Genomic DNA, 48439 nt, shown 5'->3' with positions numbered 1-48439 from the left:
AAAGGTAAATTCGAGCGGACCAAGCCGCACGTGAACGTGGGCACGATCGGTCACGTTGACCACGGCAAGACCACGCTGACGGCAGCGATCACGACGGTGCTCACGCAGAAATTCGGCGGCGAAGCCAAGGCGTACGACCAGATCGACGCGGCGCCGGAAGAAAAGGCGCGCGGCATCACCATCAACACCGCGCACGTCGAGTACGAAACGGCTAACCGCCACTACGCACACGTCGATTGCCCGGGCCACGCCGACTACGTGAAGAACATGATCACGGGCGCCGCGCAGATGGACGGCGCAATCCTGGTGTGCTCGGCCGCTGACGGCCCGATGCCGCAAACGCGTGAGCACATCCTGCTGGCCCGTCAGGTCGGCGTGCCGTACATCATCGTGTTCCTGAACAAGTGCGACATGGTGGACGACGCCGAACTGCTCGAGCTCGTCGAAATGGAAGTGCGCGAACTCCTGTCGAAGTACGACTTCCCGGGCGACGACACGCCGATCATCAAGGGTTCGGCCAAGCTCGCGCTGGAAGGCGACAAGGGCGAACTCGGCGAAGTGGCGATCATGAACCTGGCCGACGCGCTGGATACGTACATCCCGACGCCGGAGCGCGCAGTCGATGGCGCCTTCCTGATGCCGGTGGAAGACGTGTTCTCGATCTCGGGTCGCGGCACGGTGGTGACGGGTCGCGTCGAGCGCGGCGTGATCAAGGTTGGCGAGGAAATCGAAATCGTCGGTATCAAGCCGACGGTGAAGACCACTTGCACGGGCGTGGAAATGTTCCGCAAGCTGCTCGACCAGGGTCAGGCGGGCGACAACGTTGGTATCCTGCTGCGCGGCACGAAGCGCGAAGACGTCGAGCGCGGCCAAGTGCTGGCCAAGCCGGGTTCGATCACGCCGCACACGCACTTCACCGCTGAAGTGTACGTGCTGAGCAAGGACGAAGGCGGCCGTCACACGCCGTTCTTCAACAACTACCGTCCGCAGTTCTACTTCCGTACGACGGACGTGACGGGCTCGATCGAGCTGCCGAAGGACAAGGAAATGGTGATGCCGGGCGACAACGTGTCGATCACGGTCAAGCTGATCGCCCCGATCGCCATGGAAGAAGGTCTGCGCTTCGCGATCCGCGAAGGCGGCCGTACCGTCGGCGCAGGTGTCGTTGCGAAGATTATCGAGTAAGAGCCAGAGATCTCTCGGTAGTCTGTAGTTTTCGGGGTCGGCGAAACCGTCGGCCCCAAATGGTTTAGGGGTATAGCTCAACTGGCAGAGCGTCGGTCTCCAAAACCGAAGGTTGGGGGTTCGATTCCCTCTGCCCCTGCCACATTCTCGCGCCAAGTGGCGCTGCTTAAGGTGTTATGGCGAATCCTTCAGTCGAAACTGTAAATACTTCCAGCGATAAGTTGATGTTGGTGGCTGGGGTATTGTTGGTCTTGGCCGGGTTCGTGGGTTTCTTCTTGCTCAGCGGCCAAGAGTGGTATGTCCGCGGTGCGGCGCTTGCTGTCGGTTTGGTTGCTGGTGTCGCTGTCGGCCTTCTTTCTGCGCCCGGGAAGGGCTTCATCGCCTTCGCGAAAGATTCGTACAAAGAAGTGCGAAAGGTCGTCTGGCCTACGCGAAAAGAGGCGACGCAGACCACGCTGGTGGTCTTCGCATTCGTCCTCATCATGGCCATCTTCCTTTGGCTTAGCGACAAGTCAATCGAATGGGTAATTTTCTCGGCGATTCTGGGTTGGAAATGATATGAGCGATACTCCGACATCTCCGAGTGGAAAGCGTTGGTATGTGGTGCACGCCTACTCCGGCATGGAGAAGAGCGTGCAACGTGCGCTTCAGGAGCGCATCGAGCGAGCGGGAATGCAGGACCAGTTTGGTCAAATTCTCGTTCCGACCGAAGAGGTTGTGGAAGTCAAAGGTGGCCACAAATCGGTCACGGAGCGTCGTTTCTTCCCGGGCTACGTCCTGGTCGAGATGGAAATGACGGATGAAACCTGGCACCTCGTGAAAAACACGGCGAAGGTAACGGGTTTCGTTGGCGGCGCACGCAATCGGCCGAGCCCGATCTCCCCGCGCGAAGTCGAAAAGATCATGTCGCAGATGCAGGAAGGTGTCGAGAAGCCGCGGCCGAAGACACTGTTCGAAGTCGGCGAGATGGTGCGGGTGAAGGAAGGTCCGTTCACCGATTTCAACGGCAACGTCGAGGAAGTGAATTACGAAAAGTCCCGGGTCCGCGTTTCAGTCACGATCTTCGGGCGGTCGACGCCGGTTGAACTTGAGTTCGGCCAGGTCGAAAAGGTTTAAGAACACATCGCGCGGGGTCATCGGTCTCGCGCGATTCGCGCTTACGGCCCGCGTAATGGCCGTTGAGGAGCGTCAGTAGTCGTCAGGCGAACGCGCGCTATCACTCACCGAACGCTTACGCGTTCAGCAGAGGTTTTCAACATGGCAAAGAAAATCATCGGCTTTATCAAACTGCAGATTCCTGCAGGTAAAGCCAATCCGTCGCCGCCGGTCGGTCCGGCGCTCGGCCAGCGCGGCCTGAACATCATGGAGTTCTGCAAGGCGTTTAACGCGCAGACTCAGGGCATGGAGCCGGGTCTGCCGGTGCCGGTCGTCATTACGGCATTCGCGGACAAGAGCTTCACGTTCATCATGAAGACGCCGCCGGCTACCGTTCTGATCAAGAAGGCAGCGGCAGTGCAAAAGGGTTCGAGCAAGCCGCACACCGACAAGGTCGGCAACATCACCCGCGCTCAGGCGGAAGAAATCGCGAAGACCAAAATGCCGGACCTTACGGCAGCTGATCTGGACGCAGCCGTGCGCACCATCGCCGGTAGCGCGCGTTCGATGGGTATCACCGTGGAGGGCGTGTAAATGGCTAAGCTTTCGAAGCGCCTTCAGGCATTTGCAAACAAGGTCGATCGTCAGAAGCTGTATCCGATCGACGACGCGCTGAACCTGATCAAGGAATGCGCGAACGCCAAGTTCGACGAGTCGATCGACGTCGCCGTTCAGCTCGGCATCGATGCGAAGAAGTCGGACCAAGTGGTTCGTGGCTCCGTCGTTCTGCCCGCTGGCACCGGTAAGTCGGTTCGCGTTGCAGTGTTCGCGCAAGGCGACAAGGCCGAGCAAGCACGTGCTGCTGGCGCGGACGTGGTCGGCATGGAAGACCTGGCTGAGCAAGTCAAGGCCGGCAATCTCAACTTCGACGTCGTCATCGCTTCCCCGGACACGATGCGCGTGGTCGGTACGCTGGGCCAGATCCTCGGTCCGCGTGGCCTGATGCCGAACCCGAAGGTCGGCACTGTGACGCCGGACGTGGCTCAAGCAGTCAGGAACGCAAAGGCTGGTCAAGTGCAATTCCGTGTCGACAAAGCCGGTATCATCCACGGCACCATCGGCCGTGCGTCGTTCGAACCCGCTTCGCTGCGTCAGAACCTGTCGGCGCTGATCGACGCGCTGAACAAGGCAAAGCCGGCGACGAGCAAGGGCGTGTACCTGCGCAAGATCGCGCTGTCGAGCACGATGGGTGTGGGCGTTCGCGTGGACCAAGCCACGCTGGCGCAACAGTAAAGATTTCGACGCGGTCGTTAGACCGCGTTCTCAAGGGCTTTGGGCGGTTGCGCAACAGTCGTTTGGTTGGGCAGCCGGTTGTCAAAGACCGTTGGTGGCGGTGCAGTAGTTGGGCGGCGCCTTAATTCAAGCCAACGCAGATGGCGAACCCGAAACAGTTTTGCAGTGGTTGAAGCCGGTTGTCGACCGTCCTCAGATGGTCACCAACCGCTTGAAATACTCCTAACAGTCGGACGCCGTTGTCGAACGTGGTGCATGAGGGTTGGACACCTGAGTGCATCGAATCTGGAGGTTTAACCGTGCCACTGAACAAAGAAGATAAGCAGGCAGTCGTCGCTGAAGTCGCCGCGCAAGTCGCGAAGGCTCAGACGATGGTGCTCGCTGAGTATCGTGGGATCACGGTTGGCGATCTGACCAAGCTGCGTGCGAAAGCGCGTGAGCAACAGGTGTATCTGCGCGTGTTGAAGAACACGCTGGCGCGTCGCGCCGTCGAAGGTACCCCGTTCGCTCCGCTGGCTGAGCAGATGACTGGTCCTCTGATCTACGGCATCTCGGAAGATGCCATTGCCGCAGCCAAGGTCGTCAACGACTTCGGCAAGAGCAATGACAAGTTGATCATCAAGGCTGGTTCCTACGAAGGCAAGGTGATGGACAAGGCGGGCGTGCAAGCGCTGGCCAACATCCCGAGCCGCGAAGAGCTGCTCTCCAAGCTGTTGTTCGTCATGCAAGCACCTGTTTCCGGCTTCGCGCGCGCTCTCGCCGCGCTGGCAGAGAAGCAAGGCGAAGCTGCATAACGTCACGCTTGAGCCACAGTTGCTCAGTTAGGTAAAGATCGCTAGCTCGATCCGAATTCAATTTAGGAGTATTTCAAATGGCAATCGCAAAAGAAGACATCCTGGAAGCCGTTGGCGCGATGTCGGTTCTGGAACTGAACGAGCTGGTCAAGGCGTTCGAAGAGAAGTTTGGCGTGTCGGCAGCTGCTGTTGCGGTCGCTGGCCCGGCTGCTGGCGGTGCTGCCGCTGCTGCTGAAGAGCAAACCGAATTCACGGTGAACCTGCTCGAAGCCGGCGCGAACAAGGTCTCGGTCATTAAGGCTGTTCGTGAACTGACGGGTCTCGGCCTGAAGGAAGCGAAGGACCTGGTCGACGGCGCACCGAAGCCCATCAAGGAAGCGGTGCCCAAGGCTGCTGCTGAAGAAGCGAAGAAGAAGCTGGAAGACGCAGGCGCGAAGGCTGAAATCAAGTAAGTTTCATTGCGCTGTGCGAAGGCTGGCGGTTTTTCACCGCCGGCCTTTTTGTGCTTTGTGGGGTCCGAGTTTTTATGCGCGTTGGCAAGCATAAACGGCCCCGCAGAAGCCAAAGACAACGGTCGGATCGGTAGTTTCTTCCGGCATTTGTCTTTGTCTTCTGAAGCGACTGCAGAAGGCAAGTTTGGTCGGGTAGCGGGAAACACAGGCATCCGCTGCCGTCAGCCAGCGGTTGGTAGCGGCCAACCACCAAGCTTCTAGACTCGCGCGTCCTCCCCGGACAGCGGCGCGGGTCTCAGTCGGTGAACACCGGGCCGTGTCGTCGAGGTATCCCGCCTCGGTAACGCCCGCCGTGATTCGGAGATCGTATGCAATATTCCTTCACCGAGAAGAAGCGTATTCGCAAGAGTTTCGCGAAGCGCCCCATCGTTCACCAAGTTCCCTTTTTGCTGGCGACCCAGCTTGAATCATTCCAGACGTTTCTGCAAGCGGAGACGTCTTCTTCGCAGCGCAAGGCAGAAGGCTTGCAAGCTGCGTTCACCTCTGTTTTCCCGATCGTTTCGCACAACGGCTTTGCGCGTCTGGAATTCGTCAGCTATATGCTGTCGCCGCCCGCATTCAACATCAAGGAATGCCAGCAGCGCGGCCTGACCTATTGCTCCGCCCTGCGCGCAAAGGTGCGTCTCGTTCTGCTCGACAAAGAGTCGCCGAGCAAGCCCGTCGTGAAGGAAGTCAAGGAACAGGAAGTGTACATGGGCGAAATTCCGCTCATGACGCCGACCGGTTCTTTCGTCATCAACGGTACCGAGCGCGTGATCGTGTCGCAGCTCCACCGTTCGCCAGGCGTGTTCTTCGAACACGACAAGGGCAAGACGCATAGCTCCGGCAAGCTGCTGTTCTCGGCGCGTATCATTCCTTACCGCGGTTCGTGGCTCGATTTCGAGTTCGACCCGAAGGACGTGCTGTACTTCCGCGTCGACCGTCGTCGCAAGATGCCGGTCACGATTCTGCTGAAGGCCATCGGCCTGACGCCGGAACAGATCCTCGCGAACTTCTTCGTGTTCGACAACTTCGCGCTGATGAGCGAAGGCGCGCAAATGGAATTCGTGCCCGAGCGTCTGCGCGGTGAAGTTGCGCGCTTCGACATTCAGGATCGCGAAGGCAACGTCATCGTCACGAAGGACAAGCGGATCAACGCAAAGCACATTCGCGACCTCGAAAACGCCAAGACGAAGTTCATCTCGGTGCCCGAGGAGTATCTGCTCGGCCGCGTGCTGGCGAAGAACGTGATCGATCCCGAAACGGGCGAAGTCATCGCGAACGCCAACGAGGAAATCACCGAAACGGTCCTCGAGAAGCTGCGCGAAGCGAAGGTCAAGGAAATCCAGACGCTGTACACGAACGATCTGGACCAGGGTCCGTACATCTCGTCGACGCTGCGTATCGACGAAACCGCGGACAAGATGGCCGCGCGTATCGCGATCTACCGCATGATGCGTCCGGGCGAACCGCCGACCGAAGAAGCCGTCGAGGCGCTGTTCAATCGTCTGTTCTACAGCGAAGACGCTTACGACCTGTCGAAGGTCGGCCGCATGAAGTTCAACCGCCGCGTGGGCCGTGACGAGATCATCGGGCCGATGACGCTGCAGGACGACGACATCCTCGCGACCATCAAGATTCTCGTCGAGTTGCGTAACGGCAAGGGCGAAGTGGACGACATCGACCACTTGGGCAATCGTCGCGTGCGTTGCGTCGGCGAACTCGCGGAAAACCAGTTCCGCGCGGGTCTCGTGCGTGTCGAGCGTGCTGTGAAGGAACGCCTCGGCCAGGCCGAAAGCGAAAACCTGATGCCGCACGACCTGATCAACTCGAAGCCGATTTCGTCGGCGATTCGCGAGTTCTTCGGTTCGTCGCAGCTTTCGCAGTTCATGGACCAGACCAACCCGCTGTCGGAGATCACGCACAAGCGTCGCGTTTCCGCACTCGGCCCGGGCGGTCTGACGCGCGAGCGCGCGGGCTTCGAAGTCCGCGACGTGCATCCGACCCACTACGGCCGCGTGTGCCCGATCGAAACGCCGGAAGGTCCGAACATCGGCCTGATCAACTCGCTCGCGCTGTACGCGCACCTGAACGAATACGGCTTCCTCGAAACGCCGTATCGCAAGGTCGTGGACGGCAAGGTGACGGACCAGATCGACTACCTGTCGGCGATCGAAGAAGGCCGTTACGTGATCGCGCAGGCGAACGCGGCAGTGGCCGAAGACGGCACACTGACCGACGAACTCGTCTCGTCGCGTGAAGCCGGCGAAACGCTGATGGTCACGCCGGACCGCATCCAGTACATGGACGTGGCGCCGTCGCAGATCGTGTCGGTCGCGGCATCGTTGATTCCGTTCCTCGAGCACGACGACGCGAACCGCGCGTTGATGGGCTCGAACATGCAGCGTCAGGCCGTGCCGTGTCTGCGTCCGGAGAAGCCGGTCGTCGGTACGGGCATCGAGCGTACCGTGGCGGTCGACTCGGGCACGACGGTTCAGGCCATGCGTGGCGGTGTCGTGGATTACGTGGACGCGGGCCGTATCGTGATTCGCGTGAACGACGATGAAGCCGTCGCCGGCGATGTCGGCGTGGACATCTACAACCTGATCAAGTACACGCGTTCGAACCAGAACACGAACATCAACCAGCGTCCGATCGTGAAGATGGGCGACAAGGTCTCGCGCGGCGACGTGCTGGCCGACGGCGCCTCCACGGACCTGGGCGAGCTCGCGCTCGGCCAGAACATGCTGGTCGCGTTCATGCCGTGGAACGGCTACAACTTCGAAGACTCGATCCTGATCTCGGAAAAGGTCGTCGCGGACGATCGTTACACGTCGATCCACATCGAAGAACTCAACGTCGTTGCTCGCGACACGAAGCTCGGACCGGAAGAAATCACGCGCGACATTTCGAACCTCGCGGAAGTGCAGCTTGGCCGTCTCGACGAGTCGGGCATCGTGTACATCGGCGCGGAAGTCGAAGCGGGCGACGTGCTGGTCGGCAAGGTCACGCCGAAGGGCGAAACCCAGCTGACGCCGGAAGAAAAGCTGCTGCGCGCGATCTTCGGCGAGAAGGCATCGGACGTGAAGGACACGTCGCTGCGCGTGCCCTCGGGCATGAGCGGCACGGTCATCGACGTGCAGGTGTTCACGCGCGAAGGCATCACGCGCGACAAGCGCGCGCAACAGATCATCGACGATGAACTGAAGCGTTACCGCTTGGACCTGAACGACCAGCTTCGTATCGTGGAAGGCGACGCCTTCTCGCGTCTCGCGCGCATGCTGAACGGCAAGGTGGCGAACGGCGGTCCGAAGAAGCTCGCGAAGGGCACGAAGATCGACCTCGCGTACCTCGAAGACCTCGACCACTACCACTGGTTCGACATCCGCCTCGCGGACGAAGAAGCAGCGGCGCAACTCGAAGCCATCAAGGATTCGATCGAGCAGAAGCGTCACCAGTTCGACCTCGCGTTCGAAGAGAAGCGCAAGAAGCTCACGCAAGGCGACGAACTGCCGCCGGGCGTGCTGAAGATGGTGAAGGTGTATCTCGCCGTGAAGCGTCGCTTGCAGCCTGGCGACAAGATGGCGGGCCGTCACGGTAACAAGGGTGTCGTGTCGAAGATCGTGCCGATCGAAGACATGCCGTACATGGCCGACGGCCGTCCGGCCGACGTCGTGCTGAATCCGCTCGGCGTGCCGTCGCGGATGAACGTGGGTCAGATTCTCGAAGTGCATCTGGGCTGGGCCGCGAAGGGTCTCGGCTGGCGCATCGGCGAGATGATGCAGCGTCAGGCGAAGATCGAAGAACTGCGTCAGTTCCTCACGCAGATCTACAACGAGTCGGGCCGCAAGGAAGAGCTGGAAGGCTTCTCGGACGACGAAATCGTGGAACTGGCGAAGAACCTGCGCGAAGGCGTGCCGTTCGCGACGCCGGTGTTCGACGGCGCGACGGAAGACGAAATGTCGCGCGCGCTGGACCTCGCGTTCCCGGACGACGTGGCGCAGAACCTCGGCATGAACGCGTCGAAGAATCAGGTCACGCTGCACGACGGCCGCACGGGCGAGCCGTTCGAGCGCAAGGTCACGGTCGGCTACATGCACTACCTGAAGCTGCACCACCTGGTCGACGACAAGATGCACGCGCGTTCGACCGGTCCGTACTCGCTCGTCACGCAGCAGCCGCTGGGTGGTAAGGCGCAGTTCGGTGGCCAGCGTTTCGGTGAAATGGAAGTGTGGGCGCTCGAGGCGTATGGCGCATCGTATGTGCTGCAGGAAATGCTGACGGTCAAGTCGGACGACGTGACGGGCCGGACGAAGGTGTATGAGAACCTCGTCAAGGGCGATCACGTGATCGACGCCGGCATGCCGGAATCCTTCAACGTGTTGGTGAAGGAAATCCGCTCGCTCGGTATCGACATCGATCTCGACCGCAACTAATCGGACTACGGAGAGAAAGCAATGAAAGCTCTGCTCGATCTATTCAAGCAAGTCCAACAAGAAGAAGTTTTTGATGCGATCAAGATCGGCCTCGCGTCGCCCGACAAGATCCGTTCGTGGTCGTTCGGCGAAGTGAAGAAGCCGGAGACCATCAACTACCGCACGTTCAAGCCGGAGCGGGATGGTCTGTTTTGCGCGAAGATTTTCGGGCCGATCAAGGACTACGAGTGCTTGTGCGGCAAGTACAAGCGCCTGAAGCACCGTGGCGTGATCTGCGAGAAGTGCGGCGTCGAAGTGACGCTGGCCAAGGTGCGCCGCGAGCGCATGGGCCATATCGAACTGGCTTCGCCGGTCGCGCACATCTGGTTCTTGAAGTCGCTGCCGTCGCGTCTGGGCATGGTGCTCGACATGACGCTGCGCGACATCGAGCGCGTGCTGTACTTCGAAGCGTACGTGGTGATCGATCCGGGCATGACGCCGCTGAAAGCGCGGCAGATCATGACGGAAGAGGATTACTACAACAAGGTCGAAGAGTACGGTGACGAATTCCGTGCCGAGATGGGCGCGGAAGGCGTGCGCGAACTGCTGCGTTCGATCAACATCGACGAGCAGGTCGAACTGCTGCGCACCGAGCTCAAGAACACGGGTTCGGAAGCGAAGATCAAGAAGTATGCGAAGCGCCTGAAGGTTCTCGAGGCTTTCCAGCGTTCGGGCATCAAGCCTGACTGGATGGTGCTCGAAGTGCTGCCGGTGCTGCCCCCGGAACTGCGCCCGCTCGTGCCGCTCGACGGCGGCCGTTTCGCGACGTCGGACCTGAACGACCTGTATCGCCGCGTCATCAACCGTAACAACCGGTTGAAGCGTCTGCTCGAACTGAAGGCGCCTGAAATCATCGTCCGCAACGAAAAGCGGATGCTGCAGGAAGCCGTCGATTCGCTGCTCGACAACGGCCGTCGCGGTAAGGCGATGACCGGCGCGAACAAGCGTCCGCTGAAGTCGCTCGCTGACATGATCAAGGGTAAGGGCGGTCGTTTCCGTCAGAACCTGCTCGGCAAGCGCGTGGACTACTCGGGCCGTTCGGTGATCGTGGTCGGCCCGACGCTCAAGCTGCATCAGTGCGGCCTGCCGAAGCTGATGGCGCTCGAACTGTTCAAGCCGTTCATCTTCAACAAGCTGGAAGTGATGGGCGTCGCGACGACCATCAAGGCTGCGAAGAAGGAAGTCGAGAACCAGACGCCGGTGGTGTGGGACATCCTCGAAGAGGTGATCCGCGAGCATCCGGTCATGCTGAACCGCGCGCCGACGCTGCACCGTCTCGGCATTCAGGCTTTCGAGCCGGTGCTGATCGAAGGTAAGGCAATCCAGCTGCACCCGCTCGTTTGCGCGGCGTTCAACGCCGACTTCGACGGTGACCAGATGGCTGTTCACGTGCCGCTGTCGCTCGAAGCGCAGATGGAAGCGCGCACGCTGATGCTGGCGTCGAACAACGTCCTGTTCCCGGCCAACGGCGATCCGTCGATCGTGCCGTCGCAGGATATCGTGCTCGGCCTGTATTACGCATCGCGTGAAGCCATCAACGGCAAGGGCGAAGGCCTTACGTTCACGGGCGTGTCGGAAGTGATCCGCGCGTACGAGAACAAGGAAGTCGAGCTGGCTTCGCGCGTCAACGTGCGTATCACCGAAATGGTGGCGAACGAAGACACGAGCGAAGGCGCGCCGAAGTTCGTGCCGAAGGTCACGCTGTACGCGACGACCGTCGGCCGCTCGATCCTGTCGGAGATTCTGCCGCCGGGCCTGCCGTTCTCGGTGCTGAACAAGCCGCTGAAGAAGAAGGAAATCTCGCGCCTGATCAACACGGCGTTCCGCAAGTGCGGTCTGCGCGAAACGGTGATCTTCGCCGACCAGCTGATGCAGATGGGCTTCCGCCTCGCGACGCGCGCCGGTATCTCGATTTGCGTGGACGACATGCTCGTGCCGCCGCAGAAAGAGACGATCGTCGGCGACGCAGCGAAGAAGGTGAAGGAGTACGACCGTCAGTACATGTCGGGTCTCGTCACCGCGCAGGAACGCTACAACAACGTGGTTGACATCTGGTCGGCAACGTCGGAAAGCGTCGGCAAGGCGATGATGGAACAGCTCGCAACCGAACCGGTCATCGACCGTGACGGCAACGAGACGAAGCAGGAGTCGTTCAACTCCATCTACATGATGGCCGACTCGGGCGCGCGTGGTTCCGCGGTGCAGATTCGTCAGCTTGCCGGTATGCGCGGCCTGATGGCGAAGCCGGACGGCTCGATTATCGAGACGCCGATTACCGCGAACTTCCGCGAAGGCCTGAACGTGCTGCAGTACTTCATCTCGACGCACGGCGCGCGTAAGGGTCTGGCGGATACGGCACTGAAGACGGCGAACTCGGGTTACCTGACGCGTCGTCTCGTGGACGTGACGCAGGATCTCGTCGTGGTCGAAGACGATTGCGGTACGTCGAACGGCGTGGCGATGAAGGCGTTGGTCGAAGGCGGTGAAGTCGTCGAAGCGCTGCGTGACCGTATTCTCGGTCGCGTCGCGGTGGCGGACGTCGTCAATCCGGAAACGCAGGAAACGCTGTTTGCGTCCGGCGATCTGCTCGACGAAGACGCGGTGGAAGAGATCGAGCGTCTCGGCATCGACGAAGTGCGCGTGCGTACGCCGCTGACCTGCGAAACGCGCTACGGCCTGTGCGCCGCGTGCTACGGCCGCGACCTTGGCCGTGGCTCGCGCGTGAACGTCGGCGAGGCAGTCGGCGTGATCGCGGCGCAGTCGATCGGTGAGCCGGGCACCCAGCTGACCATGCGTACGTTCCACATCGGTGGTGCGGCATCGCGTGCGGCGGTTGCATCGACGGTGGAAGCGAAGAGCAACGGTACGGTGCGTTTCACGGCCACGATGCGCTACGTGACCAACGCGAAGGGCGAGCAGGTCGTCATTTCGCGTTCGGGCGAAGCGATCATCGCGGACGACCTCGGTCGCGAGCGTGAGCGTCACAAGATCCCGTACGGCGCGACGCTGCTGCAACTCGACGGCGCCACGATCAAGGCCGGCTCGCAACTCGCGCAATGGGATCCGCTGACGCGTCCGATTATCACCGAGTGGGGCGGTACGGTGAAGTTCGAAAACGTCGAGGAAGGCGTGACGGTCGCCAAGCAGATCGACGACGTGACTGGTCTTTCCACGCTCGTCGTGATCGACGCGAAGCGCCGCGGCTCGCAGGCTGGCAAGAGCGTGCGTCCGCAGGTCAAGCTGCTCGACGCGAACGGCGAGGAAGTGAAGATCCCGAACACCGAGCATTCGGTGCAGATCGGCTTCCAGGTCGGCGCACTGATCACCGTGAAGGATGGTCAGCAAGTGCAGGTCGGTGAAGTGCTGGCGCGTATCCCGGTTGAAGCGCAGAAGACGCGTGACATTACCGGTGGTCTGCCGCGCGTGGCCGAACTGTTCGAAGCGCGCTCGCCGAAGGACGCCGGCATTCTGGCGGAAGTCACGGGCACGACGTCGTTCGGTAAGGACACGAAGGGCAAGCAGCGTCTCGTCATCACGGACCTCGAAGGCAATCAGCACGAGTTCCTGATCGCGAAGGAAAAGCAGGTGCTGGTGCACGATGGTCAAGTCGTCAACAAGGGCGAAATGATCGTCGACGGTCCTGCGGATCCGCACGACATCCTGCGTTTGCAGGGTATCGAGGCGTTGTCGCGCTACATCGTGGACGAAGTGCAGGACGTGTACCGTCTGCAAGGCGTGAAGATCAACGACAAGCACATCGAAGTGATCGTGCGTCAGATGCTGCGCCGCGTGCAGATCGTCGACAACGGCGATACGCGCTTCATTCCGGGCGAACAAGTCGAGCGGTCGGACATGCTCGACGAGAACGACCGCATGATCGCGGAAGACAAGCGTCCGGCGACGTACGAAAACGTGCTGCTCGGTATCACGAAGGCTTCGCTCTCGACCGATTCGTTCATCTCGGCGGCGTCGTTCCAGGAAACGACTCGCGTGCTGACCGAAGCGGCGATCATGGGCAAGCGCGACGATCTGCGCGGTCTGAAGGAAAACGTGATCGTCGGCCGTCTGATTCCGGCCGGTACGGGTCTCGCGTTCCACAAGGCGCGCAAGAGCAAGGAAATGTCGGATCGCGAACGCTTCGACCAGATCGCTGCCGAAGAGGCATTCGATTTCGGTACGCCGGAAGCCCCGGCAACGGAGCAGCAACCGCATACCAACGAGTAAGCGTCTTTCGCTCGTAGCACCTCGAACCGCCCGGTTTTCGCCGGGCGGTTTTTTTTCGCCCCTTCTTTCCGATCAGCACGTCGGCCGAACGGCTAACGTTGCGTTTTCACGCGTGGGCGCGCGCGCTTGCGTTGATAGAATTCGTTATCCTCCACGCCGCAGTCCGCGCTTCTTTCCTATGTCCCGTCCGCTCGAAATTCTCAACGAAGTATTCGGCTATCCGGCCTTTCGCGGACAGCAGGCGGAAATCGTCGAACATGTCGCGAACGGCGGCGATTCGCTCGTGTTGATGCCCACGGGCGGCGGAAAGTCGCTGTGCTATCAGATTCCGTCGCTGGTGCGCAAAGAGGCGGGCTTCGGCGCGGGAATCGTCGTTTCGCCGCTGATTGCGCTGATGCAGGATCAGGTTGCCGCGCTCACGGAATTGGGCGTGCGCGCCGCGTATCTCAATTCGACGCTTTCGGGCGCCGAAGCCGCCGCGACCGAGCGCGCGCTGCGCAACGGCAGCATCGATCTGCTGTATGTCGCGCCCGAGCGTCTCATGACGCCGCGTTTCCTCGAGCTGCTCGAAAGCTCGCCCGTCGGCCTGTTCGCCATCGACGAGGCGCATTGCGTCTCGCAATGGGGTCACGACTTCCGGCCCGAATACATTCAGCTTTCGGTGCTGCATGAGCGGTTTCCGAACGTGCCGCGCATCGCGCTGACAGCAACGGCGGACGCCATTACGCGCGATGAAATCGTGCACCGCCTTGCGCTCGACGACGCGCGCATCTTCGTGTCGAGTTTCGACCGGCCGAACATCCGCTATCGGATCGTCGAGAAGGACAACGCGCGCTCGCAATTGCTCGATTTCATCCGCGCCGAGCACACGAACAAGGACGGCACGACGGACGCGGGCGTGGTCTATTGCCTCTCGCGTCGCAAGGTTGAGGAAACGGCGGACTGGCTGAAGGGGCAGGGCGTTCGCGCGTTGCCGTATCACGCCGGCATGGAGTTCGAGACGCGCCAGAAGCATCAGGAGATGTTCCAGCGCGAGGAAGGCATCGTGATGTGCGCGACGATTGCGTTCGGCATGGGCATCGACAAGCCGGACGTGCGGTTCGTGGCGCACCTCGATTTGCCGAAGAGCGTCGAAGGCTATTACCAGGAAACCGGGCGCGCGGGCCGCGACGGCCTGCCCGCCAACGCGTGGATGGCGTACGGCCTGGGCGATGTCGTGCAGCAGCGCAAGATGATCGACGAATCCGATGCCGACGACGCGCACAAGCGCGTGCAGACCGGCAAGCTCGACGCGCTCCTCGGCCTATGCGAGGCCGCGACGTGCCGCCGCGTGCGCCTGCTCGCCTACTTCGGCGAGACGAGCACGCCGTGCGGAAATTGCGATACGTGTCTCGAACCGCCGGCGTCGTGGGACGCGACGCGCGAGGCACAGATGGCGCTGTCGTGCGTGTATCGCGCGCAGAAGGCCAGTGGTTTTCACTTCGGCGCGGGGCATCTCATCGACATTCTGCGCGGCACGCGTAGCGAGAAGGTCTTGCAGCGGGGTCACGACAAGCTGTCCACGTTCGGCGTCGGCGCGAGCCTGTCGGAACCGGAATGGCGCGCGGTTTTCAGGCAACTGGTCGCGTTCGGTTTTCTTGCCGTCGATCATGACGGGTTCGGGGCGCTCGTTCTGACCGACGCCAGCAAGCCCGTGCTGAAGGGTGAAGAGCGCGTCACGCTGCGCAAGTACGTGAAGCCGGTGCGCAACCGGCAGTCGTCAGGCCGAACCGGCGAGCGCGCCGACCCGACCGCAGGCATGTCGCCGCGCGAGAAAGCGCGGTGGGATCGCCTGCGGACCTGGCGCGCCGAGACCGCGAAAACCGACGGCGTGCCGGCGTACGTCATCTTCCACGACGCGACGCTTGCTGAAATCGCGCGGAGCGATCCCGATACGATCGACGACTTGCGGCACATTCCGGGCATCGGCGTGCGCAAACTCGAGCGTTTCGGCGACGAACTGCTCGACGTGGTCGGCGCCGACTGACGTTGCGCTGGCGAGCGGCTCACAAATTCATGCAACATATTGACCGGATTGGCATTTTCGGAATATCATGCTAGGTTCTCGTTCTTGGCGAGTTTCGGGATCCTGCTTAACGCAGGGTTCGCGCAGACAAGAGCCATCCACGAGAAAGTCAGACGCGCGATTTCTTCGCTTTGCCCGTTCGGAATCGCGCCGATTTTGTTCATTTTTAGGATTAAACGATGCCAACCATCAATCAACTGGTTCGCAAAGGCCGCGCGTCGGAAACGACGAAGAGCAAGTCGCCGGCCCTGCAGGACTGCCCGCAGCGTCGCGGCGTGTGCACCCGCGTGTACACGACGACGCCGAAGAAGCCGAACTCGGCACTTCGTAAAGTTGCCAAGGTTCGTCTCACGAACGGCTTCGAAGTCATTTCGTACATCGGTGGTGAAGGCCACAACCTGCAGGAACACTCGGTCGTGCTGATTCGCGGCGGTCGTGTGAAGGACTTGCCGGGTGTGCGTTACCACATGGTCCGCGGCTCGCTGGATACGCAGGGCGTCAAGGATCGTAAGCAGGCTCGCTCGAAGTACGGTGCGAAGCGTGCCAAGGCTGGCAAGTAATCGCCGGTTCGAGCAGTCGAAGTAGTTTCAGGTCGCCGCAAGGCGGTTAATGCGGTAGTGCCGGATGTGCCGGTGCTGTCGAGTAAGTGGTCACCCGGCCAAGCTGGTTTAGTCGAGAGATGGATCGGGTTAGTTGGTGGCCGCGGAGCGGAAAAACCGCTCCAACTGAAAAGGTAAAGGAAGAATCATGCCGCGTCGTCGCGAAGTCCCCAAGCGGGAAGTATTGCCGGATCCGAAGTTCGGCAACGTAGATGTAGCCAAGTTCATGAACGTGCTGATGTTGTCCGGCAAGAAGTCGGTTGCCGAACGCATCGTGTACGGCGCTTTTGAACAGATCCAGACCAAGGGTGGCAAGGACCCGCTGGAAGTGTTCACGGTCGCGCTCAACAACGTGAAGCCGGTGGTCGAAGTGAAGAGCCGTCGCGTTGGTGGTGCGAACTATCAAGTTCCGGTCGAAGTGCGTCCCTCGCGTCGTATGGCATTGGCGATGCGTTGGTTGCGCGAAGCCGCGAAGAAGCGCAGCGAAAAGTCGATGGCCCTGCGCCTGGCAGGTGAGCTCTCCGAAGCGGCCGAAGGCCGCGGCGGCGCGATGAAGAAGCGCGACGAAGTTCACCGCATGGCAGAGGCTAACAAGGCATTCTCGCATTTCCGTTTCTAAGCTCCCGCTGATAGAGCAACGGAAAAATCAGGGCGGGTGCGCTAATTTGGCGCCTCGCCCGTTTGTGTTAGGGCGCTGCTGGCTCATTGGTTGAGCCGGCGCGTCGACCGAATAAAGGATCCAAAGTGGCTCGCAAGACACCTATCGAGCGCTACCGCAACATCGGTATTAGCGCTCACATCGACGCCGGCAAAACGACGACGACCGAGCGCATCTTGTTTTACACGGGCGTGAACCACAAGATCGGTGAAGTTCACGACGGCGCAGCAACGATGGACTGGATGGAGCAGGAGCAGGAGCGCGGCATCACCATCACGTCGGCTGCTACCACGGCCTTCTGGAAGGGCATGGGCGGCAACTATCCCGAGCACCGCATCAACATCATCGACACGCCGGGACACGTCGACTTCACCATTGAAGTGGAACGCTCGATGCGCGTTCTGGACGGCGCGTGCATGGTCTACTGCGCAGTGGGCGGCGTGCAGCCGCAGTCGGAAACGGTGTGGCGTCAGGCGAACAAGTACAAGGTTCCCCGTCTCGCGTTCGTCAACAAGATGGACCGTACCGGCGCGAACTTCTTCAAGGTCTACGACCAGCTGAAGACGCGTCTGAAGGCGAATCCGGTGCCCGTCGTCGTGCCGATCGGCTCGGAAGAAAACTTCAAGGGCGTCGTCGATCTGCTGAAGATGAAGGCGATCATTTGGGACGAAGCGTCGCAAGGCACGAAGTTCGACTACGTCGACATTCCGGCTGAACTCGTCGACACGTGCAACGAGTGGCGCGAGAAGATGATCGAGTCGGCTGCCGAAGCCAGCGAAGAGCTGATGGAAAAGTATCTCGGCGGCGAAGAGCTGTCGGAAGCGGAAGTCGTGAAGGCGATCCGCGACCGGACCATCGCGTGCGAAATCCAGCCGATGCTGTGCGGCACCGCGTTCAAGAACAAGGGTGTGCAGCGCATGCTCGACGCCGTGATCGACTTCCTGCCGTCGCCGGTCGACATTCCGCCGGTTACGGGCGAACTCGAAAGCGGCGAGAAGGCCGAGCGCCGTGCTGCCGACGACGAGAAGTTCTCGGCACTCGCGTTCAAGATCATGACGGACCCGTTCGTCGGTCAGCTGATCTTCTTCCGCGTGTACTCGGGCGTCGTGAATTCGGGTGACACCGTGCTGAACGCGACCAAGGACAAGAAGGAACGTCTGGGCCGTATTCTGCAGATGCACGCGAACCAGCGCGAAGAAATCAAGGAAGTGCGCGCGGGCGATATCGCGGCGGCCGTCGGCCTGAAGGAAGCGACCACGGGCGACACGCTGTGCGATCCGCAGAACCCGATCGTGCTCGAACGCATGATTTTCCCGGAGCCGGTGATTTCGCAGGCTGTCGAGCCGAAGACCAAGGCTGACCAGGAAAAGATGGGCCTGGCGCTGAACCGTCTGGCGCAGGAAGATCCGTCGTTCCGCGTGCAAACGGACGAAGAATCGGGCCAGACCATCATTTCGGGCATGGGCGAGCTCCACCTCGAAATTCTGGTCGACCGCATGAAGCGCGAATTCGGCGTGGAAGCGACCGTCGGCAAGCCGCAGGTTGCCTACCGCGAAACCATTCGCACGACGGCGGCTGACGTCGATGGCAAGTTCGTCAAGCAGTCGGGTGGTCGCGGCCAGTACGGTCACGCCGTCATCACGCTGGAGCCGAACGAGCAGGGCAAGGGCTACGAGTTCCTGGACGAGATCAAGGGCGGCGTGATTCCGCGCGAATACATCCCGGCCGTGGACAAGGGTATCCAGGAAACGCTGAAGTCGGGCGTGCTGGCTGGCTTCCCGGTTGTGGACGTGAAGGTGCACCTGACGTTCGGTTCGTACCACGACGTGGACTCGAACGAAAACGCGTTCCGCATGGCCGGCTCGATGGCCTTCAAGGAAGCAATGCGCAAGGCAAGCCCGGTCATCCTCGAACCGATGATGGCCGTGGAAGTCGAAACGCCGGAAGACTACATGGGCAACGTGATGGGCGATCTGTCCGGCCGTCGCGGTATCGTCCAGGGCATGGAAGACATGGTTGGCGGCGGCAAGATCGTTCGCGCCGAAGTGCCGCTGTCGGAAATGTTCGGCTACTCGACGTCCCTGCGCTCGCTGACGCAAGGCCGTGCAACGTACACGATGGAATTCAAGCACTACGCTGAAGCTCCGCGTAACGTCGCCGACGCGATCATCAACGCCAAGGGTAAGTAATACCCGCAAGTCATTCGGCGCAAGCCACAAGCTTTAACCGATAACCAAACTTTGAAAGAAGGTAATCATGGCAAAAGGTAAATTCGAGCGGACCAAGCCGCACGTGAACGTGGGCACGATCGGTCACGTTGACCACGGCAAGACCACGCTGACGGCAGCGATCACGACGGTGCTCACGCAGAAATTCGGCGGCGAAGCCAAGGCGTACGACCAGATCGACGCGGCGCCGGAAGAAAAGGCGCGCGGCATCACCATCAACACCGCGCACGTCGAGTACGAAACGGCTAACCGCCACTACGCACACGTCGATTGCCCGGGCCACGCCGACTACGTGAAGAACATGATCACGGGCGCCGCGCAGATGGACGGCGCAATCCTGGTGTGCTCGGCCGCTGACGGCCCGATGCCGCAAACGCGTGAGCACATCCTGCTGGCCCGTCAGGTCGGCGTGCCGTACATCATCGTGTTCCTGAACAAGTGCGACATGGTGGACGACGCCGAACTGCTCGAGCTCGTCGAAATGGAAGTGCGCGAACTCCTGTCGAAGTACGACTTCCCGGGCGACGACACGCCGATCATCAAGGGTTCGGCCAAGCTCGCGCTGGAAGGCGACAAGGGCGAACTCGGCGAAGTGGCGATCATGAACCTGGCCGACGCGCTGGACACGTACATCCCGACGCCGGAGCGCGCAGTCGATGGCGCCTTCCTGATGCCGGTGGAAGACGTGTTCTCGATCTCGGGTCGCGGCACGGTGGTGACGGGTCGCGTCGAGCGCGGCGTGATCAAGGTTGGCGAGGAAATCGAAATCGTCGGTATCAAGCCGACGGTGAAGACCACTTGCACGGGCGTGGAAATGTTCCGCAAGCTGCTCGACCAGGGTCAAGCGGGCGACAACGTCGGTATCCTGCTGCGCGGCACGAAGCGCGAAGACGTCGAGCGCGGCCAAGTGCTGGCCAAGCCGGGTTCGATCACGCCGCATACGCACTTCACCGCTGAAGTGTACGTGCTGAGCAAGGACGAAGGCGGCCGTCACACGCCGTTCTTCAACAACTACCGTCCGCAGTTCTACTTCCGTACGACGGACGTGACGGGCTCGATCGAGCTGCCGAAGGACAAGGAAATGGTGATGCCGGGCGACAACGTGTCGATCACGGTCAAGCTGATCGCCCCGATCGCCATGGAAGAAGGTCTGCGCTTCGCGATCCGCGAAGGCGGCCGTACCGTCGGCGCAGGTGTCGTTGCGAAGATTATCGAGTAAAATCTCGGTCTTCTTTGAAGTCGCTGTACTGAAGTAACGTGACCGGAACCGGGTGTTCGCCCTCAAGCGAATGCCCGGTTCCTCGCTCTTTTGCCAATCGGCGGCGCAATACCGCCTCGCTCTTTTTAAGGAATCGTCATGCAGAACCAGAAAATCCGCATTCGTCTGAAGGCTTTCGACTATCGCCTGATCGACCAGTCGGCAGCCGAGATCGTCGATACGGCGAAGCGGACTGGCGCGATCGTCCGTGGCCCGGTGCCGCTGCCGACGCGTATTCAGCGTTTTGACATCCTGCGTTCGCCGCACGTCAACAAGACGTCGCGCGACCAGCTCGAAATCCGTACGCACCAGCGCCTGATGGACATCGTGGACCCGACGGACAAGACCGTCGACGCACTGATGAAGCTCGACCTGCCGGCTGGTGTCGACGTCGAAATCAAGCTGCAGTAAGCCTACAAAGCTCCGCCGGCGTCGCGGACGGAGCTAAGTCTTTGATTGCTTGCAGAAAACGAAAAGCCTTGTTATACTCCAAGGCTTTTCGCGCATTTGCGCAAAAAAGTGCGCCTTGTTTCTCATAGCAGGGCGGACATTTTGAAATCAGCCCCGACCAATCGCAGTCGGGAATGGAGAAAACGATGAGCCTTGGACTCGTAGGTCGCAAGGTTGGCATGACCCGTATCTTCACGCCTGAGGGGGACTCGATCCCCGTCACCGTGCTGGACGTGTCGGACAACCGGGTGACGCAGATCAAGACCGTTGAAACGGATGGTTATACCGCCGTTCAGGTTGCATTCGGTACTCGCCGCGCTTCGCGCGTGACGAAGCCGTTGGCGGGTCACCTCGCCAAAGCCGGCGTTCAAGCTGGTGAAATCCTCCGCGAATTCCATATCGATACCGCCAAGGCAGGTGAACTGTCGAACGGCGCCGTCATCGGTACGGACATTTTCGAAGTCGGCCAGAAGGTTGACGTGCAAGGCACGTCGATCGGTAAGGGCTACGCCGGTACCATCAAGCGCTACAACTTCGCTTCGGGCCGCGCATCGCACGGTAACTCGCGTTCGCACAACGTTCCGGGTTCGATCGGTATGGCGCAGGACCCGGGTCGTGTGTTCCCCGGCAAGCGCATGACGGGTCACCTCGGTGACGTGACCGTCACGGTCCAGAATCTCGAAATCGCCCGCATCGACGCTGAGCGCAATCTGCTGCTCGTCCGCGGTGCTGTTCCGGGTGCGAAGGGCGGCAAGGTCTTCGTGACCCCGGCCGTCAAGACCCGTGCTGCGAAAGGAGCGAAATAATGGAACTTAAGCTCCTGAATGCCAATGGTCAGGAAGGCGCTGGCGTGACCGCATCGGACGTCGTGTTCGGTCGCGATTACAACGAAGCCCTGATTCACCAAGTCGTCGTCGCTTATCAGGCGAACGCACGTAGCGGCAACCGCGCTCAGAAGGATCGTGAGCAGGTCAAGCACACCACGAAGAAGCCGTGGCGCCAGAAGGGTACGGGCCGCGCTCGTGCCGGTATGTCGTCGAGCCCGTTGTGGCGTGGCGGTGGTCGCATTTTCCCGAACTCGCCGGAAGAAAACTTCTCGCACAAGGTCAACAAGAAGATGCATCGCGCAGGCCTCTGCTCGATCTTCTCGCAGTTGGCTCGCGAAGGCCGCATCTCGGTGGTCGAGGATCTCGCGCTCGAAGCGCCGAAGACCAAGCTGTTGGCTGATAAATTCAAGGCGATGGGTCTCGATTCCGTGTTGGTCATCACCGATACGGTCGACGAAAACCTGTACCTCGCGTCGCGCAACCTGGCCCACGTGGCGGTTGTCGAGCCGCGTTACGCCGACCCGCTCTCGCTGATCTACTTCAAGAAAGTGCTGATCACGAAGGCTGCGGTCGCTCAGATCGAGGAGTTGCTGTCATGAGCGAAGTTCGCAAAAACGATCATCGTTTGATGCAAGTTCTGCTCGCGCCGGTGATCTCCGAAAAGGCGACGCTGGTTGCCGACAAGAACGAACAAGTCGTGTTCGAAGTCGCGCCGGACGCCACGAAGCAGGAAGTGAAGGCTGCTGTCGAGCTGCTGTTCAAGGTCGAAGTCAATTCCGTCAACGTGCTCGTCACGAAGGGCAAAGCCAAGCGCTTTGGTCGCTTCAACGGCAAGCGCAAGGACGTGAAGAAGGCGTACGTCTGCCTGAAGCCCGGCCAGGAAATCAACTTTGAAGCGGAGGCCAAGTAATCATGGCAATCGTGAAAGTTAAGCCGACCTCGCCGGGTCGCCGCGCGATGGTCAAGATCGTCAACAAGGATCTGCATAAGGGCAAGCCGCACGCAGCGCTGCTCGACTCGCAATCCAAGTCGGCGGGCCGTAACAACAACGGTCGCATCACCACGCGTCACCAAGGTGGCGGTCACAAGCAGCACTACCGTATCGTCGATTTCCGTCGCAACAAGGACGGCATCCCGGCAAAGGTCGAGCGTCTCGAGTACGACCCGAACCGTAGCGCGAACATCGCGCTGGTTCTGTACGCAGACGGCGAGCGTCGCTACATCATCGCGCCGAAGGGCGTGGCGGTCGGCGCGCAGCTGATGTCCGGTTCGGAAGCGCCGATTCGCGCAGGCAACACCCTGCCGATCCGCAATATTCCGGTCGGTACGACGATCCACTGCATCGAAATGCTGCCGGGCAAGGGCGCGCAGATCGCGCGTTCGGCTGGTACGTCGGCCATGCTGCTGGCACGTGAAGGCATCTACGCGCAGGTTCGTCTGCGTTCGGGTGAAATCCGCCGCGTGCACGTCGAGTGCCGTGCAACCATCGGTGAAGTCGGCAACGAAGAGCACAGCCTCCGTCAAATCGGTAAGGCCGGTGCGAACCGCTGGCGCGGTATCCGTCCGACGGTGCGTGGTGTTGCGATGAACCCGATCGATCACCCGCACGGTGGTGGTGAGGGCCGCACGGCTGCAGGTCGCGACCCGGTGAGCCCGTGGGGCACGCCGACGAAGGGCTATCGAACCCGCAGCAATAAGCGCACGACGACGATGATCGTCCAGCGCCGTCACAAGCGTTAAGGAGTAGGCAATGACACGTTCTGCTAAAAAAGGTCCGTTCTGCGACGCTCATTTGCTGAAGAAAGTTGAGGCGGCTGCGTCCACGCGTGACAAGAAGCCGATCAAGACCTGGTCGCGTCGTTCGACGATTCTGCCGGACTTCATCGGTCTGACGATCGCCGTCCACAACGGCCGTCAGCACGTTCCGGTGTACGTCACGGAAAACATGGTCGGCCATAAGCTTGGCGAGTTCGCACTGACCCGTACGTTCAAGGGTCACGCGGCCGACAAGAAGGCCAAGAAATAAGGGGCTATCAAGATGGAAGTGAAAGCAATTCATCGCGGTGCCCGCATCTCGGCGCAGAAAACGCGCCTTGTGGCTGACCAGATTCGTGGTTTGCCGGTCGACAAGGCGCTGAACGTCCTGACGTTCTCGCCGAAGAAGGCGGCGGGTATCGTCAAGAAGGTCGTGCTGTCTGCGATCGCGAATGCGGAACACAACGAAGGCGCCGATATCGACGAGCTCAAGATCACGAGCATCTACGTCGACAAGGCCGCTTCGCTGAAGCGTTTCACCGCACGCGCAAAGGGTCGCGGTAACCGCATCGAGAAGCAATCCTGTCACATCACTGTGACGGTCGGGAATTAAGGAGCCATACGATGGGACAGAAAATTCATCCGACTGGCTTCCGTTTGGCCGTCAGCCGCAATTGGGCTTCGCGCTGGTACGCGAACAACAACAATTTCGCGGCGATGTTGCAGGAAGACATCGGTGTTCGTGAATACCTGAAGAAGAAGCTGAAGAACGCGTCCGTCGGCCGCGTGGTGATCGAGCGTCCTGCAAAGAACGCACGCATCACGATTTTCAGCTCGCGTCCGGGTGTCGTGATCGGCAAGAAGGGCGAAGACATCGAACTGCTGAAGTCCGAGCTGCAAAAGCGCATGGGCGTTCCGGTTCACGTCAACATCGAAGAAATCCGCAAGCCGGAAACCGACGCTCAACTGATCGCCGATTCCATCACGCAGCAGCTCGAGCGCCGGATCATGTTCCGCCGCGCGATGAAGCGCGCGATGCAAAACGCGATGCGTCTTGGCGCCCAGGGCATCAAGATCATGAGCGCGGGCCGTCTGAACGGTATCGAAATCGCTCGTACCGAGTGGTATCGCGAAGGTCGCGTGCCGCTCCATACGCTGCGCGCCGATATCGATTACGCGACGTCCGAAGCGAAGACCACGTACGGCATCATCGGCGTGAAGGTGTGGGTCTACAAGGGCGACACCCTCGGCCGCAACGAAGCGCCGGTAGTGGAAGAAGTCGCGGAAGAGAAGCGTCCGCGTCGCAACGCACGTCCGGGTGGCGATCGCCGTCCGCGTCGTGACGGTGAAGGTGCGCCGGCTGGTGCACGCCGCGGCGGCCCCCGTCGTGGCGGCGCCGGCGGTGACGCGAAGAGTGGAGAATAACGATGCTGCAACCGAAACGCAGAAAGTATCGCAAAGAGCAGAAGGGTCGTAACACCGGCAAGGCGACGCGCGGCAACGCGGTGTCGTTCGGTGAATATGGCCTGAAGGCTATCGGTCGCGGCCGTTTGACCGCGCGTCAAATCGAAGCGGCGCGTCGTGCCATGACGCGTCACATCAAGCGTGGCGGCCGGATCTGGATCCGCATTTTCCCGGACAAGCCGATTTCGCAGAAGCCGGCAGAAGTGCGTATGGGTAACGGTAAGGGTAACCCGGAGTACTACGTCGCTGAAATTCAACCGGGCAAGATGCTGTACGAAATGGACGGTGTCTCCGAAGAACTGGCGCGCGAAGCGTTCCGTCTGGCTGCAGCGAAGCTGCCGCTGAAGACGAACTTCGTTATCCGCCAGCTCGGCGCCTAAGGAGTAAACGATGAAGGCATCTGAACTTCACCAGAAGGACCAGGCGGCGCTCAACAAAGAGCTGTCGGACCTGCTTAAGGCGCAATTCGGCCTGCGCATGCAACTCGCGACCCAGCAGCTCACGAACACGAGCCAGCTGAAGAAGGTTCGTCGCGACATCGCACGTGTGCGGACTGTCCTGACTGAAAAGGCGAACCAGAAATGAACGATAGCGTAAAAACCTCGCTCAAGCGGACGCTGGTCGGCAAGGTCGTCAGCAACAAGATGGACAAGACGGTTACCGTGCTGGTCGAGCACCGTGTGAAGCACCCGATCTACGGCAAGTACGTCGTGCGCTCGAAGAAGTACCACGCGCACGATGACGCGAACACGTACAACGAGGGCGACCTCGTCGAAATCCAGGAAACCCGTCCGATCTCGAAGACGAAGGCCTGGGTTGTGTCGAAGCTGCTCGAAGCGGCTCGCGTGATCTAAAGCTGAAGTATCGCGATGCAGTAAGTAGTGTCGCAGTAAGTTTCGCTTGCAAGACCGGGATTATTTGTTATAATCTCGGTCTTCCCTCTTTGTGGGAGCCCCGTCGCGGGCGAAATTGGTGGGGGAAGCCGGTTCGGGCGCCAGCCTGTATCGACAGATTCACCGGATTGCGATGGCGGGTTTCGTCTGCCCTCGCTGCCTGTTCTAACCCAAGCAGCCGATTGGCTGACGGGACCAAGACTGACCGGATGTGCCATGGTGGTGCGACCGGATTAAGTTGGGAAAGATAAACCATGATCCAGACCGAAACTCGGCTTGAAGTGGCCGACAACACGGGTGCGCGTGAAGTCATGTGCATCAAGGTGCTCGGCGGCTCGAAGCGTCGTTACGCTAGCATTGGCGACATCATCAAGGTGACCGTCAAGGAAGCGACGCCGCGCGGACGCGTGAAAAAGGGCGAAATCTACAACGCCGTGGTCGTTCGCACGGCCAAGGGCGTGCGTCGCCAGGATGGCTCGCTGATCAAGTTCGACGGCAATGCCGCTGTCCTCTTGAATACCAAGCTCGAGCCGATCGGCACGCGTATTTTCGGGCCGGTGACGCGTGAACTGCGTAGCGAACGATTCATGAAGATCGTTTCGCTCGCGCCGGAAGTGCTGTAAGGAGTCGCGATGAACAAGATTCGCAAGGGTGACGAAGTCATCGTCATCACCGGCAAGGACAAGGGCAAGCGCGGCACCGTGCTGGCCGTTGCGGAAGATCGTGTGACCGTCGAGGGTATCAACCTCGTCAAGAAGCACGTGAAGCCGAACCCGATGAAGGGTACGACGGGCGGTGTGGAAGCCAAGTCGATGCCGCTGCATATTTCGAACGTCGCACTCGTCGACGCGAACGGCAAGGCATCGCGTGTTGGCATCAAGGTCGAAGACGGCAAGAAGGTTCGCTTCTTGAAGTCGACCGGCGCCACGCTCAACGCCTGATGCGGAGTTAAAAAATGGCTCGTCTGCAAGAGATTTATAAAGAAACGGTTGTGCCGCAACTCGTCGAAAAGTTCGGCTACAAGTCCATCATGGAAGTGCCGCGCATCACCAAGATCACCCTGAACATGGGCCTTGGCGAAGCCGTCGCTGACAAGAAGATCATCGAAAACGCCGTGGGCGACCTGACGAAGATCGCTGGCCAGAAGCCGGTTATCACGAAGGCGCGCAAGGCAATCGCAGGCTTCAAGATTCGTCAGGGCTACCCGATCGGCGCGATGGTGACGCTGCGCGGCCAAGCGATGTACGAATTCCTGGACCGCTTCGTGACGGTTGCGCTGCCCCGCGTGCGCGACTTCCGCGGCGTGTCGGGCCGTGCATTCGACGGTCGTGGCAACTACAACATCGGTGTGAAAGAGCAGATCATTTTCCCCGAAATCGACTACGACAAGATCGACGCGCTGCGTGGGCTGAACATCAGCATCACGACCACCGCGAAGACTGACGACGAAGCAAAGGCGCTGCTCGCCGGCTTCAAGTTCCCGTTCAGAAACTGAGGTTACCGTGGCTAAACTGGCACTGATCGAACGTGAAAAGAAGCGCGCACGCCTGGCCGCGAAGTACGCTCCGAAGCGTGCTGAACTGAAGGCTGTGATCGAAGACTCGAGCAAGTCGGACGAAGAGCGTTACTTCGCTCGCCTCGCGCTGCAACAACTGCCGCGTAACTCGAACCCGACTCGCAAGCGTAACCGCTGCGCAATCACGGGTCGCCCGCGTGGCACGTTCCGCAAGTTCGGACTTGCGCGTAACAAGATCCGCGAAATCGCATTCCGCGGCGAAATCCCTGGCCTCACCAAGGCGAGCTGGTAATAGGAGAAACATAAATGAGCATGAGTGATCCTATCGCCGATATGCTGACTCGCATCCGCAATGCGCAGATGGTCGAGAAGGTTTCGGTGACTATGCCCTCGTCGAAAGTCAAGGTTGCGATTGCGCAGGTTTTGAAGGACGAAGGTTATATCGACGACTTCGCAGTGAAGGCTGAAGGTGCGAAGACGGAATTGAACATCGCGTTGAAGTACTACGCTGGCCGTCCGGTGATCGAGCGCCTCGAGCGCGTGTCGAAGCCCGGTCTGCGCGTGTACCGCGGTCGCAACGACATCCCGCAGGTCATGAACGGCCTGGGCGTTGCCATCGTGTCGACGCCGAAGGGTGTGATGACCGACCGCAAGGCGCGCCAGAACGGCGTCGGCGGCGAAGTCATCTGCTACGTCGCTTAACGCCGAAGGGAGAAGAAACATGTCTCGAGTAGGTAAAAGCCCGATCGCGCTGCCGCAAGGCGCGGAAGTGGCCGTCAAGGGCGACGTCATCACCGTCAAGGGGCCGCTCGGCACGATCTCGCAAGCGGGTAACCCGCTGGTGACCGTGGCGAACGACAACGGCACGCTGAACTTCGCGCCGGCCAACGAAAGCCGTGAAGCGAATGCGATGTCCGGCACGATGCGCGCCCTGGTGGCGAACATGGTGCACGGCGTCACCAAGGGTTTCGAGCGCAAGCTGACGCTGGTTGGCGTCGGTTATCGTGCGCAAGCGCAAGGCGACAAGCTGAATCTGTCGCTGGGTTTCTCGCACCCCGTGGTGCACCAGATGCCGGAAGGCATCAAGGCTGAAACCCCGTCGCAGACCGAAATCGTGATCAAGGGGATCGACAAGCAGAAAGTCGGACAAGTCGCGGCGGAAGTGCGCGGCTATCGTCCGCCGGAGCCCTACAAGGGCAAGGGCGTGCGCTATTCCGACGAGGTCGTGATCCTCAAAGAAACGAAGAAGAAGTAAGGGTGCGCAATCATGGATAAGACTCAATCTCGCCTGCGCCGCGCTCGCCAGACGCGTATCAAGATCGCTGAGCTGCAGGTCGCGCGTCTCGCCGTGCATCGCACGAATACGCACATCTACGCGCAAGTGTTCTCGGCGTGCGGCACCAAGGTGCTCGCAAGCGCTTCGACGCTCGAAGCTGAAGTGCGCGCAGAGCTGGCCGACAAGTCGGGCAAGGGCGGCAACATCAACGCTGCAACCCTGATCGGCAAGCGTATTGCCGAAAAGGCCAAGGCTGCCGGCATCGAATCCGTCGCCTTTGACCGCTCGGGTTTCCGCTACCACGGCCGCGTGAAGGCGCTGGCTGATGCGGCGCGCGAAGCCGGGCTCAAGTTCTAAGGGAAGAATTCGTCATGGCAAAGATGCAAGCGAAAGTTCAGGCTGACGAACGCGACGACGGCCTGCGCGAAAAGATGATTTCGGTCAACCGCGTGACCAAGGTCGTGAAGGGTGGCCGTATTCTCGGCTTCGCCGCGCTGACCGTGGTTGGCGACGGCGATGGCCGCGTCGGCATGGGCAAGGGCAAGGCGAAGGAAGTTCCGGTTGCCGTGCAAAAGGCAATGGAACAAGCCCGCCGCAACATGTTCAAGGTGCCCCTGAAGAATGGCACGTTGCAACACGAAGTCCACGGCAAGCACGGCGCTTCGGCGGTCCTCCTCGCTCCGGCGAAGGACGGTACCGGCGTGATCGCCGGCGGTCCGATGCGCGCAGTGTTCGACGTGATGGGCGTGCAAAACGTTGTGGCCAAGAGCCACGGTTCGACGAACCCGTACAACCTCGTCCGTGCGACGCTGGATGGTCTGCGCAAGCAGTCGACTCCGGCCGACATCGCGGCGAAGCGTGGTAAGTCCGTCGAAGACATTCTGGGCTAAGGTGGGCACCATGTCTGAAAAAACTGTCAAGGTTCAGCTCGTCAAGAGCCTGATCGGGACCCGCGAATCGCACCGCGCAACGGTGCGTGGCCTCGGCCTGCGTCGCCTGAACTCGGTCTCCGAGCTGCAGGACACGCCGGCAGTGCGCGGGATGATCAACAAGGTCTCGTACCTCGTTAAGGTCATCGCCTAAGCGGCCGACCACGGATCCAAGGAGTTGAACATGGAATTGAATAACCTGAAGCCGGCGGAAGGCGCGAAGCATGCAAAGCGTCGCGTCGGTCGCGGGATCGGTTCGGGCCTCGGCAAGACCGCGGGCCGCGGCCACAAGGGTCAGAAATCGCGTTCGGGCGGCTTTCACAAGGTCGGCTTCGAAGGCGGTCAGATGCCTCTGCAGCGTCGTCTGCCGAAGCGCGGCTTCACCTCGCTGACGAAGGAATTCGTCGGTGAAGTGCGCCTCTCGGATCTCGAGAAGCTGCCGGTCGACGAAATCGATCTCTTGGCGCTGAAGCAAGCGGGTCTGGTCGGCGAGCTCATCAAGAGCGCGAAGATCATCAAGACCGGCGAGATCAGCCGCAAGGTCACGGTGAAGGGCCTGACGGCAACGAAGGGCGCCCGTGAGGCAATCGAAGCCGCTGGCGGCTCGTTCGCCGAGTAACGCGCTTCGCCGTTACTAGCACTAGCATCGGAGAAGGTTCTTGGCTAACAGCCCGAGTCTCGCAAAACCCGGTCGAAGCGCGGCGAAATTCGGCGATCTGCGTCGGCGTGCAGTGTTCCTGCTGCTGGCGCTGATCGTCTACCGCATTGGTGCGCACATTCCGGTTCCCGGCATCGATCCGGATCAACTGGCCAAGCTGTTCCAGAGCCAGTCGGGCGGCATCCTTGGCATGTTCAACATGTTCTCGGGTGGCGCGCTGTCGCGATTCACGATCTTTGCGCTGGGCATCATGCCCTACATTTCGGCGTCGATCATCATGCAGTTGCTGTCGATCGTGTCGCCGCAGATGGAGGCGTTGAAGAAGGAAGGGCAGGCGGGGCAGCGGAAGATCACGCAGTACACGCGTATCTTCACCGTGGTGCTCGCGACCTTCCAGGCGTTCGGTATTGCGGTGGCGCTGGAGAATCAGCCCGCTTTGGTGCTGGACCCCGGCATGGTCTTCCGCCTGACGACGGTCGTCACGCTGGTGACGGGCACGATGTTCCTGATGTGGCTGGGTGAGCAGATCACGGAGCGCGGTCTCGGCAACGGCATCTCGATCATCATCTTCGGTGGTATCGCGGCGGGTTTCCCGAACGCGATCGGCGGTCTGTTCGAACTGGTCCGCACCGGTTCGATGAGCATCATTTCGGCGATCATCATCGTCGTGCTGATTGCGGCGGTCACGTATCTGGTCGTGTTCATCGAACGCGGTCAGCGCAAGATCCTCGTGAACTACGCGAAGCGCCAGGTCGGTAACAAGATTTACGGCGGACAGTCGTCCCATCTGCCGCTGAAGCTCAACATGTCGGGTGTGATTCCGCCGATCTTCGCGTCGTCGATCATCCTCTTCCCGGCAACCATCCTGAACTGGTTCAGTTCGGGTACGCGCACCAACTGGTTCGCGAACACGCTGCACGGCGTGGCCGAGGCCCTTAAGCCCGGTCAACCGGTGTACGTGCTGCTGTATGCGTTGGCGATTGTTTTCTTCTGCTTCTTTTACACCGCACTGGTGTTCAACAGCCGGGAAACCGCCGACAACTTGAAGAAGAGCGGTGCATTCGTTCCGGGTATCCGTCCGGGCGATCAGACTGCACGGTATATCGACCGCATCCTCACGCGTTTGACGCTGGCCGGTGCGATCTACATTGTGTTCGTGTGCCTGTTGCCTGAGTTCTTGGTGTTGCGCTGGAACGTGCCGTTTTATTTTGGTGGAACGTCGCTGCTGATCATTGTCGTCGTCACGATGGACTTCATGGCTCAGGTGCAGTCGTACGTTATGTCGCAACAATATGAATCGCTGCTCAAGAAGGCAAACTTCAAGGGCGGCAATGTCCCGATGCGTTAATTAAGGACTATGGCCAAAGACGATGTAATCCAGATGCAGGGCGAGGTGATCGAAAACCTGCCCAACGCTACTTTCCGGGTGAAATTGGAAAATGGCCATGTCGTCCTGGGACACATTTCTGGAAAGATGCGGATGCACTACATCCGCATCCTGCCAGGCGACAAGGTTACGGTTGAATTGACGCCTTACGATCTGTCTCGTGCACGGATCGTGTTCCGGGCGAAGTGATTTGAAAAAAGGGTAATATCATGAAAGTGATGGCATCGGTTAAGCGCATTTGCCGCAATTGCAAGATCATCAAGCGCAAGGGCGTTGTGCGCGTGATTTGCAGCTCTGATCCGCGCCACAAACAGCGTCAAGGCTGAACGCCGCGCTTTTGCTTGCGCTTTTTGTTTGAGGAAAAACAATGGCTCGTATCGCAGGGGTTAACATCCCGAATCACCAGCATACCGAGATCGGCCTGACGGCAATCTTCGGCATCGGTCGCACGCGCGCTCGCGGCATTTGCACCGCAGCTGGTGTGGAATTTTCGAAGAAGGTCAAGGACCTCACTGACGCAGACCTCGAAAAGCTGCGTGACGAAGTGGGCAAGTTCATCGTCGAAGGCGACCTGCGCCGTGAAGTGACGATGAACATCAAGCGCCTGATGGACTTGGGTTGCTACCGCGGCATGCGTCACCGCAAGGGCCTGCCCCTGCGTGGCCAGCGCACCCGCACGAATGCCCGTACGCGCAAGGGTCCGCGTCGTGCAGCGCAATCGCTGAAGAAGTAAGCGGAACTGACAGTTACAGGAAAACGTAATGGCTAAGGCTTCGAACAACTCCGCGGCGCAACGCGTTCGCAAGAAGGTTAAGAAGAACGTCGCCGAGGGCGTGGTTCACGTTCACGCGTCGTTCAACAACACCATCATCACGATCACCGATCGTCAAGGTAACGCTCTCGCGTGGGCGACGTCGGGCGGTCAGGGTTTCAAGGGCTCGCGTAAGTCGACGCCGTTTGCAGCTCAGGTCGCAGCCGAATCGGCTGGCCGCGTGGCGATGGAATACGGCGTGAAGAACCTCGAAGTGCGGATCAAGGGCCCCGGTCCTGGCCGTGAATCGGCGGTGCGCGCGCTGCATGGTCTTGGCATCAAGATCACCGCGATCTCCGACGTGACGCCGGTCCCGCACAACGGTTGCCGTCCGCCGAAGCGCCGTCGCATCTAACGCGATGACGCGAACGCATGCTCCTGCTGATGCGAAAGTATCGGCGGGATTCGTGCGTCATGAATTGACTAAGCCCACCGTTCGGCCCAAAGGGTTCGGACTAGCGCGGACGGAAGTTCGCGTGATCAATTTTTAAGGATTCAACGTGGCACGCTATACCGGTCCCAAAGCCAAGCTGTCCCGCCGTGAAGGCACCGATCTGTTCCTGAAGAGCGCGCGTCGCTCGCTCGCCGACAAGTGCAAGCTCGACAGCAAGCCCGGCCAGCACGGCCGCACGTCGGGCGCCCGTACGTCCGACTACGGCACCCAGTTGCGCGAAAAGCAGAAAGTGAAGCGTATCTACGGCGTCCTCGAGCGTCAGTTCCGCCGCTACTTCGCTGAAGCCGACCGCCGCAAGGGCCCGACGGGCGAAAACCTGCTGCAACTGCTCGAATCGCGTCTCGACAACGTCGTGTATCGCATGGGCTTCGGCTCGACCCGCGCTGAAGCGCGTCAGCTCGTGAGCCACAAGTCGATCATGGTGAACGGCCAGGTCGCCAACATCCCGTCGCTGCAAGTGAAGGCAGGCGATGTCGTCTCCGTGCGTGAACAGTCGCGCAAGCAGGCGCGTATCGTCGAAGCGCTGTCGCTGGCAGAGCAGGGCGGCATGCCGAGCTGGGTGTCGGTCGATGCGAAGAAGTTCGAAGGTACGTTCAAGTCGATGCCGGAGCGTAGCGATATCGCTGGCGACATCAACGAAAGCCTGATCGTCGAATTGTATTCGCGTTAATCGCGCGGCCTTCGCGCAGTAACCGGATCTGCAGCCGGGGAGCCTGATTGCTCGTGGCAAAGGGGCATCCCCGGCTGTGTATTTTCAGGTTGTTACCGGTCAGCCTTATCGGTGTAACGAGCCGAGGGTATTGAAAAGGAAAACCTATGCAAACCAGTTTGTTGAAGCCCAAGATCATTGCAGTTGAATCGCTTGGCGAAAGCCACGCGAAAGTGGTTATGGAGCCGTTCGAACGCGGCTATGGCCACACCTTGGGTAACGCGCTTCGGCGCGTGCTGCTGTCGTCGATGGTGGGCTACGCGCCGACCGAAGTGACGATCGCAGGCGTCGTGCACGAATACTCGACGCTCGATGGTGTGCAAGAGGATGTGGTCAACCTGCTGTTGAACCTGAAGGGCGTCGTCTTCAAGCTGCATAACCGCGACGAAGTCACGGTTACGCTGCGCAAGGAAGGCGAAGGCGTGGTCACTGCCGGCGATATCGAACTCGCGCACGACTGCGAGGTCATCAATCCGGAACACGTGATCGCTCATCTGTCGAAGGGCGGCAAGCTCGACGTCCAGATCAAGATCGAGAAGGGCCGCGGCTACGTGCCGGGCAACGTGCGTCGCTACGGCGAAGATTCGGCGAAGATCATCGGCCGCATCGTGTTGGACGCGTCGTTCTCGCCGGTGCGTCGCGTCAGCTACGCCGTGGAAAGCGCGCGTGTCGAACAGCGTACCGACCTCGACAAGCTCGTGATGAACATCGAAACCAACGGTGTTATTTCGCCGGAAGAAGCGATCCGTCAATCGGCGCGCATTCTGGTGGACCAGTTGTCGGTGTTCGCAGCGCTGGAAGGCACGGAAGCGGCAGCGGAAGCGCCGTCGCGTGCGCCGCAGATCGATCCGATCCTGCTGCGTCCGGTGGACGACCTCGAACTCACGGTTCGCTCCGCGAACTGCCTGAAGGCCGAGAACATCTACTACATCGGCGATCTGATCCAGCGCACGGAGAACGAGCTGCTGAAGACGCCGAACCTGGGCCGCAAGTCGCTGAACGAAATCAAGGAAGTGCTGGCTTCGCGTGGCCTGACGCTCGGTATGAAGCTGGAAAACTGGCCGCCGGCAGGGTTGGACAAGTAAGTCTGCAAGTCATCGCGGACGTCGCGCTGTAACTGGCAAAGACGCGGATTTTGCTTTAAAATCCGCGTCTTGCTTTTTTCTTCGACCGGCCCGTGCGCCTTTTCCGTGAAAACGGAGCGCAATAGAAGAGCTGGATCAAAACTCGTTAAAGGAACTGAAAATGCGTCACAAGCATGGTCTGCGGAAACTGAACCGCACGAGCAGCCACCGTCTGGCAATGCTCCGTAATATGTCGAACTCGCTGATCGAGCACGAAGTCATCAAGACGACGCTGCCGAAGGCCAAGGAACTGCGCAAGGTCGTCGAGCCGCTGATCACGCTCGGCAAGAAGCCGTCGCTGGCAAATCGCCGTCTCGCGTTCAACCGCCTGCGCGACCGCGATTCCGTCGCGAAGCTGTTCGACGTGCTCGGCCCGCGCTACGCGAACCGTCCGGGTGGCTACCTGAGCATCCTGAAGTTCGGTTTCCGCGTCGGCGACAACGCGCCGATGGCGCTGGTCCAGTTGATGGATCGCCCGGAAGTCGAAGAGACCGAAGAAGTTCAGGAAGCTGAATAAGTTTCGGTAGCAGTCAGCGAAAAGGCCAAGCTCAGCTTGGCCTTTTTGTTTTTGGCGGTACCTTTCCGTGGGCTGGTCTGGTAGCGATGCGGCCAGTCGGCGAATGCTACGATATTGGTCGTTACCTGCTTTCCCGGAGCCGCGAGTGAACGTTCCCGTCGTCCTGATGCTGACCACGTTGCCCGACGCCGAATCGGCGAACGCGCTTGCTCAGGGCATTCTCGAAGCGCGCCTCGCCGCATGCGTGACCAAGCTCGGCGCGGTCGAGTCGCACTATCACTGGAAGGACGCGGTGGAGTCGTCGCAGGAAGTGCAGGTGCTGATCAAAACGAGCGTCGCGCGGGTAGATGAGCTTCAGCAGTTCGTCGCGCAGCGGCATCCGTATGAAACGCCCGAGATCCTTGTCTGGCAGGCGGAAGCGTCGTCCCGCTACGGCCAGTGGGTCAACGCAGAAACGCAGCGTCGAATTCATGTTTGAGATTTCTCGATTTTTCTGGCGTCGCGCGTGGGGCGCCTGGCTGTTGCTGGCCGTATTCTGCGGTGCGATGGGCGTGGCGCGCGCTGCCGACGATTTCCTCGACCCGGCTGTGGCGTTCAAGTTCAGCGCGTCCGAGCAGCCGGGCGAAGTCGACGTGCGGTACAAGATCGCGGATGGCTACTACATGTACCGCGAGCGGTTCGCTTTCGCGGTCAAGAGCGGTGAGGCGACCATCGGCGCCGCGCAATTGCCTGCCGGTAAGGTCCACTTCGATCAGACGTTCAACAAGGACGTCGAGACGTATCGCGGCGAGTTGCTGATCCGCATTCCCGTCACGCAGGCGAAGGGCCCGTTCGAACTGGCGGTAACCTCGCAAGGTTGCGCCGATCAGGGCATCTGTTACCCGCCCATGGAGCGCACGTATCGCGTTAAGGATGCCGCGCTGCAACCGGCGGGCGCTCGGACGCCGGCTCGGTCCGCGACGGACGCATCGCAATCCTTCTTCGAGCGCGCGACCAGCGCTGACTATGCGCAGTCGATGCTCGAAGGCGGCGGATTCTTCGCCGTCGTCGGTCTGTACTTTCTCGCGGGCATGGTGCTGAGTCTGCTGCCGTGCTCGTACCCGATGATTCCGATTCTCTCCGCCATCATCGTCGGCGAGGGCGCGCGCGTGACGCGGGCGCGCGGCTTCGCGCTGTCAGTTTCCTATGTCGTGGGCATGGCGCTGGTGTATACGGGCCTCGGCGTGGCGGCGGCGCTGATCGGCCAGAGTCTCGGCGCGTGGCTCCAGAACCCGTGGGTGCTCGGCGCGTTCGGCGCCTTGCTGACCGCCTTCGCGGTCACGCTGATCTCAGGCGTCGATATCGCGCTGCCCGAGCGGTGGCAGAGCAGCGTGAACGAGGCATCGCAGAAGCGCAGCGGCGGGAAGTTCGCCGCGGTCGCCGTCATGGGCGCGTTGTCGGCGCTAGTCGTCGGCGCGTGCATGACCGCGCCGCTTTTCGCGGTGCTGGCGTTCATCGCGCATACGGGCAACGCGCTGCTCGGCGGTGCGGCGCTGTTCGCGATGGGCATCGGTCTTGGCGTGCCGCTGCTCGTCATCGGGCTCGGCGCCGGTTCGATTCTGCCGCGAGCGGGCGCATGGATGGACGGCGTGAAGGTCTTCTTCGGCGTCATCCTGCTAGCGGCGGCACTGTGGATCGTGTGGCCGGTGATCGGCGGCGTCGCCCGTATGCTGCTCGGCGCGCTGTGGCTCTTGATCGCAGCGGCGTCGCTCGGCGTGTTCGGCGCGGTCACGGCTGGGCCGGCAACCGTGTGGACGCGCCTCGGGCGCGGGCTCGGCGCGGTTTGCGTCATTTGGGCCGCCGCGCTTATCGTCGGTCTCGCGGCAGGGTCGACCGATCCGCTGCGGCCGCTCGCCGTCCTGGCATCGCGCGCCGATCCGACCGCGACTGCCGCCGCGCGGAAGCAAGCGCCGACTTTTGCGCCGGTGCGATCCTCGACGGAACTGGACTCGGCTGTCAAAGCCGCCGCCCGCCCGGCGATGCTGGACTTCTACGCCGACTGGTGCGTCTCCTGCAAGGAGATGGAGAACCTTACCTTCTCCGATGCCCGCGTTCAGGCGCGGCTCGCCCAACTGAACCTGCTGCGCGCCGACGTCACCGCGAACAATGCGGACGATCAGGCGCTGCTGAAGCGTTTCAAGTTGTTCGGGCCGCCGGGCATCATTTTCTTCGACGCAGAGGGCAATGAGGTTTTGCGGGTCGTCGGCTATGAGTCGGCGGACACGTTCCTGAAGCGCCTCGACAAGCTCGGGTCTTCGAACGGCTAAAAGAAAAGGGCGATGCCCGAACGCATCGCCCTTTGTCTCGCGTGATCGCGGAGCTTACTTGGAAGCGCGCAGAATTCGCGCGGCGTCCAGCGCGAAGTATGTCAGCACGCCGTCCGCGCCCGCGCGCTTGAACGCGAGCAGCGATTCCATCATTGCCTTGTCGTGATCGAGCCAGCCGTTCTGCGTGGCGGCCTTGATCATCGCGTACTCGCCGCTGACCTGATACGCATACGTCGGAAAGCGGAACTCGTCCTTCACGCGCCAGACGATATCGAGATACGGCATGCCCGGCTTGACCATCACCATGTCCGCGCCTTCCTCGATATCCATGCGCACTTCGCGCATGGCTTCGTCCGAGTTCGACGGGTCCATCTGATACGTCATCTTGTTGCCCTTGCCGAGATTGGCGGCCGAGCCGACCGCGTCGCGGAACGGGCCGTAGAACGCCGACGCGTACTTCGCGGCATACGCCATGATGCGCGTGTGAATGTGGCCGTCGCTTTCCAGCATTTCGCGGATCGCGCCGATACGCCCGTCCATCATGTCCGAGGGCGCGACGATATCCACGCCCGCTTCCGCCTGCGTGCGCGCCTGATCGACGAGGATCTCGCTGGTTTCGTCGTTCTTGACGTAGCCTTCCTCGTCGAGCACGCCGTCCTGACCGTGGCTCGTGTACGGGTCGAGCGCGACGTCGGTCAGCACGCCGAGCATCGGGAAGTTCTTCTTCAGTTCGCGCACAGCACGCGGAATCAGACCATCGGGATTCGTCGCCTCGCGGCCATCGGGCGTCTTGAGCGACGGCTCGATCGCCGGGAAAAGCGAAATCACCGGCACGCCCAGCTCGACGCATTGCTCCGCGACCTTCATCAGCAGATCGACGGATGTGCGCTCGACGCCCGGCATCGACGGCACCGCCTGACGCACGTTCGCGCCTTCGACGATGAACACCGGATAAATGAGGTCGTTGGTGGTGAGAATGTTCTCGCGCATCAGACGGCGCGAGAAGTCATCGCGGCGCATGCGGCGCGGGCGATGATGCGGATAAAAACTCATGACTCGACTCGGATTGACGTGCTTCAGGAGGAGATCCAAAACGTGCGCTGTGTGGCTCAAAGCCATGCTGGACAAGCCGGCGAGCGTTTCGGAGGCGTTTTGAGACAATGGTATATCATAGCCAGCGAGCAAGGCGCTCGCGCCGCGCTCCCCGCTTCTCCTCCCTGAGCGGGTGCCTGTCGTTATTCGATAAGGCTGTTCACCCGCCGTCATGCGGCGGGTTTTTTTATCCCGCTCGCAGGTTCGCTGCCACTAGAAGATCACTCGGCCGTGTCTTCGGCTGCCGCTTCGGCCGGCAGCAGCCAGCTTTCGATCAATTCGTGCGCTTCGTCGAGGCCCGTGCGCTTGAGCGCCGAGAACAGCTGCACGCTCAACTCTCCGCGATAACCCGCCGCCTTGTATTCGCCGAACGACTTTTGCGTCGCTCGCAGCGCGTTGGTCATCTCTTGTCGCGTCAATTTGTCGCACTTCGTGAGGAGCGCGTGGATCGGCTTGCCGGTCGGCGCGAACCAGTCGACCATGATGCGGTCGAGTTCCGTCAGCGGACGGCGCGAATCCATCATCAGGATCATGCCGCGCAGTTGCGCGCGGCTCTGAAGGTAACTCGAGAGCAGTTGCTGCCAGTGCGCCTTCGCCGCGCCGGGCACTTCAGCGTAGCCATAGCCGGGCAAGTCGACGAGATGCCCGACCGGCGCAGCTTCCGGCCCGACCGAGAAATAGTTGATGTGCTGCGTGCGCCCCGGCGTCTTACTGGCGAACGCGAGGCGCTTCTGATTGCAGAGCACGTTGATCGCCGTCGACTTTCCGGCGTTCGAGCGACCCGCGAATGCGATTTCCGGCTGCGGCGTCGGCGGCAGATCGCGCAGATGATTGACCGTGGTGAAGAAGCGGGCTTGATGGAGCAGAAATGGCATTGGCGGGAGGACAAAAGAGCGCGAAAGAGCGCGAGAGAGAGGCGTCGACTCGAAGCCTAGAGAACCCCGGCGATACTGGGCATGCCCCGACTGGCGTCTTTGCGAGTAGCGGGTTATTGTACAATACGACGGATTTTTAAAGACCCGCGCGGGCGCAAGACCCAGGCTGCAGGCGTCACCCAGCAAGGAGCGAGACAGTTTCAGGGCATCTTTTGAGCCTTTCGTTCGGGTACTTGCGGCCCTGTCCGGCTGCCGTCGTTTTTTGCAGAACCTAACATTCTCACAAGACGAAAAACAGGGTACGCGAATGAACCGACTGTACAGGTCTCTGGTGGTGCTTCAGGCAGCGGCGGCTCTCGGTGGATTGGCGGTATCGGTTTCGGTGAATGCGGCGGAGGCGGCCAAGCCGGCCAAGCCGGATGCGGCAAGAGGGCAGGCCATCGCGACCCAGGTTTGCGCGGCGTGTCACGCGGCGGACGGCAACAGCGCCGGCGCCGCGTTTCCCAAGCTCGCGGGGCAGCACGCCGACTACATCGTCAAGCAGTTGAAGGATTACAAGACGCAGCCGGGCGCAAAGGGGCCGGCGCGCAACAATCCGATCATGACGGGCATTGCCGGGGCGCTGTCGGATCAGGACATGGTGAACGTGGCGGCGTACTTCGCGTCTCAGCAGACCAAGCCGAACTACGCCCGCGACAAGACCGACGTCGCGCTCGGCCAGAAGATCTATCGCGGCGGAATCGCCGACAAGGGCGTGCCGGCGTGCGCGGCGTGCCACGGCGCGACCGGCATGGGCATTCCGGTGCAGTATCCGCGGCTGTCGTGGCAGTGGGGCGATTACACCGTCGCGCAGCTCAATGCCTTCGCCCAAGGCACGCGCAACAACAGCGAACCGATGCACGCCATCGCGTCGCGCCTGAACGAAGCGGAAATGAAAGCGGTAGCGGATTACGTCGCCGGATTGCATTAAACGCAGCACGAGAGCGTCCAGCGGTTTCCGGCTAAGAGCAAGAACGCGGGGAATCGCCCATACTACGCACGAAGCCGGCCCACAGAGGCGGGCGCGAAAACAAGAAAAAGGGTGGGACGTCGGTCGGTCAGACCGCTTACGTCTCCACCCTTTTTTGCTGTCAGCCGGAGTTTGAATGAGCATCACCACATCGGGATTGCAGTCGAAGTCGAGCCGTCGCGCCATCAAGCATTTCGTCGAGCTCGTGAGTTCGATGCGCTTTGCCATCGCCTTACTGGTCGTGCTGGCAATTGCGAGCATCATCGGCACGGTGCTGACGCAGGAAGACCCGTATCCCAACTACGTCAACCAGTTCGGCCCGTTCTGGGCGGACATCTTCCGCGGCCTGAGCCTCTACAACGTGTACAGCGCGTGGTGGTTCATGCTGATTCTCGTGTTCCTAGTGATTTCGGTGTCGCTGTGCGTGGTGCGCAATGGCCCGAAGATGATCGCGGATATCAAGAACTGGAAGGATCGCGTGCATGAAGGCAGCCTGCGCGCGTTCCATCACAAGGGCGAGTTCGTGGTCGGCGCGGATCGCGCGCGGACCGCCGCGACGCTCGAACGCCTCAGCACGAAGATGGGCTACCGCTTCGTCCGGCGCGAGACCGACACCGGCGCGACGCTGATCGCCGGCAAGCGCGGCGCGCTCACGAAGCTCGGCTATATCTCGGCGCACCTCGCGATCGTCGTGATCTGCATTGGCGGGCTGCTGGACAGCAATCTGCCGATCAAGCTGCAAATGTGGCTCTTCAACAAGACGCCGGTCGCCACGAACGCGGTCATCAACGACATTCCCGCCGAGCATCGCCTTTCCACGTCGAATCCGACGTTTCGCGGCTACGCGTGGGTGCCGGAAGGGCAGTACGTCGGCACGGCCATTCTGAATCAGCAGGACGGCTCGATCATTCAGGACCTGCCGTTTTCCATTCAGCTCGACAAGTTCATCGTCGATTACTACTCGACCGGCATGCCGAAGCTCTTCGCGAGCGATATCGTCGTGATCGATCACAAGACGGGCAAGCGCATTCCGGCGCGCGTCGAAGTGAACAAGCCGTTCACGTATGACGGCGTGTCGATTTACCAATCGAGCTTTCAGGACGGCGGCTCGAAGCTCGAAATGACCGCCTGGCCGATGACCGGCGGCAGCGCCAAGACCGCGCCGTTCAACGGGACGATCGGCGGCACCGCGCCCGTCGCGTCGCAGTTCGCGGGCGCGCAGGGCGAAACGGTGGAATTCACGGATTTCCGCGCGATCAACGTCGAGAACATGACGGACGGCAGCGGCGCGCCCGACGCGCGCGGCGTCGGCAAGAAGGAAACGCTGCGCGACGCGTTCGACGAGCGCCTCGGTTCCGGCGCGAAGACATCGCGGCCGACGGATCTGCGCAATATCGGCCCGTCGGTGCAGTACAAGGTGCGCGGCACGGACGGCCAGGCGCGCGAATACAGCAACTACATGCTGCCGGTGGATGTCGGCGGTCAGCGAATGTTTCTCGCCGGCATGCGTGTGAGCCCGAACGATCCGTTCCGCTATCTGCGCATTCCCGCCGACGAGCAAGGCTCCGTCAAACAGTGGATGGACCTGCGCGCCGCGTTGCAAACGCCCGCGACGCGCGCTGCGGCCGCACACCGATTCGCCGTACGCTCGGTGCCGCAGGAAAACGTCGAGTTGCAGAAGCATCTCGAAGAAAGCGCGCTGCGCGTGCTGAATCTGTTCGCCGGCGCGGACGCAAACGGCGCGCCGAGCGCGAATGGTCAGATAAACGGCGGTTTCCAGAGCATCGCCGCGTTCATCGACAAATCCGTGCCGAAGGGCGAGCAGGAAAAAGCCGCCGGCCTTCTGATGCGCATGCTGGAAGGCGCCATGTGGGACGTCTGGCAAATGTCGCGCGAGCAGAACGGCCAGCCGGACGCGAAGATCGACGAAAAGAGCACGGCGTTCGTTCAGGCGTCGATCAACGCGCTTTCCGACAGCTTCCTGTACGGTTCTCCCGTCTTCCTGCAACTGGATTCGTTCAAGCAGGTGCAAGCCTCGGTATTCCAGTTGACGCGCGCGCCGGGTAAAAAAGTGGTGTATCTTGGCAGCCTTCTGCTGGTCGTCGGCATCTTCTCGATGTTCTATGTCCGTGAACGCCGGCTCTGGTTCTGGCTCAAAAATTCAGGGCAAGGCGGCGCGAGCGTGCTGATGGCCATGTCCACCGCACGCCGGACGCTGGATTTCGAGAAGGAATTCGAGCGCACGCGGGCGTCGGTCGGCGCGGCGCTGGGCGCTTCGCCGATCGACCCGGCCGCGCCACCGACCGCTCAGAATGCGCCGGCGTCCGCCGCGCCGCAATCGCAATCCGAGGCCGCGAGCTCGGAAGTTTCATCACGGTAAGATCATGGACCTCACACAGACTTCCTCCCACGCCTCCGCCAAGACGGAACGTCCGGCATCGAGCCTTCCCGATGTCGCCGTGTTCGACGACCGTCCGTTCTTCCGCAGGCTCGGCGCGCTCGACTGGCTGTTCGCCCTCGCGATGGTCGCGGGCGCGGGTTTCGCGCTCAACCGCTATCACGCGTACATGGACGTCTACGATACGGCCGTGCTGATCGGCGCGGTGCCGACGTTCGTCGTGCTCGGCTGGCGCTGGAAGCCGGTGCGCTTGCTGATCGCGCTGATGGCGGTCATGTCGCTGCTGTCGATTCAGCTTTACCAGCACGACCTGGCGCGCGCCGACACCAATTTCTTCCTCAAGTACTTCCTGTCGAGCCAGTCCGCGATTCTGTGGATGAGCGCGCTCTACATTCTCGCGACGCTGTTCTACTGGATCGGACTCGTCACGCGGTCGCAGACGGGCGGCGCGATCGGCTCGCGCATGACATGGGTCGCGGTGCTGATGGGCTTCACCGGCTTGATGGTGCGCTGGTACGAGTCGTACATGATCGGCAGCGACGTCGGCCACATTCCCATTTCGAATCTGTACGAAGTCTTCGTGCTGTTCTGTCTGATCACGTCGCTGTTCTATCTCTACTACGAGCAGCATTACGCGACGCGGCAAATGGGCGCGTTCGTTCTGCTCGTGATCAGCGCGGCCGTCGGCTTTCTGATGTGGTACTCGATTGCGCGCGACGCGCAGCAGATTCAGCCGCTCGTTCCCGCGCTGCAAAGCTGGTGGATGAAGATCCACGTGCCGGCGAACTTCATCGGTTACGGCAGCTTCGCGCTCTCCGCGATGGTGTCGGTCGCGTATCTCGCCAAGCAGCGCGGCGTGCTGGCGGACCGTCTGCCGTCGCTCGAAGTGCTCGATGACGTCATGTACAAGTCGATCGCGGTGGGCTTCGCGTTCTTCACCATCGCGACCATTCTCGGCGCGCTCTGGGCGGCGGAAGCGTGGGGCGGCTACTGGAGCTGGGACCCGAAGGAAACGTGGGCGCTGATCGTCTGGCTGAATTACGCGGCGTGGCTGCACATGCGGCTGATGAAGGGCCTGCGCGGCGCGGCGGCGGCGTGGTGGGCGCTTACGGGTCTGGTCGTGACGACGTTCGCGTTCCTCGGCGTCAACATGTTCCTGTCGGGCTTGCACAGTTACGGCAAGCTGTGAGCCGGCCGGCATAGAAAAAGGAGAAACCGCCATGCGTCGCGCTGGCGGTTTTTTTTCGTTTCGGCGTGGAATACGGGCACTGGTTCTGCTGTTTGCCTGTGTATCGCGAAAGCAAAGGAGTCGGCTCCATGTGGATCAAACGTAATGGCGCGCTGTATGGCGACGACATCCCCAGTCACGAGATCACGCCGCGCGACGTGTTCGAAAACCGCCGCCGCGCGCTGCGCTCGTTGGGCGCGCTCGCGGCAACGGGGCTCGCAGGCGCGAGCGGTCTCGCACACGCGACGCTGACTTCGCCCGATGCGAAGGGTCAGAAGCTCGCCGCGAAGACCAATTCGAAGTTCGTCGCGCTAGACAAGCCGACGCCGCTCAAAGACGTCACCACGTACAACAACTTCTACGAGTTCGGCACCGACAAGGGCGATCCGGCCGAGCACGCGGGCACGCTGCGTCCGCGGCCGTGGAAAGTGTCGGTGGAAGGCGAGATCAAGAATCCGAAGGTCTACGACATCGACGAGATTCTGAAGCTCGCGCCGCTGGAAGAGCGCATTTATCGGCTGCGATGCGTCGAAGGCTGGTCGATGGTCATTCCGTGGATCGGCGTGTCGCTGTCCGAGTTGATCAAGCGCGCGGAGCCGACGGGCAACGCGAAGTACGTGCAGTTCGTCACGCTCGCGGACCGTTCGCAGATGCCGGGCCTGTCCACGCCGATCCTCGACTGGCCGTATTCCGAAGGCCTGCGCATGGATGAAGCGATGAATCCGCTCACGCTCCTGACCGTCGGCCTTTACGGCGAAGTGCTGCCGAACCAGAATGGCGCGCCGGTGCGTATCGTGGTGCCGTGGAAGTACGGCTTCAAGAGTGCTAAGTCGCTGGTCAAGATCCGCTTCGTGGAAAAGCAGCCGCCGACGAGCTGGAACACTTACGCGCCGAGCGAATACGGCTTCTATTCGAACGTGAATCCGAACGTGGACCACCCGCGCTGGAGTCAGGCGACGGAGCGGCGCATCGGCGAGGACGGATTCTTCACGCCGAAACGCAAGACGCTGATGTTCAACGGCTACGGCGATCAGGTCGCGTCGCTGTATCAGGGCATGGACCTCAAGAAGAACTTCTGAACATGCCGACCGCAACCGATATCAAGACGGCGCAGCCGCGGCCGCGCGTGCAGGCGGGGCCGCGCTGGATCGTGCCTGCCAAGGTCGTCGTGTTCATTGCCGCGCTGTATCCGCTTGCGCGCATCGTGCTGCTCGGCGTGACCGGCGTGCATGGCGGACTCGGCGCGAACCCGACCGAATTCATCACGCGCTCGACCGGGCTCTGGACGCTCGTGTTCCTGTGCATCACGCTCGCCATCACGCCCGCCCGACGCCTGACCGGCGTGACCGCGCTCGTGCGCTTTCGCCGCATGATCGGGCTGTATGCGTTCTTTTACGCCGCGCTGCACTTCACGACGTACTTCTGGTTCGACAAGTGGTTCGACATCGCGGAGATTCTGAAGGACATCGGCAAGCGGCCGTTCATCACGGTCGGCTTTGCGGCGTTCGTGTTGCTGATTCCGCTCGCCGTCACGTCGCCCAAGGCGATGGTGCGCAAGCTCGGCCGACGCTGGCAGACACTGCATCGCGCGATCTATCTCATCGCCGCGCTCGCCATCCTGCATTTCTGGTGGATGAAGGCGGGCAAGCACGATCTGATACTGCCGAAGATCTACGGCGCGATCGTGATTGCGTTGCTCGGCTGGCGTCTCGTTGTGTGGCTGAAGTCGAAAGCCGCGACGCGCGCATAAAAAAAGCGATGCCTCGGCATCGCTTTTTCGGTCTGCGTTCGAGCGAGCGTCAGTCCGGCAGGATCGACTCTCCGGCGAACAACTGCCGCACGTCTTCGCGTTGGCGCACGAGGCGGGCGCGCTCGCCGTCGACCATGATTTCGGCGGCGCGCGGGCGCGTGTTGTAGTTCGAACTCATCACGAAGCCGTACGCGCCGGCCGAGCAGATGGCGAGCAAGTCGCCCGGCTCGACAGCCAGATCCCGATCGCGCCCGAGCCAGTCGCCGCTTTCGCAGACGGGGCCGACCACGTCGTACTTGTGCGCGGGCGCGTCGCGCTTCACGACCGGCACGATGCGATGAAACGCCTCGTACATCGCGGGGCGCGCGAGGTCGTTCATGGCGGCATCGACAATGGCGAAGCTCTTCTCTTCCCCCGGCTTCAGGTATTCGACGCGCGTAAGCAGCACGCCTGCATTGCCGACGAGCGAGCGCCCCGGCTCGAAATACACTTCGCGCTGACCGTGGCCGCGCTTTTCGATGTGCGCGAGCAGCGCGCGGACGAAATCGCCGATATCGGGCGGCGTCTCGTCGTCGTAAGTGATGCCGAGACCGCCGCCGACGTCCACGTGACGAATGGACATGCCGTCCGCCTCGATCTGCTCGACGAGATCGAGCAGCTTGTCGAGCGCGTCGAGATACGGGCTGATCTCGGTGATCTGCGACCCGATATGGCAGTCGATCCCGACCACGTCGAGATTCGCCATCGCGTGCGCTTCGCGATACGTCGCGCGCGCGTCGCTGAACGCCACGCCGAACTTGTTCGACTTGAGGCCCGTGGAAATGTACGGATGCGTCTTCGCGTCCACGTCCGGGTTCACGCGCAGCGAAACCGGCGCGCGCTTGCCGAGCGACTTGGCGACTTCGTTGAGCGCGTGCAACTCGGGAATCGATTCGACGTTAAAGCACTTGACGCCCGCTTCCAGCGCCTCGCGCATCTCCGCCGCCGACTTCCCGACGCCCGAAAACACCGTGTTCTCCGCCTTGCCGCCCGCCGCGAGCACGCGCGCCAGTTCGCCCGACGAGACGATGTCGAAGCCCGCGCCCATGCGCGCGAACACGTTGAGCACCGCGAGATTGCTGTTGGCCTTCACGGCGACATGCACGACCGCGCGGCGTCCGGCGCACGCATCGGCGTAAGCGCGATAGGCGCGCGTCAGCGCATCGCGTGAATAGACGTAGAGCGGCGTGCCGAACTGCTGCGCGAGCGACGCGGCGGAAACGCCTTCGGCGTGCAGCACGCCGTCGACATAATGGAATGCGGAATCACTCATGCGTGCTTGGAATGGAAGATGCGCGGTGCGCGAAGAGCTTGCCGGTCACTCGCCCGACGACGCGGCTTTCGGCGCTGTGGGCGTCGCGGGCGTCGATTTCAGGTCGGTCTCGGGAGCGAGCGAAAGCGGTTCGCCGGACGTGTCGGGCACGTCGCCCGCCGCGTTGGTTCCGGTCTTGCCGGCGCGCGACGCGGTTTCGTCGCTCGGAGTCACGTCGGAAGGCGGCGTATCCTGAAGGTTCTCAGGGCGCTGCGGCATGGGAGGCACGACGGGGAGATAAAGCGGACCGCGTTGCCCGCAACCGCCGAGCGTGAGCGTGGTCGCGGCACAAACGCTGACAGCCGCTACAATCGCGCTCATCCTGAAAACAGCTCGCATGACCGTCCCTGTACATAGAATCGATGGAGTTTAGCATGACAGACCAGGAATACCTGACCTTGGCGGAGGCCGTGCTGACGGCGATCGAGCGGTCCGTCGACGAGGCCGAAGCCGACATCGAATTCGAGCGAAGCGGCAACGTGTTGACGCTCGAATTCGAGAACCGGACGAAGGTGATCGTGAACCTTCAGCCGCCGAAACACGAGATCTGGCTCGCGGCGAAGGCGGGCGGATTCCACTACAAGTACGTCGACGGTCAATGGCGCGATACCCGCGACAACAGCGAGTTTTTCGCGGCGCTCTCGCAGCATTCCACTGCGCAGGCAGGCGAGCCGGTCAGCTTCAAAGCGTGACCGGCGCGGGGCGCGCAACGCTCATTGCCCCTTGAACAGATTCATGATGTCCTGCTTTTCCTGCTCGCCGACATCCGGCGCGGGCGCGGTCACGCCCGACACGCCGCCTTCCTGCGGCGGCGCCTGACTGACGCCGATAGTCGCGATGAAGCCGTGGCCCGGCGTCATGTCGTCGTAGTACAACTCGCCGCCGAGCGATTTCACATCGGGCGGCATCAACGGCTTGTACTCGGGCACGCCTTGCAGCGCGCGGCTCATGTAGTCCATCCAGACCGGCAGCGCGAGCCCGCCGCCGGTTTCCTTGTCGCCGAGGCTGCGCGGGTTGTCGTAGCCGACCCACGCGATCGCCACGAGCGAACGCTGGTAGCCGGCGAACCAGGCGTCGCGCGAATCGTTCGTCGTGCCGGTCTTGCCGGCCAGATCGCTGCGCTTGAGCTGATTCGTCTTCGCGGCCGTGCCGTGCTGCGCGACGCTTTGCAGCAGGCTGTTCATCACATACGCGTTGCGCGGCGTGATGGCGAGCGGCGCGGTCTGCTGCGCGACGAGCGGTTGCGGATGCGACACGACCGCGCCGTACGGATCGGTGATATCGGCGATCAGATA

General features: G+C 61.3%; 56 protein-coding genes and 1 tRNA gene (1 of these 57 cut by a window edge). 52 read left to right on the top strand and 5 right to left on the bottom strand.

All coding sequences use genetic code 11. From position 1 onward, the window contains the following. The 46 genes from tuf (NCR35_RS14265) to dsbD all read left to right on the top strand — a co-directional run. The coding region (gene tuf, locus NCR35_RS14265; RefSeq protein ID WP_250534826.1) for an elongation factor Tu at window positions 1–1185 on the top strand (1185 nt) is incomplete at its 5' end. A gap of 66 nt (window positions 1186–1251) precedes the next feature. After that, window positions 1252–1327 (top strand) — tRNA-Trp (locus NCR35_RS14260). 34 nt (window positions 1328–1361) lie between these two features. Next, complete coding sequence (secE, locus tag NCR35_RS14255) at window positions 1362–1742, top strand: preprotein translocase subunit SecE (protein ID WP_175946423.1); 381 nt, start codon at window positions 1362–1364, stop codon at window positions 1740–1742. Window position 1743: 1 nt separating this feature from the next. Then, on the top strand, window positions 1744–2301 hold the full coding sequence (gene nusG, locus NCR35_RS14250; RefSeq protein ID WP_159837189.1) for a transcription termination/antitermination protein NusG: 558 nt from the start codon (window positions 1744–1746) through the stop codon (window positions 2299–2301). Window positions 2302–2442: 141 nt separating this feature from the next. After that, complete coding sequence (gene rplK, locus NCR35_RS14245; RefSeq protein WP_008343796.1) at window positions 2443–2874, top strand: 50S ribosomal protein L11; 432 nt, start codon at window positions 2443–2445, stop codon at window positions 2872–2874. Beyond that, complete coding sequence (rplA, locus tag NCR35_RS14240; protein WP_250534825.1) at window positions 2875–3573, top strand: 50S ribosomal protein L1; 699 nt, start codon at window positions 2875–2877, stop codon at window positions 3571–3573. It begins immediately after the preceding gene. A gap of 299 nt (window positions 3574–3872) precedes the next feature. Next, the gene (rplJ, locus tag NCR35_RS14235) at window positions 3873–4367 is read left to right on the top strand and encodes a 50S ribosomal protein L10 (protein WP_159837187.1); all 495 of its coding nucleotides are present in this window, start codon (window positions 3873–3875) and stop codon (window positions 4365–4367) included. 77 nt (window positions 4368–4444) lie between these two features. After that, a complete protein-coding gene (rplL, locus tag NCR35_RS14230) occupies window positions 4445–4819 on the top strand; it encodes a 50S ribosomal protein L7/L12 (protein ID WP_175946426.1) in 375 nt (124 codons plus the stop codon). A 368-nt stretch (window positions 4820–5187) separates the two neighbouring features. After that, window positions 5188–9294, top strand: coding sequence for a DNA-directed RNA polymerase subunit beta (gene rpoB, locus NCR35_RS14225; protein WP_250534824.1), 4107 nt, complete (start codon window positions 5188–5190; stop codon window positions 9292–9294). Window positions 9295–9315: 21 nt separating this feature from the next. Beyond that, window positions 9316–13557, top strand: a complete 4242-nt coding sequence (rpoC, locus tag NCR35_RS14220; RefSeq protein WP_248320641.1) for a DNA-directed RNA polymerase subunit beta' — start codon at window positions 9316–9318, stop codon at window positions 13555–13557. A gap of 178 nt (window positions 13558–13735) precedes the next feature. Beyond that, a complete protein-coding gene (gene recQ, locus NCR35_RS14215) occupies window positions 13736–15583 on the top strand; it encodes a DNA helicase RecQ (RefSeq protein ID WP_250534823.1) in 1848 nt (615 codons plus the stop codon). 218 nt (window positions 15584–15801) lie between these two features. Beyond that, window positions 15802–16182 (top strand): 30S ribosomal protein S12, encoded by a 381-nt coding sequence (rpsL, locus tag NCR35_RS14210; RefSeq protein WP_006998493.1) that lies wholly within the window; start codon window positions 15802–15804, stop codon window positions 16180–16182. A gap of 187 nt (window positions 16183–16369) precedes the next feature. Continuing rightward, window positions 16370–16840 (top strand): 30S ribosomal protein S7, encoded by a 471-nt coding sequence (rpsG, locus tag NCR35_RS14205; protein ID WP_006053291.1) that lies wholly within the window; start codon window positions 16370–16372, stop codon window positions 16838–16840. A 125-nt stretch (window positions 16841–16965) separates the two neighbouring features. Further along, on the top strand, window positions 16966–19068 hold the full coding sequence (fusA, locus tag NCR35_RS14200) for an elongation factor G (RefSeq protein ID WP_206467146.1): 2103 nt from the start codon (window positions 16966–16968) through the stop codon (window positions 19066–19068). Between the two features lie 67 nt (window positions 19069–19135). Further along, window positions 19136–20326, top strand: a complete 1191-nt coding sequence (tuf, locus tag NCR35_RS14195; RefSeq protein WP_248320639.1) for an elongation factor Tu — start codon at window positions 19136–19138, stop codon at window positions 20324–20326. A 138-nt stretch (window positions 20327–20464) separates the two neighbouring features. Then, window positions 20465–20776 (top strand): 30S ribosomal protein S10, encoded by a 312-nt coding sequence (gene rpsJ / locus NCR35_RS14190; RefSeq protein WP_006998489.1) that lies wholly within the window; start codon window positions 20465–20467, stop codon window positions 20774–20776. Between the two features lie 185 nt (window positions 20777–20961). Next, window positions 20962–21621, top strand: coding sequence for a 50S ribosomal protein L3 (gene rplC / locus NCR35_RS14185; RefSeq protein WP_175946437.1), 660 nt, complete (start codon window positions 20962–20964; stop codon window positions 21619–21621). After that, entirely contained in the window at window positions 21621–22241 is a 621-nt protein-coding gene (gene rplD / locus NCR35_RS14180; RefSeq protein ID WP_175946439.1) for a 50S ribosomal protein L4, read from the top strand. Before rplC ends, rplD begins: the two co-directional genes overlap by 1 nt. After that, window positions 22238–22552, top strand: a complete 315-nt coding sequence (rplW, locus tag NCR35_RS14175; RefSeq protein WP_035967599.1) for a 50S ribosomal protein L23 — start codon at window positions 22238–22240, stop codon at window positions 22550–22552. The genes rplD and rplW overlap by 4 nt, the downstream gene beginning before the upstream one ends. A 2-nt stretch (window positions 22553–22554) precedes the next feature. After that, window positions 22555–23382, top strand: a complete 828-nt coding sequence (rplB, locus tag NCR35_RS14170) for a 50S ribosomal protein L2 (RefSeq protein WP_175946441.1) — start codon at window positions 22555–22557, stop codon at window positions 23380–23382. A gap of 10 nt (window positions 23383–23392) precedes the next feature. Then, on the top strand, window positions 23393–23668 hold the full coding sequence (gene rpsS / locus NCR35_RS14165; protein ID WP_008343850.1) for a 30S ribosomal protein S19: 276 nt from the start codon (window positions 23393–23395) through the stop codon (window positions 23666–23668). Between the two features lie 12 nt (window positions 23669–23680). Further along, on the top strand, window positions 23681–24010 hold the full coding sequence (rplV, locus tag NCR35_RS14160; RefSeq protein WP_007730533.1) for a 50S ribosomal protein L22: 330 nt from the start codon (window positions 23681–23683) through the stop codon (window positions 24008–24010). 11 nt (window positions 24011–24021) lie between these two features. Next, window positions 24022–24822, top strand: coding sequence for a 30S ribosomal protein S3 (gene rpsC, locus NCR35_RS14155; RefSeq protein WP_244847390.1), 801 nt, complete (start codon window positions 24022–24024; stop codon window positions 24820–24822). A gap of 2 nt (window positions 24823–24824) precedes the next feature. Next, entirely contained in the window at window positions 24825–25241 is a 417-nt protein-coding gene (gene rplP, locus NCR35_RS14150) for a 50S ribosomal protein L16 (RefSeq protein ID WP_035967605.1), read from the top strand. 10 nt (window positions 25242–25251) lie between these two features. After that, window positions 25252–25446 carry a 50S ribosomal protein L29 gene (gene rpmC / locus NCR35_RS14145; protein ID WP_007180130.1) on the top strand — a complete coding sequence of 65 codons (195 nt, stop codon included), beginning with the start codon at window positions 25252–25254 and terminating at the stop codon, window positions 25444–25446. Next, window positions 25443–25715, top strand: a complete 273-nt coding sequence (rpsQ, locus tag NCR35_RS14140) for a 30S ribosomal protein S17 (protein WP_035933074.1) — start codon at window positions 25443–25445, stop codon at window positions 25713–25715. The genes rpmC and rpsQ overlap by 4 nt, the downstream gene beginning before the upstream one ends. A 293-nt stretch (window positions 25716–26008) precedes the next feature. Next, entirely contained in the window at window positions 26009–26377 is a 369-nt protein-coding gene (rplN, locus tag NCR35_RS14135) for a 50S ribosomal protein L14 (RefSeq protein ID WP_006998478.1), read from the top strand. Between the two features lie 9 nt (window positions 26378–26386). Continuing rightward, the gene (rplX, locus tag NCR35_RS14130) at window positions 26387–26695 is read left to right on the top strand and encodes a 50S ribosomal protein L24 (protein ID WP_175946446.1); all 309 of its coding nucleotides are present in this window, start codon (window positions 26387–26389) and stop codon (window positions 26693–26695) included. A 14-nt stretch (window positions 26696–26709) separates the two neighbouring features. Next, on the top strand, window positions 26710–27249 hold the full coding sequence (gene rplE / locus NCR35_RS14125) for a 50S ribosomal protein L5 (RefSeq protein WP_159837176.1): 540 nt from the start codon (window positions 26710–26712) through the stop codon (window positions 27247–27249). Window positions 27250–27256: 7 nt separating this feature from the next. After that, window positions 27257–27562 carry a 30S ribosomal protein S14 gene (rpsN, locus tag NCR35_RS14120; RefSeq protein ID WP_175946448.1) on the top strand — a complete coding sequence of 102 codons (306 nt, stop codon included), beginning with the start codon at window positions 27257–27259 and terminating at the stop codon, window positions 27560–27562. A gap of 14 nt (window positions 27563–27576) precedes the next feature. Further along, window positions 27577–27972: a 30S ribosomal protein S8 gene (rpsH, locus tag NCR35_RS14115; protein ID WP_035967610.1), complete on the top strand. Its 396-nt coding sequence runs from the start codon at window positions 27577–27579 to the stop codon at window positions 27970–27972. A gap of 19 nt (window positions 27973–27991) precedes the next feature. Continuing rightward, complete coding sequence (gene rplF, locus NCR35_RS14110) at window positions 27992–28525, top strand: 50S ribosomal protein L6 (RefSeq protein WP_175946450.1); 534 nt, start codon at window positions 27992–27994, stop codon at window positions 28523–28525. A 12-nt stretch (window positions 28526–28537) separates the two neighbouring features. Next, window positions 28538–28903, top strand: a complete 366-nt coding sequence (gene rplR, locus NCR35_RS14105; protein ID WP_035967614.1) for a 50S ribosomal protein L18 — start codon at window positions 28538–28540, stop codon at window positions 28901–28903. Window positions 28904–28917: 14 nt separating this feature from the next. Further along, window positions 28918–29436 carry a 30S ribosomal protein S5 gene (gene rpsE, locus NCR35_RS14100; protein ID WP_061170928.1) on the top strand — a complete coding sequence of 173 codons (519 nt, stop codon included), beginning with the start codon at window positions 28918–28920 and terminating at the stop codon, window positions 29434–29436. A 10-nt stretch (window positions 29437–29446) separates the two neighbouring features. Beyond that, complete coding sequence (gene rpmD / locus NCR35_RS14095; protein ID WP_006400644.1) at window positions 29447–29629, top strand: 50S ribosomal protein L30; 183 nt, start codon at window positions 29447–29449, stop codon at window positions 29627–29629. Between the two features lie 30 nt (window positions 29630–29659). After that, window positions 29660–30094 (top strand): 50S ribosomal protein L15, encoded by a 435-nt coding sequence (rplO, locus tag NCR35_RS14090; protein ID WP_175946452.1) that lies wholly within the window; start codon window positions 29660–29662, stop codon window positions 30092–30094. Window positions 30095–30134: 40 nt separating this feature from the next. Continuing rightward, window positions 30135–31481, top strand: a complete 1347-nt coding sequence (secY, locus tag NCR35_RS14085; RefSeq protein ID WP_175946454.1) for a preprotein translocase subunit SecY — start codon at window positions 30135–30137, stop codon at window positions 31479–31481. Between the two features lie 9 nt (window positions 31482–31490). Further along, window positions 31491–31709, top strand: coding sequence for a translation initiation factor IF-1 (gene infA / locus NCR35_RS14080; protein WP_004521905.1), 219 nt, complete (start codon window positions 31491–31493; stop codon window positions 31707–31709). Window positions 31710–31729: 20 nt separating this feature from the next. Next, window positions 31730–31846 (top strand): 50S ribosomal protein L36, encoded by a 117-nt coding sequence (gene rpmJ, locus NCR35_RS14075; RefSeq protein WP_004199844.1) that lies wholly within the window; start codon window positions 31730–31732, stop codon window positions 31844–31846. A gap of 41 nt (window positions 31847–31887) precedes the next feature. Then, complete coding sequence (gene rpsM / locus NCR35_RS14070; RefSeq protein ID WP_175946456.1) at window positions 31888–32253, top strand: 30S ribosomal protein S13; 366 nt, start codon at window positions 31888–31890, stop codon at window positions 32251–32253. A gap of 28 nt (window positions 32254–32281) precedes the next feature. After that, window positions 32282–32686: a 30S ribosomal protein S11 gene (rpsK, locus tag NCR35_RS14065; RefSeq protein ID WP_006052224.1), complete on the top strand. Its 405-nt coding sequence runs from the start codon at window positions 32282–32284 to the stop codon at window positions 32684–32686. Between the two features lie 145 nt (window positions 32687–32831). Beyond that, window positions 32832–33455, top strand: coding sequence for a 30S ribosomal protein S4 (gene rpsD / locus NCR35_RS14060; RefSeq protein WP_159837171.1), 624 nt, complete (start codon window positions 32832–32834; stop codon window positions 33453–33455). Window positions 33456–33601: 146 nt separating this feature from the next. Continuing rightward, complete coding sequence (locus tag NCR35_RS14055) at window positions 33602–34579, top strand: DNA-directed RNA polymerase subunit alpha (RefSeq protein ID WP_159837170.1); 978 nt, start codon at window positions 33602–33604, stop codon at window positions 34577–34579. A 160-nt stretch (window positions 34580–34739) separates the two neighbouring features. Further along, window positions 34740–35135 carry a 50S ribosomal protein L17 gene (rplQ, locus tag NCR35_RS14050; protein ID WP_008344047.1) on the top strand — a complete coding sequence of 132 codons (396 nt, stop codon included), beginning with the start codon at window positions 34740–34742 and terminating at the stop codon, window positions 35133–35135. Between the two features lie 145 nt (window positions 35136–35280). Continuing rightward, window positions 35281–35613, top strand: a complete 333-nt coding sequence (gene cutA / locus NCR35_RS14045; protein ID WP_250534822.1) for a divalent-cation tolerance protein CutA — start codon at window positions 35281–35283, stop codon at window positions 35611–35613. Further along, window positions 35606–37441 carry a protein-disulfide reductase DsbD gene (gene dsbD / locus NCR35_RS14040; protein WP_250534821.1) on the top strand — a complete coding sequence of 612 codons (1836 nt, stop codon included), beginning with the start codon at window positions 35606–35608 and terminating at the stop codon, window positions 37439–37441. Before cutA ends, dsbD begins: the two co-directional genes overlap by 8 nt. A 54-nt stretch (window positions 37442–37495) precedes the next feature. On the opposite strand, the gene hemB is transcribed toward dsbD, so the two are convergent. Next, on the bottom strand, window positions 37496–38494 hold the full coding sequence (gene hemB / locus NCR35_RS14035) for a porphobilinogen synthase (protein WP_250534820.1): 999 nt from the start codon (window positions 38492–38494) through the stop codon (window positions 37496–37498). Between the two features lie 260 nt (window positions 38495–38754). Beyond that, on the bottom strand, window positions 38755–39408 hold the full coding sequence (gene yihA, locus NCR35_RS14030; protein ID WP_250534819.1) for a ribosome biogenesis GTP-binding protein YihA/YsxC: 654 nt from the start codon (window positions 39406–39408) through the stop codon (window positions 38755–38757). Between the two features lie 307 nt (window positions 39409–39715). Between yihA and NCR35_RS14025 the strand changes: the two genes are divergently transcribed. From NCR35_RS14025 to msrQ, 5 genes are all read left to right on the top strand, one after another. Further along, window positions 39716–40378: a c-type cytochrome gene (locus NCR35_RS14025; RefSeq protein WP_244847386.1), complete on the top strand. Its 663-nt coding sequence runs from the start codon at window positions 39716–39718 to the stop codon at window positions 40376–40378. Window positions 40379–40553: 175 nt separating this feature from the next. Next, on the top strand, window positions 40554–42797 hold the full coding sequence (locus NCR35_RS14020) for a cytochrome c biogenesis protein ResB (protein WP_250534818.1): 2244 nt from the start codon (window positions 40554–40556) through the stop codon (window positions 42795–42797). A 4-nt stretch (window positions 42798–42801) separates the two neighbouring features. Further along, on the top strand, window positions 42802–44004 hold the full coding sequence (gene ccsB / locus NCR35_RS14015) for a c-type cytochrome biogenesis protein CcsB (protein ID WP_250534816.1): 1203 nt from the start codon (window positions 42802–42804) through the stop codon (window positions 44002–44004). A gap of 128 nt (window positions 44005–44132) precedes the next feature. Next, window positions 44133–45122, top strand: a complete 990-nt coding sequence (gene msrP, locus NCR35_RS14010) for a protein-methionine-sulfoxide reductase catalytic subunit MsrP (protein WP_250534815.1) — start codon at window positions 44133–44135, stop codon at window positions 45120–45122. Window positions 45123–45124: 2 nt separating this feature from the next. Then, window positions 45125–45793 carry a protein-methionine-sulfoxide reductase heme-binding subunit MsrQ gene (gene msrQ / locus NCR35_RS14005; RefSeq protein ID WP_250534814.1) on the top strand — a complete coding sequence of 223 codons (669 nt, stop codon included), beginning with the start codon at window positions 45125–45127 and terminating at the stop codon, window positions 45791–45793. Window positions 45794–45842: 49 nt separating this feature from the next. Here the strand turns inward: msrQ and lysA are convergent, their stop codons facing one another. Both lysA and lptM read right to left on the bottom strand, forming a co-directional pair. Further along, a complete protein-coding gene (gene lysA, locus NCR35_RS14000; RefSeq protein WP_250534813.1) occupies window positions 45843–47105 on the bottom strand; it encodes a diaminopimelate decarboxylase in 1263 nt (420 codons plus the stop codon). Between the two features lie 45 nt (window positions 47106–47150). Continuing rightward, window positions 47151–47483 carry an LPS translocon maturation chaperone LptM gene (gene lptM / locus NCR35_RS13995; RefSeq protein ID WP_250534812.1) on the bottom strand — a complete coding sequence of 111 codons (333 nt, stop codon included), beginning with the start codon at window positions 47481–47483 and terminating at the stop codon, window positions 47151–47153. Window positions 47484–47518: 35 nt separating this feature from the next. Here lptM and cyaY point away from each other — a divergent pair, with 35 nt between their 5' ends. Then, entirely contained in the window at window positions 47519–47836 is a 318-nt protein-coding gene (cyaY, locus tag NCR35_RS13990; protein ID WP_244847379.1) for an iron donor protein CyaY, read from the top strand. Window positions 47837–47857: 21 nt separating this feature from the next. Here the strand turns inward: cyaY and NCR35_RS13985 are convergent, their stop codons facing one another. Then, on the bottom strand, window positions 47858–48439 hold the end of the coding sequence (locus NCR35_RS13985) for a penicillin-binding protein 1A (protein ID WP_250534811.1). It continues 1830 nt past the right edge of the window; only the last 582 of its 2412 coding nucleotides appear in the window; the start codon falls outside the window, past its right edge — the gene reads right to left on this strand; its stop codon occupies window positions 47858–47860.

The sequence above is a fragment of the Caballeronia sp. AZ10_KS36 genome (assembly GCF_023631105.1).
Taxonomy (GTDB): domain Bacteria; phylum Pseudomonadota; class Gammaproteobacteria; order Burkholderiales; family Burkholderiaceae; genus Caballeronia.
Note: the sequence above shows the minus strand (reverse complement) of the source record. Positions and strands in the feature narration are given on the sequence as shown.

Bases quoted from the DNA above. Each gene is read 5' to 3' on its own strand.
- rplV (WP_007730533.1), top strand. From the start codon at position 23,681: ATGGAAGTGAAAGCAATTCATCGCGGTGCCCGCATCTCGGCGCAGAAA.
- rplA (WP_250534825.1), top strand. From the start codon at position 2,875: ATGGCTAAGCTTTCGAAGCGCCTTCAGGCATTTGCAAACAAGGTCGAT.
- lptM (WP_250534812.1), bottom strand. From the start codon at position 47,483: ATGCGAGCTGTTTTCAGGATGAGCGCGATTGTAGCGGCTGTCAGCGTT.
- rpoC (WP_248320641.1), top strand. From the start codon at position 9,316: ATGAAAGCTCTGCTCGATCTATTCAAGCAAGTCCAACAAGAAGAAGTT.
- rplP (WP_035967605.1), top strand. From the start codon at position 24,825: ATGCTGCAACCGAAACGCAGAAAGTATCGCAAAGAGCAGAAGGGTCGT.
- cyaY (WP_244847379.1), top strand. From the start codon at position 47,519: ATGACAGACCAGGAATACCTGACCTTGGCGGAGGCCGTGCTGACGGCG.
- ccsB (WP_250534816.1), top strand. From the start codon at position 42,802: ATGGACCTCACACAGACTTCCTCCCACGCCTCCGCCAAGACGGAACGT.
- infA (WP_004521905.1), top strand. From the start codon at position 31,491: ATGGCCAAAGACGATGTAATCCAGATGCAGGGCGAGGTGATCGAAAAC.
- rplR (WP_035967614.1), top strand. From the start codon at position 28,538: ATGGATAAGACTCAATCTCGCCTGCGCCGCGCTCGCCAGACGCGTATC.
- rpsE (WP_061170928.1), top strand. From the start codon at position 28,918: ATGGCAAAGATGCAAGCGAAAGTTCAGGCTGACGAACGCGACGACGGC.
- recQ (WP_250534823.1), top strand. From the start codon at position 13,736: ATGTCCCGTCCGCTCGAAATTCTCAACGAAGTATTCGGCTATCCGGCC.
- rplQ (WP_008344047.1), top strand. From the start codon at position 34,740: ATGCGTCACAAGCATGGTCTGCGGAAACTGAACCGCACGAGCAGCCAC.
- rplW (WP_035967599.1), top strand. From the start codon at position 22,238: ATGAGCGAAGTTCGCAAAAACGATCATCGTTTGATGCAAGTTCTGCTC.
- rpsC (WP_244847390.1), top strand. From the start codon at position 24,022: ATGGGACAGAAAATTCATCCGACTGGCTTCCGTTTGGCCGTCAGCCGC.
- rpsQ (WP_035933074.1), top strand. From the start codon at position 25,443: ATGAACGATAGCGTAAAAACCTCGCTCAAGCGGACGCTGGTCGGCAAG.
- msrP (WP_250534815.1), top strand. From the start codon at position 44,133: ATGTGGATCAAACGTAATGGCGCGCTGTATGGCGACGACATCCCCAGT.
- secE (WP_175946423.1), top strand. From the start codon at position 1,362: ATGGCGAATCCTTCAGTCGAAACTGTAAATACTTCCAGCGATAAGTTG.
- NCR35_RS14055 (WP_159837170.1), top strand. From the start codon at position 33,602: ATGCAAACCAGTTTGTTGAAGCCCAAGATCATTGCAGTTGAATCGCTT.
- rplB (WP_175946441.1), top strand. From the start codon at position 22,555: ATGGCAATCGTGAAAGTTAAGCCGACCTCGCCGGGTCGCCGCGCGATG.
- rplC (WP_175946437.1), top strand. From the start codon at position 20,962: ATGAGCCTTGGACTCGTAGGTCGCAAGGTTGGCATGACCCGTATCTTC.
- rpsH (WP_035967610.1), top strand. From the start codon at position 27,577: ATGAGCATGAGTGATCCTATCGCCGATATGCTGACTCGCATCCGCAAT.
- dsbD (WP_250534821.1), top strand. From the start codon at position 35,606: ATGTTTGAGATTTCTCGATTTTTCTGGCGTCGCGCGTGGGGCGCCTGG.
- rplK (WP_008343796.1), top strand. From the start codon at position 2,443: ATGGCAAAGAAAATCATCGGCTTTATCAAACTGCAGATTCCTGCAGGT.
- rplD (WP_175946439.1), top strand. From the start codon at position 21,621: ATGGAACTTAAGCTCCTGAATGCCAATGGTCAGGAAGGCGCTGGCGTG.
- msrQ (WP_250534814.1), top strand. From the start codon at position 45,125: ATGCCGACCGCAACCGATATCAAGACGGCGCAGCCGCGGCCGCGCGTG.
- nusG (WP_159837189.1), top strand. From the start codon at position 1,744: ATGAGCGATACTCCGACATCTCCGAGTGGAAAGCGTTGGTATGTGGTG.
- NCR35_RS14025 (WP_244847386.1), top strand. From the start codon at position 39,716: ATGAACCGACTGTACAGGTCTCTGGTGGTGCTTCAGGCAGCGGCGGCT.
- rpsS (WP_008343850.1), top strand. From the start codon at position 23,393: ATGACACGTTCTGCTAAAAAAGGTCCGTTCTGCGACGCTCATTTGCTG.
- tuf (WP_248320639.1), top strand. From the start codon at position 19,136: ATGGCAAAAGGTAAATTCGAGCGGACCAAGCCGCACGTGAACGTGGGC.
- rpsL (WP_006998493.1), top strand. From the start codon at position 15,802: ATGCCAACCATCAATCAACTGGTTCGCAAAGGCCGCGCGTCGGAAACG.
- rplF (WP_175946450.1), top strand. From the start codon at position 27,992: ATGTCTCGAGTAGGTAAAAGCCCGATCGCGCTGCCGCAAGGCGCGGAA.
- hemB (WP_250534820.1), bottom strand. From the start codon at position 38,494: ATGAGTTTTTATCCGCATCATCGCCCGCGCCGCATGCGCCGCGATGAC.
- rpsK (WP_006052224.1), top strand. From the start codon at position 32,282: ATGGCTAAGGCTTCGAACAACTCCGCGGCGCAACGCGTTCGCAAGAAG.
- rpmC (WP_007180130.1), top strand. From the start codon at position 25,252: ATGAAGGCATCTGAACTTCACCAGAAGGACCAGGCGGCGCTCAACAAA.
- rpoB (WP_250534824.1), top strand. From the start codon at position 5,188: ATGCAATATTCCTTCACCGAGAAGAAGCGTATTCGCAAGAGTTTCGCG.
- rplE (WP_159837176.1), top strand. From the start codon at position 26,710: ATGGCTCGTCTGCAAGAGATTTATAAAGAAACGGTTGTGCCGCAACTC.
- rplL (WP_175946426.1), top strand. From the start codon at position 4,445: ATGGCAATCGCAAAAGAAGACATCCTGGAAGCCGTTGGCGCGATGTCG.
- rpsJ (WP_006998489.1), top strand. From the start codon at position 20,465: ATGCAGAACCAGAAAATCCGCATTCGTCTGAAGGCTTTCGACTATCGC.
- rplO (WP_175946452.1), top strand. From the start codon at position 29,660: ATGGAATTGAATAACCTGAAGCCGGCGGAAGGCGCGAAGCATGCAAAG.
- yihA (WP_250534819.1), bottom strand. From the start codon at position 39,408: ATGCCATTTCTGCTCCATCAAGCCCGCTTCTTCACCACGGTCAATCAT.
- lysA (WP_250534813.1), bottom strand. From the start codon at position 47,105: ATGAGTGATTCCGCATTCCATTATGTCGACGGCGTGCTGCACGCCGAA.
- rplX (WP_175946446.1), top strand. From the start codon at position 26,387: ATGAACAAGATTCGCAAGGGTGACGAAGTCATCGTCATCACCGGCAAG.
- NCR35_RS14020 (WP_250534818.1), top strand. From the start codon at position 40,554: ATGAGCATCACCACATCGGGATTGCAGTCGAAGTCGAGCCGTCGCGCC.
- rpmD (WP_006400644.1), top strand. From the start codon at position 29,447: ATGTCTGAAAAAACTGTCAAGGTTCAGCTCGTCAAGAGCCTGATCGGG.
- rpsG (WP_006053291.1), top strand. From the start codon at position 16,370: ATGCCGCGTCGTCGCGAAGTCCCCAAGCGGGAAGTATTGCCGGATCCG.
- rplN (WP_006998478.1), top strand. From the start codon at position 26,009: ATGATCCAGACCGAAACTCGGCTTGAAGTGGCCGACAACACGGGTGCG.
- rpmJ (WP_004199844.1), top strand. From the start codon at position 31,730: ATGAAAGTGATGGCATCGGTTAAGCGCATTTGCCGCAATTGCAAGATC.
- rpsM (WP_175946456.1), top strand. From the start codon at position 31,888: ATGGCTCGTATCGCAGGGGTTAACATCCCGAATCACCAGCATACCGAG.